This window comes from Promicromonospora sp. NPDC059942, from assembly GCF_042731755.1.
In the GTDB taxonomy this organism is placed as follows: Bacteria; Actinomycetota; Actinomycetes; order Actinomycetales; family Cellulomonadaceae; genus Promicromonospora.
Window position 1 is genome coordinate 1 of the sequence record NZ_JBHWLR010000028.1, and the last position, 55,220, is coordinate 55,220.

The window sequence follows — 55,220 nt, forward strand, 5'->3', positions numbered from 1 at the left end:
AAGAAACCCGGGCCTCAAAGGGGAGGGAGGGGAGAGGTAGGGAGGGAGGGAGGGAGGGAGGGAGGGAGGGAGGGGAGGGTTGGGTTGGCCTCGCGCCCCACGAGCGGACGCCGCCCCTACCGCCCCGACGGCGTCGAGTACGCACCCGCCGCGATGTCCTCGACCAGCGTCGGGCCGGTCGGCGTCCAGCCGAGCAGCTCCTGCGTCGCGGTGCTCGTCGCGGAGCCGTCCAGGCCGAAGAATCCGCCGATCCAGCCGAAGTGCGCCGGGACGTCGTCGGACGCGACCGAGGTGACCGGCAGGTCGAGGAAGGCGCCGATCGCCCCGGCGATCTCGCGGCTCGTGACACCCTCCTCGGCCACGGCGTGCAGCCGTGCGCCGGCCGGCGCCTTGGCCACGGCGAGGGCGACGAGCCGGGCGGCGTCGGAGCGGTGCACGGCGGCCCAGCGGTTGGTGCCCTCTCCCGGGTAGCCGGAGACGCCGTGCCGGCGGGCGACGTCCGAGATCACGGAGATGAAGCCGTGGTCTCCTGCGCCGTGCACCGTGGGCGAGAAGCGCAGGCTCACGACGCGCACGTCGCGGTCGACGTACTCCAGCGCCAGGTTCTCCGCGCCGCCGCGCGGCGAGTCGGGGCCGTAGGACGACGAGGTGTCCGCCTCGGTGGCGGGCCGGCCCTGCGCCAGCCCCGCGGTTCCCGCCGCGAACAGGAACGCCCGGCCCGAGCCGGCGAGGGTGTCGGCGAAGGTCTGCACGGCGGCCCGCTCGGCCGCGTTCGACGCGGCCGGGTTCGCGAAGTCGTGCTTGTTGGCCAGGTGCAGCACCGCCTCGGCGGCGTCGGCGCCCCGGCGGAGGCCGTCGAGGTCGTCCAGGTCGCCGCGCTGCACGCGGACCCCCTTGGCCTCCAGCGCGGCCGCGGACGCGTCGGACCGGGCGAGTGCGGTGACGGCGTGGCCGTCCGCGAGCAGCTCGTCGACGGCGGCCGACCCGATCCAGCCCGATGCTCCGGTGACGAAAACCTGCATGGTGAACCTCCAGTGATGTCAGTGACTGTTGTCAGTCACAGACATCACCATACGCGTGACGTCAGCCCCTGTCATCACCTAGACTGGAGCCATGGTCAGATGGCAGCCCGGGACGAGCGAACGACTGCAGGCCGCTGCACTGGAGCTCTTCGCGAGCCAGGGCTACGAGCAGACGACGGCCGCGGAGATCGCGCAGTCCGTCGGCCTGACCGAACGCACCTTCTTCCGGCACTTCAGCGACAAGCGCGAGGCGCTGTTCCACGGGCAGGAGCTCCTGGTGGAGGCCTTCCTCGCCGGGGTCGCAGCGGCGCCCGACGACGCGGCACCCATGGAGCTGGTCGGCGCGGCGCTGGAGTCGGCGGCGAAGTTCTTCCCCGGCGAGCGGCGCGACCACTCCAGGCTGCGGCAGAGCGTCATCGACCAGAACCCGGCGCTGCAGGAGCGCGAGCGGCACAAGATGTCGGTGCTGGCCACGACGCTCCGCGACGCGCTGCGGACCCGCGGCGTCACGGAGCCGGCGGCCACCCTCGCCGCCGAGTCCGCGGCCACGGTGTTCGGCGTCTCCTTCACGCAGTGGATCGCCCCGGGCGAGACCCGGTCCATCGTGGAGATCGAGCGCGGGGTGCTCGCCGAGCTGCGCGGCCTGACCGCCGTCGCCCCCGCCCCCGCCCCCGCCGCACGGGGCTGACGGCCGTCAGTCCCAGCGGAAGAGCAGCGCGGCGGTCATCGAGCCGACGACGATCGTGACCCCGAGGCTGATCAGGTGCGCCGGCTCGACGGGAGCGCCGACCCAGGACGCGGCGAGCGCCCGCACCGCCGCGCCGAAGGGCAGCCGTTCGCCGACGGCGGCGACCGGCTCGGGCAGCCCGGCGAGCCCGCCGAACATGCCGCCCACGGCGCCCAGCGCGAAGAACCCGACGAGACCGATCGCGACGGCCGAGTTGGGGGTGGGCGCGACGGCGGCCACGATCATCCCGACGGCGTACATCGCCGCCATGGCCAGGACGTACACGCCGACCGCCGTCGCGAGGTGCGCCGGCGGCCGGGCGCCGAACGCGAGGAACGCGACGGCGAGCGCCAGGCCGAGCCCGAGGAGCGCCTGGAGCACGCTGACGACGACCTGGGCGACGAGCACCATGGCGGGTGACGCGGGGGTGACCGAGAGCCGGCGCAGGATGCCGGTGCGGCGGTAGTAGGCGAGAAAGCTCGGCATGTTGATGACGCCGATGGTGGCGAGCACCATGGTCAGCACCAGCGGCAGCACGTACGCCTCCAGCGCGGAGAACCCGTTGACCACGACCTGGTCGCCCGCCGAGGGAGCGCTCGTCAGCAGGATCAGGAGCGGCAGGCCGAGCGGCACGACGAGGCCCGCGGTGTCGCGCGCGACCATCTTGGCCTCGCACACGACGAGGTTCAGCCAGGCCCGCGGGCCGGGCCGGTGGACGGCGATCGTGGTGGTGGCGGGGATGCTCATTCGGCTGCCTCCAGCGGCTTTCCGGTCAGGGCGACGAACGCGTCGTCGAGGGTGTCCGCGCCCGCTCGCGCGGTCAGCTCCCCCGGCGGGCCGACGGCGACCAGCCGGCCGGCGTCGAGCAGGGCGACCCGGTCGCAGAGCCGCTCGACCTCCTCCATGGCGTGGCTGACCAGCACGATCGTCACGCCGTCGGCGCGCAGGCTCTCGACCGTGGCCCACATGCGGCGCCGGGCGCGTGGGTCGAGGCCCGTGGTGAGCTCGTCGAGGATCACGACACGCGGCCGCCCCACCAGCGCGAGGGCGATCGACAGGCGCTGCTGCTGGCCGCCGGACAGCTTCTCGAAGCGCACCCGGCGCTGCTCCGCCAGGCCCACCAGGTCGAGGAGCTCGCCGGCCGGGCGCGGGTCGGGGTAGAAGCCGCGGTAGAGCCCGACCAGCTCGGCCACCGTGAGCGCGCCGTGCAGGTAGGCCTGCTGGAGCTGCACGCCGAGCACCTGTCGCACCCGGGCCCGGTCGCGCCGCGGGTCGAGGCCCAGCACGCGGACGCTCCCCCGGTCCGGCCGGCGCAGCCCCGCGATCATCTCGACCGTGGTGGTCTTGCCCGCGCCGTTGGTGCCGAGGATCCCGAGCACCTCGCCCACGCCGACGCGCAGGCTCAGCCCGTCGACCGCGACCTTGTCGCGGTACCGCTTGCCGAGCTTCTCGGCCTCGATGGCCGGCACGCGCCCGCCGGTGCCGCTCCCGTTCGTGTCGCTGCTCATGTCCGACGACGCTAGGTGGCCGGACCGGGCGCGCACCTGTGCCGTTGGTCAGGGATGTGAACCATGACTTTCGGCACGGGCGGGGTCCGGCGCCCCGATCGTAGGGTGGCTGTCATGCGGCGGCTGGGGACGGAGGAGTGGTCGGGGCTCGCGATGCTCGTGGTCGCGCTGGCCCTGGCCGGGCCGGTGCTGTTCGGGCACGCTGCGACGTCGGTGCCGCGCGCCTGGTGGATCGCGCTGTTCGTCCTCGTGATGGTGACCCTGCTCGGCGCCCTGGTGCGCGAGCGGGCCGACCTGGTGCGGCACGCGCTGTTCGGCACCGCCGTCGTCGCGTCCTGGGCGGTGGTGCTCACCGCGCCGCAGGTCGGGCTCATGCCGGTGCTGCTGGTCGTCATCGCGAGCGTGAGCGTATACGTCGCGCCGCTGCGGGTGGGCTTCGTCGTCGTCGGGCTGAACACCGTGGTGCTGGTCGTGCTCGTGATCCAGCGGGGCGACGGGCTCGCCGACGCCCTCGTCGGCGTCGGCTTCTACCTGCTCATCCAGCTCGCGACGCTGCTGAGCTCGATGACGCTCGTCCGCGAGCAGCGGCTGCGCCGCGAGCTGAGCCAGGCGCACGTCGACCTGCGGGCGGCGTCGGCCCTGCTCACGGAGTCGGCGCGGACGGCGGAGCGGCTGCGGATCTCGCGCGACCTGCACGACCTCATCGGCCACCAGCTCACGGTGCTCACGCTGGAGCTGGAGGCGGCGCGGCACCGGGACGGCGCGCAGGCGCGCGACCACGTGGAGCGGGCGAACCGGGTGGCCCGGGACCTGCTGGCCGACGTCCGGACGACGGTCGGCGAGCTGCGGACGGCGTCGTCGGACCTGACCGAGGCCTTCCGACAGGTGGTGCGCGACCTGCCCGACCTGGACGTGTCGATCGACGTGGGGCCGGACGTGCAGGTGGACGAGGAGCAGACGGCGGCCCTGGTGCGCGCCGTGCAGGAGATCGTCACGAACACGCTGCGCCACGCGGATGCCAGTGCCCTGCGGATCGACGTGGCGGCCGGGCAGGACGGCGTGGTCCTGACCGCGCTGGACGACGGCCGCGGGTTCCGCGAGCTGGTGCCCGGGAACGGGCTGCGCGGCCTGGCCGAACGGTTCGAGGCCCTGGGCGGCGGCGTCGAGTTCGACGGCGCCGCCGGCTTCCGGGTCACGGCGCGGGTGCCGACGTGAGCGCGGGTGTCGACGTGAGCGGGGGTGCCGACGCGACCCGCGTCGTCATCGTCGACGACCAGACCCTGGTGCGGCACGGCATCCGGGCGCTGCTGGAGATCGCCTGCGTCGACGTGGTGGGCGAGGCCGACGACGGCGCGGCCGCGCTGGAGGTGATCGCCGCGACCCGGCCGGACGTGATCCTGCTGGACCTGCGCATGCCCCGCCACGACGGCCTCTGGACGCTGGCCCGGCTGCGCGAGCAGGGCAGCGACGTCCCCGTGCTGGTGCTCACCACGTTCGACGACGACACGCTCGTGCTGGACGCCCTGCGCTCCGGCGCGCGCGGGTACCTGCTCAAGGACGTGACGGTCGAGCAGCTCACGCGGGCCGTGCACGCCCTGGCCGGCGGCGGGACGCTCGTGGCGCCGTCGATCACGGACCGGATGCTGCGCGCGATCCGCGCCGTGCCGCCGGCGAACGGCGCCGAGGCGGTGCCGGCGCAGCGGCTGACCGACCGCGAGCTCGAGGTGCTGCGGCTGATGGCCGAGGGGTACACCAACCGCGAGATCTCCGGCGCGCTGTCCCTGGTCGAGGGCACGGTCAAGAACCACGTCTCGACCATCCTGCTCAAGCTCTCGGCCAGGGACCGCACCAACGCCGTGCTGCGGGCCCTGCACCTGGGCGTGCTCGGTTGACGCCCGCTATCCCTTGAGCCCGCCGGCCAGCAGGTCCGCCCGCCAGAACCGCTGGAGCAGCAGCACCATCAGGATCAGCGGGATGACGGAGACGGCCGACCCTGCGATCACGAGCGGGTAGAGGTCGGAGTCCCCGGCGCCCTTCGACAGGAACGAGTACAGCCCCAGGGTGATGGGGTACAGCCGCTGGTCGGAGAGCATGATGAACGGCAGCAGGAAGTTGTTCCAGATGCCCACGAACTGCAGCAGGAACACCGTGACCAGGCCCTGGGCCATCATCGGCAGCACGATCGTGGTGAAGATCCGCGCCTCGTTCGCGCCGTCGAGCCGGGCCGCCTCCAGCGTGTCGGTCGGGACGGCCGCCTGCGCGAACACCCGGCACAGGAAGATCCCGAACGGGTTGATGATCGACGGCAGCAGGACCGACCACATCGTCCCGGCCAGGCCGAGCTGCGCCAGCAGCAGGTACTGCGGGATCGCCAGCACGATGCCCGGCACCAGGACGCCCGCGAGGATCGCGGCGAACAGCGTGTTGCTCCCCCGGAACCGGAACTTGGCCAGCGCGTAGCCCGCCATCGCCGACACGACGGTCGAGGCGACCGCGCCGACCCCCGCGTACACGATGCTGTTGACGCCCCACTGCCAGAACACCCCGCCGCCGTAGGTGGCAAGGTTGACGAGGTTGTCTGCGAGGCCGGTGCCGGGCAGGAAGGAGAAGCTGGTGAACAGCTCGCGGGGCGACTTGGAGGCCGCCACCACCACCCAGGCCACGGGGACCAGGCAGTAGAGCGCGCCCACGAGCAGGACGATCGTGGCGGCCGGGGCGAACGTCTTCCGACGTCGGGCAGCGGTGCCGGGCTCGGTGCGGGACGCCGTCGGACGCCGCGTGGCCGTGCTGGTGCTCATGAGGCGTCTCCGAACGTTCGGCGCTGGAAGAAGCGCAGGATGACCAGCGAGACGACGAGGGTGCCGACCGCGAGGAGCACGGACGCCGCGGCGGCGCCGCCCAGGTTGTCGTTGCCGAACGCCTCCTGGTAGATCGCCATGAGCGGCACCCAGGTGGACGAGATCGTGCTCGCCAGCGGGCGCAGCGTGGCGGGCTCGCTGTAGAGCTGCACCGTGCCGATCACCGAGAACAGGCCGGTCAGCACGAGCGCCGGCGAGACGAGCGGGATCTTGATGCGCCACGCGATGGCCCATTCGTTAGCACCGTCGATCCGCGCCGCCTCGTAGATCTCCTGCGGGATGGCCCGCAAGGAGGTGTAGATGATGATCATGTTGAAGCCGACCCCCGACCACAGCGCGATGTTCGCGAGCGCGAAGTACAGGGTGGGGTAGGCGAAGAAGTCGAGGTTGCTGCCGCCGAGCTCCCGCGCGACGTAGCTGACCGGGCTGGTGCTGGGCAGGTAGAGGAACCCCCACAGCAGGCTCGCGATCACGCCGGGCACGGCGTACGGGATGAAGATCGCCGTCCGCGAGAAGCTCGTCAGCCGCGCCCGCGGGGTGTCGAGCAGGATCGCGAACAGCAGGGCCAGGCCGAGCACGCTCGGGACGGCGATCGCGCCGTAGACGAGCGACCGGCCGAACCCCGCGAGCAGCTCGGGGTTCGTGAGCGCCGCGACGTAGTTCTCGAGCCCGACGAACCCCTCGGTGCGCCGGCCGAACGCTCCCGCGCCCTCCAGGCGGAGCCCGCGGAAGCTCAGGTACAGCGCGTACCCGATCGGGACGAGCAGGAAGCAGACGAACAGGACGATAGCCGGGGCCGCGAACAGCCAGGGGGTCAGCTCGCGGCCCCGGCTCCCGCGCCTGCGGACTGGTGCGACGGCGGTCATGGGTTCTCGACGGTGTACCCGGACTTCTCCAGGTCCGCGACGACGGCCGTCTGGGTGGCGCCGTACACGTCGCGGAACGACGTGCCGCCCAGCGCCGCCTCGTTCAGGGCGTCGCCGAAGGCGTTGGTGGCGACGTTGACGTTCGGCCCCCACACGACCGGGATGGTCGTGTCGTCGATGACCTGGTCGGCCACCTCGTAGAAGTCCTTCTGCTGCGGCATGAGCTTCGGCGGGTCGTTCGAGAGCGTCGCCTCGCGGCCCGCGTTGCCGCCCGGGTACAGGTCGAGCGTGAGCAGGAGTTTCGAGCCCTCGTCGGACGCGCCGAGCCAGGCGGCGAACTTCGCGGCCTCCTCGGCGTGCTCGGACTTCTCGGGCACGAGGTAGGTGGAGCCGCCGAGGAACGGCACGGACGCGTCACCCGGCGTCCACTGCGGCAGCGGGATCGAGGCCCACTTGCCCGCGGTGTCGGGCGCCACCGAGTAGATGACGCTCGGCGCCCAGGCGGCGGCCGCCCAGCTCAGGATCTTGCCGTCGTTGACCTTGGCGTTCCACTCCGGCGTGAGCAGCGGCTCGACCGACAGCAGGTCGCGCTCGACGAGGTCCTGCCAGTAGTCGGCGGTCTCCAGCGAGGCGTCGCCGTCGATGCCGACCGACCACGCGTCGCCGTCGGTGCCCCACCACTGCGCTCCGGCCTGGGCCGCCTGCGCCGCGAAGAACTCGAGCTGGGTCGCCGAGAAGCTGGCCAGGTACACGTCGGGGTCGGCGGCGTGGATCTTCTCGGCGGCCTCCGCGTACTCCGCCCACGTGGCGGGCGGCTCGACGCCGTACTTCTCGAACAGGTCCGTGCGATAGGTGAGCATCATCGGCCCGATGTCCTGCGGAACGCCGTAGACCTGGTCGCCGAGGGTGCTGAGCGCCCAGATGTTGTCGGCCACGGCGTCACGGTTCGGGGCGACGTCCTCGGTGATGTCCCGGACCACGCCCGCGGTCACCAGCGACGGCAGCGCCCGGTACTCGACCTGCACGACGTCGGGCGCCTCGTCGGCGCGGTCGGCCGCCAGCAGCTTCGACGACGTCTCGGGCGTGCCGCCCACCTCGGAGAGCTTGATCGTGACGCCGGGGTTCTCGGCCTCGTACTGGTCGACGATCGCCTGGGCGGCGGGGTCGGCCTCCTTCAGCGACCAGGTCCAGAACTCCAGGGTGACCGGGCCGTCCGCGGCCGGTTCCCCGGCGCAGCCGGCCAGGCCGAGGCTCATGGCGACCACGGCGGCGCCGAGGCCGAGAGCGCGGCGGGTGCGCCTGGACTCACTGCTGTGTGTGCTCATCGCACATCTCCTTCGATGTGTTCCGGCCGGCCCCGGCGGCTCGTCGCGGGGTCCTCGGGAAGTGCCCCTATGCTGATGGCAACGTTGCCATTTCGTCAAGCGCGACCCCTCGCGCAAAGGAGCGCACATGCGTCTGGTCCCCAATCCCGTACTGCCCGGCTGCCACCCCGACCCCTCGGTGTGCCGCGTCGGCGAGGACTACTTCATGGTGACCTCGACCTTCGCCTACCACCCCGGCATCCCGGTGCACCACAGCCGTGACCTGGTCACCTGGGACCTGGTCGGGCACGTGCTGGCCGGCGCGAGCTGGCTCCCGCTGGACGGCAGCCAGGTGGCGGACGGCGTCTGGGCGCCCACGATCCGCCACCACGACGGGGTGTTCTACGTGGTGTTCACGATCGCCCGCGACCGGCAGGGCTCCACCACGTACCTGACCACGGCGTCCGACGCCGCCGGGCCGTGGCGCGTCCCCATACCGCTGGAGGCCGACGGGATCGACCCGTCGCTGTTCTTCGACCGCGACGGCCGGGCCTGGTTCACCGCCGCGCGCGACGCGACGGCGGACGACGCCTCCGGGCCCGGCGAGATCTGGCTGCGGGAGCTCGACCTCTCGGCACTGAGGCTGGTCGGGCCGGAACACGTGCTCTGGCACGGCGCGGTGACGGGGCAGTGGGTCGAGGCCCCGCACCTCTACGAGCGCGACGGCCGCTACCACCTCGTGGGCGCGGAGGGCGGCACCGAGCGCAACCACGCGGTCACCAGCGCGACCGCCGACCACGTGACCGGCCCGTACCGGACGGACCCGCGCAGTCCCCTGCTCACCCACCGTCACCTCGGCGCCGGCGAGGCCGTGCAGAACGTGGGCCACGCCGACCTCGTCGAGACACCCGACGGCGAGGCCTGGGCGCTGGTGCTCGGCGTCCGGCCCGTGGCGCAGCACCACACGCTGGGCCGCGAGGTGCTGCTCGTCCCCGTCGAGTGGGACGAGCACGGGCCGGTCCTCGCGCCCGGCTCGGGCCGGGTCCAGGGCGTCCGGCCGGGACTGCCGGTCACGACGGACCGCCCGGCCGACTGGCTGTCGCTGCGCGGCCCGGTGGCGGCCGACGTCGACGCCGCGGGCGAGGCGGTCACCCTGCACCCGCGGCCCGTCCCGCTCTCGGCGCGCGAGGTCCCCGCGTTCCTCGCCCGGCGCCAGGACATGCACGCCTTCGAGCTCGCGGCCGTGGTGGACACCGCCCTGATCGGGGCGCACGACGCCGGGGTGGTCGCCTTCCAGGACGAGGGCACGTTCCTCGCGGCGCGGGTCCGCCGCGGGCCCGGCGGGTGCGTGGCCCGGGTGTCGGGCCGCCTCAACGGCGAGCCGGTCACCGGACCGGAGATGCCGGTCGCCCGGGACGTCACGCTGCGGATCCGGTCGGACGGGGAGACCTACGAGTTCCGGTGCGCGCAGGGCGCCGGGGAGCAGGGCGCCGAGGAGCGGGTCCTGGCGGCCTTCCCGCACACCGTGCTCAGCACCGAGACGGCGGGCGGCTTCACCGGCGTCCTGCTCGGACTCGTCAACGAGGGCCCCGCGAGCGCCGCCCCGCTGACCTTCCGCGGCGTCCGGTACGGCGTGCCGGCGTCAGCCGCCGACGGCGCGGGTGCTGGCGCGCACCACGAGTGACGGCGGGAGGAGGTGGTGGCGGGCGTCGCCGCCGCCGATCAGGTCGAGGAGCACCTCGATCGAGAGGCGGCCCAGGGTGACGAAGTCCTGCCGGACGGTCGTCAGGGCGGGCACGAGATAGTCGGCGCCGGCCATGTCGTCGAAGCCGACGAGCGACACGTCATCGGGGACGGAGAGGCCGCGGGCGGCCAGGGCCGAGAGCACGCCGAGCGCCATCTGGTCGTTCCCGCTGAAGATCGCCGTCGGCAGGCGGCCGGCGTCGATCAGCTCGGTGGTAAGCGCGTGCCCGCTGCGCGCATGGAAGTCGCCGTGCAGCAGGCGCGGCTCCTCGATGCCCGCGCGGCGGAGCTCGGCGCGCCAGCCGTCGACGCGCGCGCGGGCGTCGAAGGTCTCCATGCGACCGCTCAGGTGGACGATGTCGCGGTGGCCGAGGTCGAGCAGGTGGCGGGTGGCGAGGCGGGCGCCCTCCTCCTGGTCGAGCTCGACCGACCCGATCGCGGGGTTGGCCACGTTGCCGGACATGACCACGGAGATCGGCACGCGGGTCACGGTCCGGTCGAGCGCCTCGAGCGCGACGGGCCGGTCCGCGATGACCGCAACTCCCGCGGCGCCCTGGCCGACGAGCCGGCCGAGGCACTGCTCGAGCTGTTCGTGGGTGCCGCCCTGCCAGCTCGCGAGGCTGACCCAGTGGCCGGCCTCCTTGGCGGCCTGCTCGATGCCGAGGAGCACGCGGGGCAGCTCGAACAGCTCCGAGCCGGCGAGGACGACGCCGAGCATCGTGGACCGGCCGCTCTTGAGCATCCGGGCGCTGTCGTTGCGCCGGTAGCCGAGCTCCTCGATGACACGCAGGACGCGCTCGCGGGTCTCGGGCCGCACGGTCGGCTCGTCGTTCACGACCCGGCTCACGGTGATGTGGGCGACGCCGGCGGCACGCGCGACGTCGACCATGGTCGGCGGCCGTCTGCCCTGCGCCATCCTCGCCCCTGTTCTCCTCGGCCCTTCGCGGGGATCCTATCGGTCGGAGCGGCCATGATCGCGGCACGCAAACGACGGGGGAATCTGGTCTGGTCAGCTTGACCAGACCAGATTCGCCCGCGACCATGGTCCTATGACCGTCGTGAACGTCCAGGAAGCAAAGACCCACCTCTCCCGGCTGATCTCGCGCGCTCAGCACGGCGAAGAGGTGGTTGTCGCGCGGTCCGGAAAGCCCGCGGTCCGCCTGATCCCTGTGGAGCCTGTGGCTGAGCGCACGTTCGGCACCGTGCCGCTCTCGATCCCGGACGGGTTCTTCTTCGACCCGCTCGACGAGGAGGAGCTCGCCGCATGGGAGTGACCTATCTTCTCGACACCCATGCGTTCGTGTGGCTGCTCTCCTCGCCCGATCGGCTCGCCGAGCCACTGCGCACGGAACTCGGATCCACGGCGAACCGGCTCCTGGTCTCGGCGGTCTCCGCGATGGAGGTCGCGACCAAGGTGCGCCTCGGCAAGCTCGACGCGGCCGCCACTCTGGTCAGCACGTGGGAACGGCGGGTCGACGACCTCGACGCCGAGCTGCTGGACCTGACCACTGCGCACGCTCTGCACGCCGGATCGATGCCCTGGGCCCATCGGGACCCCTTCGATCGGCTGCTCGCTGCGCAGGCGATCGTGGAGAACGTGGTCCTGGTGACCACCGACGCCGCGTTCAGCACGCTCCCCGGGATCCGCACCGCCTGGTAGGCACGCTCCGCCGGGCCTAACGCATCTCCTGGTACGGGATCACCACGCGCTTGATGACCAGCAGGCACGCCGCCGCGACCGGTACCGCGACGAGGGCCCCGAGGATGCCGCCGAGCGCCGCGCCCGCGAGGGCCGCGACGATCACCAGGACGCCGGGCATCGACACGGCCCGGCTCATCACGCGCGGGGACAGGACGTACGCCTCGACCTGCATGTAGACCAGCAGGCACGCGCCGACGACGATCGCCGCGACGGGGCTCACCGTGAGCGTCGCGAGCGTCACGAGGATGGATCCGATGACCGTGCCCACGACGGGGATCAGGGCCGCGACGAACGCGATGACGGCGAGCAGGATCGGCGCCGGGCTGCCCGCGAACAGGGTGAGCACCAGCGTGAACGTGGCGTTGATGGTGGCCAGGATGAGCTGCCCGGAGACGTACCGGCCCACGGAGTCGAGCACCTCGTCCAGGAGCGACCCGGTCATGTCCCGCCGGGAGCGCGGCACGAGCCGCAGGACGGCGGCGACCATGGTCGGCAGCGTCAGGGCGAAGTAGATGGTCAGGGCCGTGACGATGATGACCGCCGTGACGCCGTTGATCAGCCCGGTGCCGACCTGCAGCACACCGCCGGCGATCGCCGAGAGCTGCCGCGGGTCGCTGAGCAGGTCGGTCACCGAGGACAGCAGCCCGTTCAGGTCGAGGGCGCCGAGGTTGCTGGTCGCCCAGGCGTACCAGGCCTGGTCGGGCAGGGTGCGTAACAGGTCCACGAGCTGGGTACCGAAGCTGCTGACCTGCGGGACGGCGACCGGCAGCACCGCCACGACGACCAGCGCGATCACCACCAGCGACCCGACGACCATCACGGTCGCCGCCACCCAGCGGGGCAGCCCCCGGTCGGTCAGGGCCTCGGTGCCGGGCTCCAGGGCCAGCGCCAGGAACAGTGCGAGCCCGACGTAGACGAGCACCGTCGCCACCGCGGACAGCGCGCCGAGCACCGCGAGGCCCGCGCCGACCCCGAGCGTGGCGAGCATCGCGTAACCGAACGGGTTGGCCGGCAGGCCCACGGCGGCACGGCCCCGGCCCCCGGGCCGCCCGCCGGCGATCCGCGCCGGGCGCGCGGGCGCCGCCGGGCCGAAGCCCGCGTCGAGGTCCCGCCCCCTGGGCAGGCGTGGCGGGGTGCCGGGGCGGTGCAGCAGGCGGGCCATGACGCTCCATCTCGATCCCGGATGTCCGCGGTGAACATCCGGCGCGTGCCAAGCCTCCCCGAAAGCGCGCCGCTTGTCGCCGTCTCCGGCGCGCGTCGTCAGCCGAGCACGGGACGGGTCTGCGTGAACAGGCCGCTGTAGGCGTTCAGCGCGGGCTGCCCGCCCAGGTGCGCGTACAGCACGTTGCTGGTCGCGGGGATGTCGCCGCTGGTCACGAGGTCGATCAGCCCGGCCATCGACTTGCCCTCGTAGACAGGGTCGATGATGACGCCCTCCAGCTCGCCGGTGAGCCGGATCGCGTCGAGCGTCGACTCGACCGGGATGCCGTACAGGTCGCCGGCCCAGCCGGGCAGCACCGTGATCTCGTCGTCCCGCAGCGGCCGGCCGACGCCGATCAGCTCGGCCGTTGCGCGCGCGATCCGGGCGACCTGGTCGCGCGTCTCGTCGAGCTTGGCGCTGGCGTCGATCCCGATGAGCCGCCGCGGCGGACCGCCTGCCTCCTCCAGCGCCGCGAACCCGGCGATCATGCCCGCCTGGGTGGAGCCCGTCACCGCGCAGACGACGATCGTGTCGAAGAAGACGCCGAGCTCGCGCTCCTGCTCCTGGACCTCGTACGCCCAGCGCGCGAAGCCGAGGCCGCCGAGCCGGTGGTCGGAGGCGCCCGCCGGGATCGCGTACGGAGTGCCGCCGCGCTCCTTGACGTCCTCGATCGCGCGGGACCACGAGTCCTTGAAGCCGATGCCGAAGCCGGCCGGGTCGAGCCGCACCTCTGCGCCCATGATGCGGCTGAGCATGATGTTGCCGACCCGGTCGGCCACGGAGTCGGGCCAGTCGACCCAGTTCTCCTGCACCAGCACGGCCTTGAGGCCGAGCGACGCGGCGACGGCCGCGACCTGGCGCGTGTGGTTGGACTGGTAGCCGCCGATGGAGACCATCGTGTCCGCGCCCTGCGCGAGCGCCTCGGGGACGAAGTACTCCAGCTTCCGGGTCTTGTTGCCGCCGTAGGCGAGGCCCGCGTTGCAGTCCTCCCGCTTGGCCCAGACCTGGGCGCCCCCGAGGTGGGCGGTGAGGCGCGGCAGCGGGTGCACGGGGCTGGGCCCGAAGGTGAGCGGGTGGCGGGGGAAGTCGGACAGGGCCATGGGTTACTCCTCGCGGGCGGGGTGGTCGCCGGGCTGGTCGGGGTCGCTGGGCTCGTGAGCGTCGGTCGGCTCGTCGGTGTCGGTGGGCAGGGTGCTCCAGGTGTCGAAGGCGACCGCCGCCGCTCCCTCCGCCTCCCCGGCCGCGCACAGCCGGATCAGCTCCTCGTGCCGGGCGAACGACGCGCGCCCGCCCAGCGAGGAGAACCGCAGCCGTTCCGCGCGCCGCAGCACCGGCGTGAACTGGTCGAGCACGGCGGACAGCGCCCGGTTGGCGGCCACCGTCACCGGCACGCCGTGCAGCGCGTCGTCGGCGCGCAGGGCGGCATCGACGTCGCCCCGCTCGATCGCCTCGCGAAACTCGCGCTCGGCCGCCCGCATCGCGTCGAGGTCGGTCTCCGTGAGGCCCGGCACGGCCGACCGCACGGCCACCTCGTGCATCGCGGCGACGACGTCGCGCGCGCCGCGCACCTCGCGCAGGTCCAGCGAGCTCACGGTCGTCGAGCTGCCTGGGCGGGCCACGACCAGCCCGGCCTCGGCCAGGCGGAGCAGCGCCTCCCGCACGGGCGTGCGGCTGACGCCGAGCCAGGCCGCGAGCTCGAGGTCGCGGAGCTGCTCTCCCGGCGCCAGGCTGCCGTCGACGATCGCGTCGCGCAGCCGGCCGTAGACGTCGTCACGCAGCAGCCGGCGATCGATCGCGGGCACGCTCTTCGGAATGGGCATGCAATATATTAGATGCCACGGGCACTCGACCTGGCAAATCCCGCAGCCCGTGACGCCCTCCCACTCTCCCGCCACGAGCACGACCTGGCACGACCTGGCACGACCCCGAGAGCGCTCCGCGCTTGGCACACTATTCTGGCTCGCACACGTGAGATCGGTCGGCGGCATCGAGGCCGGTCCAACGCCCGACCGGTCTCGATGCCACCGACCGATCTCCCCAGCTCACCTCAGGGAGCTGCCGAACCCGGTGCTCCGCCTGGCCGGCCGCGGGGCGCATACGCGCCGTTGAGGGGGTGCCGGCTGGGCCTGATGTCGTTCACCTGTGACCCGCCGAATCCGGCTGTGCCGGACAGTCCTGCTGGCGTGAATCAAGCGGGTCCAGGCCGAGCGAAGTATGGCCAAGCCGACACCCCTCGCAGGGACGACGTGCCCCCCGACCAGGCCATCGCTTCAAGCCCGGACCACCGCCTCAATCCACCACACCAAGCCACCACACCGAGCTGACGCACCCCGCCGCGGCGTCACGCGACGGGTCGGGCCGGCACGCCACGGCGGGCGGGCGCCGTGCCGGGCCGGGCCGGACCGCACTCCCGACCGCGACTACGGCACGCGCCGCGGCGTCCCGGGAGGTCGGTGCCGCAACGCCCGGCCCGGGCGGGCGGCGGTCCGGACGCCGTCCTCGATCACCGGCACACCGCCCACCAGGACCCACGGGATGCCGGCGGCGGTCAGGCGCGGCTCGTCCGGCGTCGCCCGGTCGGCGACGGTCGCCGGGTCGAAGACGACGACGTCGGCCACGTACCCCTCCGCGATGCGCCCCCGGTCCCGCAGCCCGAGCCGCGCTGCCGGCCGGGCCGACAGGTGCACGATCATCTCGGCGAGCGACAGCACGCCCTCCTCGCGCACGTACCGCCCGAGGTAGCGCGGGAAGGTACCGGAGCCGCGCGGGTGCGGCTTGGCGCCGACCAGGATGCCGTCGCTCCCGCCCGTGTGCCGTGGGTGGCGCATGATCTCGCGGACGTTCTGCTCGTCGCCGACGTGCTGCAGGATGCTCGTGCCGAGGCGGTCGGCGACCAGCAGGTCGAGGAACACCTCGGCGGGCGGGCGCGCCTCGTCGAGCGCGATCCGGGCGACGGTGCGACCCACCCGGTCGCCGAGCGCGGCGTCGCGCACCCCGGCGATCTCGATGCTGTCCCAGTCCACGGGCACGCCGTGGCAGCCGTCACTGCCCACGACCTCGACCTCGTGCGTGATCCACGCCCGCTCCCCCGGATCGCGGAGCCGGGCCAGCGTACGCTCCGGGCCGCCGACCGCCGCGCGGCTCGGCAGCAGCGCGGACAGCGTCGTCGAACCGGGCAGGTAGGGGTAGGTGTCGAGCGTGACGTCGACGCCGTCGGCGATCGCCTCGTCCACGAGCGCCAGCAGCTCCCCCGCGCGACCCCGGTTCTCGGGGAAGTTCATCGTCGCGTGCGTCAGGTGCAGGGCACACCCCGAACGCCGCGCGACGTCGACCATCTCGGCGTACGCCCCGATCGCGCCCGCGCCGTAGGACCGCTGGTGCGGGGCGTAGTAGCCGCCGTGCTCCGCGACCACCTCGGCGAGGGCGACCAGCTCGTCGGTGTCGGCGAACATGCCGGGCACGTAGGTGAGCCCGGACGACAGGCCGAACGCGCCCTCCCGCAGGCCCCGGTCCACCTGAGCGCGCATCTCCGTGATCTCGGCGGGCGTCGCGCGGCGGTCGCCGGTGCCGACGACGTTCATCCGGACGGTGCCCTGCGGCACCAGGTAGGCGACGTTCGTCGCGCCCCCACGGCGGTCCACCTCCGCCAGGTACTCCGCGACGGAGCGCCAGGAGAAGTCGACGCCGTCCGGGATGCCGTTCCAGCCCGCGATCTGCTCGCGGACCAGCGCCATCGTCTCGTCGGTGACGGGCGCGTACGAGATCCCGTCCTGTCCCACCACCTCGGTGGTCACGCCCTGCGTGACCTTGGCGAGGTGCTCGCCGTCCGCCAGGACGGCCAGGTCGGAGTGGGCGTGCATGTCGACGAAGCCCGGCGCCACGGCCAGGCCTTCGGCGTCGACGACGCGCGCGCCTGGCGCGTCGATCCGCGTGCCGAGGCCGACGGCGGCGATCCGGCCGTCCCGCACCAGCACGTCGCCGGTGACCGGCTCCGCCCCGCTGCCGTCGACGACCAGACCACCGCGCAGGAGCAGCTCAGCCCGCGTCGACACGGACGAGCTCCCGGATGCCGCGGACCTCCAGCGCCGCGGGGTCCGCGGCGGCGGCGCTGGTCACGACGGCGACCTCCACGCCCTCCTCGCGCAGCGCGTGCCAGCGCTCGAAGACCGCGCCGCCGGGCCCGAGGGACGGCCGGGACAGCGGCAGGTCGTCCGCGTCGACGTCGACCACCACGGCCACCGGGCGCCCCGAAGAAGCAGGCCGCGAACCCGCGGCGCGCGCCTCCGCGATCACCTCGGCGAACCGCCGGCCGAGCGGCTTGACCCGGTTCTCGGTGTCGAGCAGGCCGAGCGAGTACTCGAGGTCCTTGTAGTCGGCGAGGTCGCGGGTCACGTCGTGCGAGCACCACCAGGTGATCGCGTAGAGATCGTCCGTGGTGAGCGCCGCCTCGATGGTGCGCGCGCAGAACTCGGGCATCTCCGCCTCGGCGAGGTTCATCGAGGGCGCCCCGACCTCCTGCAGCCAGACCCGCCGGCCGGGCTGCGCGGCGAACGCCTTGGACAGCTCGATCATCCACTCGGCGTGCCGCACCGACTGCGGCGACAGTGCGCCGTAGGTCGCGGCCGTCCCGTTGAAGATCCAGGAGTGCACGGTCGTCACGTCGCCCAGGCGCGAGGCGTGCACCGGCACGAAGGGGTGCTCGTCGCGGTACCAGAGGTGGTCGTTCTCGCTGTGCGTCACCAGGTGCCCCAGGTCGCGGTCGCGCGGGGCCTCCAGCAGCGACGTCAGCCAGTGCGTGATCTCGTCGCGCTTGGCGGGCATCGCCGCCGGGTTGGGCCGCTGGAACTGGTTGAGCTCGTTGCCGAGCGTCAGCCCCAGGAAGTTCGGCTTGTCGCGGACGGCGTCGTAGACCGCGGCGACGAGCGCCGACTGCGCGTCGATCGCGGGCTGGTCGGTGAACATGTTGCCGTCGTGCCAGTTCACGAGCCACGCCGGCACGAAGTCGAAGCCGGACATGTGCCCCTGGATCACGTCGACGGCTATGTCCAGGCCCTGCTCGGCGGCCAGGTCGGCCACGAGCGCGACGTCGTCCAGCGCGCGCTGCCGGATCAGGGTGCGGTTGGGCTGCAGCACCGGCCAGAGCGGGAACACCCGCACGTGGTCGACGCCGAGCGCCGCGATCGCCTCGAAGTCGGCGCGGACGACGTCCGGGTCGATCGCCATCCACTGGAACATCCAGTCCTTCGACGGGGTGTAGTTGACGCCGAAGCGCGGGGTGGTGGTCAAGGGCCTGCCTCTCAGGTGACTCAGGATGCCCGGGCGCTGCGGCTCGGGCGGGGGTTCTCGGGCGCGGATCAGGCGCCGGTGCTCAGGCCGGGGCGCCGGGCGCCGCGGCGGTCGACTCGCGCACCACGAGCTGGCGCCCGCCGACCGTCTGCGACGTGACGTCCTCGCCGCGCACCAGCCGCTCCAGCAGGCCGACGGCGGTGCGGGCACTCTCCTCGACCGGCGCGTCGAGCGCGGTCAGCCGCGGGCGCACGAGGGTGGAGACCCAGGAGTCCTCCCAGGCCACCACGGAGAGCTGCCCGGGGACGCTCACCCCGAGCTCGGGGGCGTGCGCCACGATCTCGGCGGCGATCACCTCGCTGTCGACGATGATCGCCGTGACGTCGCCGATCCGGCCGAGCAGGTCGGCCACGGGGTCGGCCGCCTCGGCGTCCCAGACCGCGTAGGACGGCTCGACGCCGTTCTCGGCGGCCGCCGCGGCGAACCGCCGGTCGCGGGCCTGGGTGTGCGCGAGACCGGGCGCGTCGTTGATCCGCGCGACCCGGCGGTGGCCGAGCTCGGTCAGATGGGCGAGCACGGCCGCGAACGCGGCGTCGTCGCGCACCGTGACCGCGGGGACCGCGGCGTCCACGGGCGCGCCGAGCACCACGGCAGGCGCACCGAGCTGGCCCACGAGGTCGAGCCGCGGGTCGTCCGTGCGGGCGTCGACCAGCAGGAACGCGTCGACGCGCTGCTCGGCCCACCACTCGCGGTAGACGCGCGCCTCGTCGTCGACCGCCACGAGCGTGAGCGACAGCGACCAGCCGATGTCCGCCAGCGGCTGCGTGAGCCCGGCCAGCAGCCGCATGAAGAAGGGGTCACGACCGAAGGTGTCGCTCGCGCGGGCGATCACCAGCCCGAGGCTGCGCCCGCCCTGGCCCGACACCTTGCGGCTGGCGTAGTTGGGGCGCCAGTTGAGCTCGTCGGCGGCCTGCCGGATGCGCTCGGCCGTGGCGGCCGAGACGTTGGGCCGCCCGTTGAAGACGTGGGACACCGCGGACGGCGACACGCCGGCACGGCGGGCCACCGCGGCGATCGTTGCTCGTTTCGGGGGTGTTTCGGTCACGTGCCAGACCCTACGGGGGTTGACCCTCGAAAGTAAAGCGGTATACATTCGCGGCCAGTCAGTTTGTGTACCGCTTTACAAGGCCCGGCACGCGGATGTGCCCCGCCCGTCTCGATCGACACACCGAAGTCCCAGGTCGACAAGCTCCAGGAGGTTCCGTGTCCCACGGCATCAGCAGGCGCACCTTGTTGGGCGCCGCGCTCAGCGGCGGGATCATCACGCCGCTCCTCGCCGGATGCGGGGCGCTCGTGCCCGCCTCCAGCGGCCCGAACGCACTGACCGTGCACACGCAGATCAGCGGCGCCGTCGCCGGCGCCCAGGTGTTCTCCGACGTCGTCGCCGCCTACCAGCGCGCCACCGCGCGCAAGGTCGCGCTGCTGAAGAACGGCTCCGACCTGCCCATCGTGTTCGAGACGAGCACGCTGGCGGGCAAGGAGGCGGACGTCGCGATCGTCAACATGATGGGCCGGACGCTGTCCTGGACCCGCCTGGGCGCGACCGTCCCCGTGAACGACTACCTCGACGACTGGGGCCTACGGGACCTGATCATCCCCGAGGCGCTGGCGGAGTGGACCGACGACGAGGGCCGCCTGCGCGCCTTCCCGTTCACCCGCACCAACTGGCCGGTGTCGTTCAACACCGGGCTGCTGGAGGAGGCCGGGGTGGGCGCCATCCCGACGACGTCCGACGAGCTGATCGCCGCCGCCGACGCGCTGCGCTCCAAGGGCATCGGCCCCGTCACCGTGGGCGGCTCCGACTGGAGCGGCCAGAAGATGTTCCTGCAGATCATCCAGGGCTTCATCACCCAGGACGAGGCACGCACCGTGTTCTCGACCGGCAAGATCTCCGAGAGCCCCGGCGCCATCGCGGGCGTGGAGCACTTCGTGGAGCTGCGCGACGCCGGCGTCTTCGTCGACAACGTGCAGGGCTACACGTCCGACTCGGAGCTGACGCAGTTCAACACCCGCAAGGCCGCCATCGTGCCGGCCATGTCGTCGGCCCTGGCGCTGGTGCCCAACGAGCGCGCCGCGGAGGTCACCGTGGGCGGCTGGCCCAAGCCGTCGAACGGCGGCGTCCTGGAGCACCCGAGCGTGATCCGGAGCTTCAACGGCCACGGGATCTGGATCAGCGAGAACGGGCGCAAGAAGCTCGACCTGATCAAGCCGTTCGTGCAGAACCTGTACACCCCCGAGGTCACCGACGAGTTCATCCTCGGGTCCGGCCGAGACATGAGCCGCATCACCGACACCGTGAGCCAGGACTTCCCGCTGGTCGCCCAGGGCTCGCGCCTCACGGACGACGACGTCACGCCCGTGATGCTGCCCGACCTGCTCATCCCCGACGCCGTGTTCGAGCCGATGATCCAGGCGACCGCGCTCGCCTACGGGTCCGCGCCCGCCGACCGCATCATCGACGCCTTCGAGAAGTCATACCAGGCGGTCTGACCGCTCGAGCTGGGAAAGGACCCCCACCCATGACCGCGCTCCTCGACGCCGGCCGCCCCGACACGACTGGCGACGGCACGACCGCCGCCCCCCGCACCCGCCGTCGCGGGACGATCCGCGACCGGTTCCCCGGCCTCGCCCTGCCCGCGCTGATCTGGTACGCGGTGTTCATGATCGGCCCCGTGGTCGCGATGTTCGTCATCGCGTTCCTGTCCTGGCCGGGCATGCTCACCACGCCGACCCCGGCGGGCCTCGACAACTTCGCCCGCGTCTTCGCCGACGAGACCTTCTGGACGGCGACCGCGAACTCGGCGATCCAGATCGTCGTCGGCCTGCCGATCATGATCGGCCTCGCCTTCCTCCTCGCCTTCTACGTGGTGCAGAAGCCGCGCGGCCACCGCGTGCTGCGGTACCTGCTGTTCATCCCGGCGCTCATCTCCGCCCCGGCGACGGCGATGGTGTTCTACGCGATGCTCAACCCGGACGGCCTGGTCAACGGGTTCCTGCGGCCGCTGGGGCTGGAGGGCAACGAGTGGCTCGCCGACCCGACCACCGCGCTCGGCGCCATCATCGCCGTCGAGCTGTGGAGCGGCATCGGCTACTCGGCGGTGCTCATCGCGTCGCGGCTCGACGGCGTCGAGACCGAGATCGTGCAGGCCGCGCGGCTGGACGGCGCGAACGACTGGCGGCTGGCCTGGCGCATGTACTGGCCCATCGCGCGGGACTTCATCGGCGTCGTCGCGATGCTCCAGTTCCTTTCGATGCTATTCAACTCGGCGCAGACCGTGCTGCTGCTCACGCAGGGCGGGCCCGAGAACGCGACCACGACGCTCGCGTACCTCATCTACCGCAAGGCGTTCGTCGAGACCGACCTGGGCTACAGCCAGGCCGTCGGCGTCGTGCTCTTCGTGATCGGGCTGCTCGGGATGTGGGCGATCCGCCGCACGCTCCGCGCCACGCACTGATCCTCGATCCGACCTGCCTCCCGAACCTGCCCTGGAGAACCTCATGGCTCAGCGCGCCGCAGTCGCCCGTCGACTCCCCCTGCGCGACCGCATCGGCTCGATCACGAGCGGCACGCTCGCGTGGATCTACGCCGCACTGCTGGTCATCCCCTTCTACTACTTCATCGTTTCCTCCTTCAAGACGAACGAGGAGATCTTCGAGTCGCCGCTGGCCCTGCCGACGACGTTCGACTTCTCCAACTTCACGACGGCGATCCAGCAGGCCGACCTCGGCCTGGCGGTCGGCAACTCCGCCCTGACCACGGTCGCGGCGCTCGTGCTGACCCTGGTGCTCGCGCTGCCGGCGTCGTTCGCGCTGGCGCGGGCGCGCGGCCGCGCCGGCAAGATCGTCGAGAGCGTCTTCGCCCTCGGGTTCCTCATCCCGTCGTTCGCGGCCCTGTTCCCGACGTTCCTGCTCGCCGCGGCGCTCGGCCTGTTCCACACCCGCACGTTCGTGATCTTCCTGCTGCCGGCGACGGCGCTGCCGCTGTCGATCGTCATCCTGACGTCGTTCATGCGCACCATCCCGCGCGAGCTGGAGGAGGCCGCCTCGATGGACGGCGCGTCGTCGCTCCAGGTGCTGCGGCAGGTCTACCTGCCCATCTGCGTGCCGGGCATCGCGACGGTGCTGCTGCTCAACTTCCTCTCGTTCTGGAACGCGTACCTGTACCCGCTGATCCTGATCGGGCCGGACACCGCGCAGCGCACCATCCAGGTGGCCCTGCCGACCCTCAAGGTCGACGCCGGTACCGACTACGGCGTGCTGATGGCCGGCACCCTGTTCACACTGTTGCCCGTGTACCTCGTCTACACCGTGCTCCAGCGCCAGATGCAGCGCGCCCTGCTGTCGGGGGCGGTCAAGGGATGACCCTCGGCACCACCCTCCCGGCGGGCGGGGCGGCCACGCTCCCGCTCGCCACCCGGATCGGGCAGGTCAACCAGCGGCTGAAGGGCTGGGAGGCGGTCCGGTGGGTCGACGGCGCCCCACGGATCACCGACGTGCTGCGGCGCGAGGTGGACCGCTGGGGCGGGCTCGGGGCCCTGTACGGCGTGCTCCGCGCCGACCCGTGGTCGGCGGTCCGCTGGGACAACGGCATCCCGCCCGAGCGCAGCGCCGAGGCCTACGCCGCGGTGCAGGACCACGTGAACACCTTCGGCGACGGCATCCCGGTGCTGTTCGTCGAGGAGGCACCCCACGGCCTGATGGCGCTCGGCGGCACCACGCTGCCCGTGAACCTCGCGCTCGGCGCCGGCATGGACGCCGACCTCACCGAGGAGCTCGCCGCCGCCGTCGCCGCCGAGGCCCGGGCCCGCGGCACGCACGTCGCCCTCGTCTCCGGCCTCGACGTGCTGCGCGACCCGCGCTGGGGCCGCGCCGAGGAGTGCTTCTCGGAGGACCCGGCCCTGGCCGCCCTGCTGGTCGCGGCGACCGTGCGCGGCATGCAGGGCACCGCCTCCGCGAACGACCCGATCGACGGCTCGCACGTCGCCGTCGTCGCCAAGCACCTCGCCGGGCAGGGCGCCGGGATCGGCGGACGCAACGGCTCGGGCGCACCCGTCGGACGCCGCGAGCTCGGCGAGATCCACCTGCGGCCCGCGCACGCCGCCGCGCGCGTGGGCGTCGCCGGATTCATGGCCGCCTACAACGACGTCGACGGCGTGCCGTGCAGCGCCAACGAGGAGCTGCTGACCGGCACGATCCGGGAGCAGTGGGGCTGGGACGGCCTGGTCATGGCCGACGGCACCGCGATCGACCGGCTGCGCGACAGCTCGCCCGACCCCGCCTTCGCGGCGGCGCTGGCCCTGAAGGCCGGCGTGGACCTCAGCCTCTGGGACGAGGCGTTCACGCACCTGGAGCCCGCGATCGAGCGCGGGCTCGTCGAGGAGGCCGTGCTCGACCGCGCCGCAAACCGGGTGCTGGCGCTCAAGCGGCGGCTCGGGCTGTTCGGTTCGCCGACGCCGGAGCAGCCCGCGGCGGAGGCGGGCGCCTCGGACGCGCCCGGAGCGCCCGCTGCGGGCGCCCCCGCTGCGGGCGCTCCCCCTGCGGGCGCTCCCGCCGCGCGCGACCTCGTCGAGCTCGTGGGCCGTGCGGCCCGCCAGTCCGTCGTGCTGGTCGAGGACGGCGGCGTACTGCCGCTGCGTCCCGGCACGACGATCGCCGTCGTGGGCCCGAACGCCGACGACCTCGACGCCCAGCTCGGCGACTACACGCCGCCGCGGCCCGCGCCCGACCCGGGCGCGTCGACCGTGCGGTCCGCGCTCACGGCGCGGTTCGGCGCCGACAACGTGCGGTACGCCGAGGGCAGCCGCCTGCGCGGCTCGCTCGACGGGCCGAACGCAGGCGTCCCAGAGGCAGGAGTCCCGGGCGCGGCCGGCCCGGACGAGACCGGCACGCAGGCGCTCGACCAGGTCCGCGCCGCGAGCGCCGGCGCCGACGTGTGCGTCGTGGTGCTCGGCGGGTCCAGCCGCCGCACGTACGACGACGAGTTCGCCGACAACGGCGCCGTCGACGGCCCCGCGCTCGACACCACGAACGGCGAGGGCGTGGACCTGTCGTCGGTCGCGCTGCCGCAGGCGCAGCTCGACGTGGTCCGGGCGGCGCGGGAAGGCGGCTCGCCCGTGGTCGCCGTCGTGCTGGACGGGCGGCCGCGGGCTCTGACGGAGCTGCGCTCCCTGGTCGACGCGCTGCTGGTCGTGCCGTTCCCCGGCCCGTCGGGCGGCGAGGCCGTCGCCGCCGCGCTGTGCGACGGCACGGCGTCGGGCCGGCTGCCCGCGACGTTCCCGGCCGCGGACGGCGTCATGCCGGTGGCGCACGACGAGCGGATGGAGACGGCGCGCGGGTACGTGGACACCGACGTGCTCCGGCGCCTCCCCCTGGGCACGGCGCTGCTCCCGGGCGTGACCACACGTCTCCGTGGGGAGGCGCCATCCGTCCCCGCCGACGATCTGTCCGACGGCGGCGCGGCGACCCTGACAGTCGAGGTGACCAACACGGGCCCGGAGACTAGGTCGCTCCCGGTGCCGCTGTACGCGCGCCGGCACGAGCCGGGGATCCGGCCGCGCCGCCGTCAGCTCCTCGCCGTCCGGCGGGTCACCGTGGCGCCCGGCGCCACCACCGAGGTCGCGTTCGACCTTGGCCTGGACGAGCTGGGATCGTGGGCCACGGGCGCGCCGGTCGCCGCGCCGGTCACGCTCAGCGTGTGGTGCACGCCGGAACCGGACCCGCCCGCCGACGCCCTACCGGTCCGCGTGACCGACCAGAACGGAGCCACCCCATGGGAGCGATGACGCGCACCCCGCTCGACCCCGCGATCACGGCGACCCTGACGGAGGCCGCAGACCGCGTGCGCGCCACGTCGGGCACGCAGGTGGGCGACATGGTCGAGGCCGCGCTGCTGCGCACGCTGACCGACACGGTGACGATGGGCGACGACGGCACGGCGTTCGTGATCACCGGCGACATCCCGGCGATGTGGATGCGCGACTCGACGACGCAGCTCACGCCGTACCTGCGCTTCCTGTCCACGTGCCCGCCGCTGGCGGACCTGGTCGCCGCCGTGGTGCGGCGTCAGCTCGCGTGCCTGGACCACGACCCGTACGCGAACGCCTTCAACGACGGCCCGACGGGCGCGCACTACGACCCCGAGGACGTGTGCGACGACCCGCACGTGTGGGAGCAGAAGTATGAGATCGACAGCTTCGCCTACCCCGTCACGCTCGCGCACACGCTCTGGCGGACGACGGGCCGGGTGGACGTGTTCGACGGACGCGCCCACCGGGTGCTGCGCACGATCGTGGATCAGCTCCGCGCCGAGCAGGACCACGACGCGTCGCCGTACCGGTTCCGGCGCGACACCGACATCCCGACCGAGACGCTCGCGCGCGACGGCCGCGGCACCGCCGTCGGCCGCACGGGCATGACGTGGAGCGGGTTCCGCCCGTCGGACGACGCCTGCACGTACGGCTACAACATCCCGGCGAACCTGTTCGCGGCGCAGGCGCTGCTCGCGATCGGCGACATCGCGGGCGAGGTGCTCGACGACGCCGCCCTGGCCGCCGACGCGCGGGCGCTGTCCGGCGAGCTCGTCGCCGGCGTCGAGGCGTTCGGCGTGGTGCCCGGGGTGCCGGGCGAGCAACCGGGCGTACCGGGCGAGGTGTCCGGCCTGCCGGGCGCGGAGCCCGGCGACCCCGCCCCGATCTACGCCTACGAGGTGGACGGGCTGGGCGGGGTGCTGCGCATGGACGACGCCAACACCCCGTCGCTGCTGTCGCTCCCGCTGGTCGCGCCGGACGTGTACGACGCCGACGTCTGGCGCGCGACCCGCGCGTTCGTGCTCAGCCCCGCCAACCCGTACTACGTGACCGGCACGGCAGCGAGCGGCATCGGCAGCCCGCACACCAAGCCGGGCCGGGTGTGGCCCATCGCGTTGGCCGTCGAGGCGCTCACGGGCACCCCGGAGGACCGGGTCCGCCTCCTCGGGGTGCTCGCCCGGACCGACGGCGGCACCGGCCGCATGCACGAGGCGTTCGACGCCTCGGACCCGACGGCGTTCTCGCGGCCGTGGTTCTCGTGGGCCGACTCGATGTTCTGCGAGGTGGCGCTCGTGGTGGCCGACGAGACGGCCCCTGACGTGTGCTAACGTCATCGCGATCGTGAACCGCAGGCAGGAGGAGGTGAGACCCGTGAACGCTGTGTCCGTACCGGGTGCTCCCCCGCTGCCCACGATCGCGCGACGGCGCTAGTCGCCGCCGGGAGCGCCCGCCAGGCAACTCGCGAGAGGCGACTCCCATGAACACTTCTTCTTCCTCTTCTTCCGCTCTTCCCTCCGGCGCGCCCGCGCCCGCCCGTGAGCGCGCGCTCGTGCTCGGCGGCGGCGGCTCCACCGGCAACGCGTGGCTGATCGGCGTGGTGGCCGGCCTGTTCGACGGCGGGCTGGACGTGACCTCGGCCGACCTGACCGTCGGCACGTCGGCCGGGTCGACGGCGGCGGCGCAGCTCGCCGGCGCGACGCCGGACGAGCTGTACGCCGCGACGCTGATCGCGCCGCCGTCGGCCGGGCCACGGAATGCCGGGCCCGCGTGGGCCGGGCCGCAGCCCGCCACGTCCCGGCCCGCCGGGCCGCAGCAGCACGACACCCGGCCGGTGACGGACCACATGGAGCGGACCCGCCGGATCATCGAGGCCGCCGAGGGCCCGGCCGACCTGCGCCGCCGGCTGGGCGCGATGTCGCTCGACCTGCCCGGGTCCTCGGACGACGCGGTGCAGGAGCGGTGGCGGACCACCGTCGCCGCGCGGCTGCCCGCCCAGACCTGGCCGGAGCGGACGGTGCTCCTCACGGCGGTCGACGCCGTCACCGGGGAGCCGGCCGTGTTCGACCGGAACAGCGGCGTCGGCCTGGCGGACGCCGTCGCGGCGAGCTGCTCCAGCGGCTTCGCCTACCGGATCGGCTCGGGCCGCTACATCGACGGCGGCTACCGCGCGGGCGCCGAGAACGCGGACCTGGCCGCCGGGTACACCCGGGTGCTGGTGCTCTCCCCGTTCGGCGGCCGGTCCCGGACCCCGGCGGACTGGGGCCTGGACCTGACGGGCCAGGTCGCGGACCTGCGCGCGGGCGGCAGCCGGGTCGAGACGATCTTCCCCGAGCCCGATGCCGAGCACCTGTTCGGCCTCAACGCGATGGACGTGTCACAGCGCCCGGCCGCCGCCCGGGCCGGGCACGCGCAGGGCCTGGCCCTCGCCGACCGGCTCGGCGTGTTCTGGCGCTGACCCGAGCCCACCCGGCAGGTCCCGCCTGAGGCCGACAAGGCCCGGGCGGGGCCCGCCGTCGGGCAGCGGGGGGGGGACCCGGTCAGGCGCTGCGCGGGGTCTCCGGCGGGATCAGCCCGAGCTGGCCCGCGCGGGCCAGCGCGCTGGTGCGGCTCGACGCGTTGAGCTTGCGGTAGACCTTGCGCACCTGGGTGCGCACGGTGTTCACCGAGACGCCGTGGTCCGCGGCGATCCGGACAGCGCTGTCACCGGCGGCCAGGCCGACCAGCACCGCCCGCTCCCGCCGGGTGAGCAGCACGATCGGGCCCGAGACCGGGTGTCTGGTGTCGTCGGGGATGCGGGTGATCCCCACGTGCCGGGGGTCGGTACCGGTCCGGCGGCACAGCTCCAGCATCTCGTCCCGCGGGAACATCGCGAACGGCGCCAGCGGCCCCTGCCGCCCGAGCTCGGCGGCGTGCAGGAACCGGGCCCGCGCCTCGTCCGGCTCGCCCGCGCGCAGGTGCGCCACGGCGCTGACGAGCTGGAGCTCGAGGGCGTCCCGGGGCGTCACCGCCGCGTCGCGCATCGCCCGCCCGGCGACCGTCAGCGCACCGTCGGTGTCGCCGGCCAGGAGCCGCACCCGGGCTGCGGGCGGCAGCAGCCGGCTGGTCGGAGCGGCCTCGGCGAGGGCCACCACGCGGTTGCCCTCGCCGGTCGCGGCGAGCAGGTCGGCGTGGGCCCGCAGCAGCACCGGGTGCGCGTCCGGGCCGGGTCGGGCACCCATCCCGTGGGCGAAGCAGGCGGCGTCGAGCCCCAGCAGACCGTTCACGGGCTCGTCGAACGCCACCGCGTACGCTGCGTGGGCGGCCGCGAGGAACGGCCAGAGGTCGCCCGGGTCCTCAGCGCTGCCCGCCTGGCTCAGGGCCTCCTGCGCGGCGTAGGCGTCCAGCCGGTCGATCGCGAGGAGCGCCCGCGCGATGACGGCGCCCAACAGCAGGTGGTGCTCCAGCCACTCCGGGACCGGCCCGCACTGCCGGATGCGCTCCAGCCAGTTCTCGGCCATCGCGTGGTGTCCGCGCACCGCCGCCAGCAGCGCGAGGTTCGCGCACGCCGCGGCGCCCGCGAAGTGCTGGAACGGCGGCGGGCCCGCCTGCTCGTACGCGCGGCGCAGGTGCCCGATCGCCACGGCCGGCTGCCCGGCCAGCATCGCCGTCACGCCCCGGTTCAGGGCGATCAGGCCCGGCCGGCCCACCCGGCGGTCGCCGCTCCAGGGCAGCGCCCCGCTGTCGTCGGTCCGGAGCAGGTGCTCCTCGACCCAGGCGCCGATCCCCTCCGCCGTGCGGTACTGGCCGCGCATGCGGGCCGCGTGCATCGCGAGCGCCCCGGCGGCGACCGTGTCGCCGGGCCGTGTGAACGAGCGCAGCCGCTTGGACAGGCGGACGCCGTGCAGCTCGAACAGGCGCATCGTGGCGCGGAGCTGCGCGTCGTCGCGCGCCTCGGCGAGCTGGTAGGCCAGCACGCCCGCCATGAGCAGCCGCGGACGGCGGGCGGCCATCGTGGCGGGCAGCCGTTCGAGCAGGCCGAGCAGCTCCGGGCCGAAGCGGGCGGGCAGCTCGAACCACCACACGTCCGCCAGGTCCTCGAGGGTGTCCAGGTCTCCGGAGGCGATGGCGCTCAGCACGCCGTGCTCGCCGTGGTCGTCCGCCTGGTCCGCTGTCGCCCGGGTGTCCGTTTCGAGCGTGACAAGCCATCTCAGATTGTCTGACAAAGTCGTTGCATCCCATTTCCACCAGAGCGTCGGCGCACTTCCGCGGCGGGGAATGCGGCCTGGGGTGCCGGCCCGGCCACCCGGCGCGACCGCCCGGGGGCAACGAGGGGGCAACTCCGGCGTTTCCCCTGCTCAGGGCTACACCAGTGCTGGTTCGTCAGGAGTGGAGCATCGTTTCGCATCAAGTATGCGACGGCACTATAAGTCATTCCGTAAAGCCCTGGAAAGGGCTGTCCGGACCGACCTGACATCACTGACCGATAAGGCAAGAATTGCCCGGAACAACGCACTGCTCCTCTTGCGCGAATTCCGGCCGGGGCCGGTTCCTCGCCCCGCCGCGCGGGCGGCGGGGCGAGGAACCCGACGGTCAGCTCGTCGTGCGGCGACGCGCCACGACCAGGAGCGCGGCACCGGTCAGCAGGAGCAGGGCCGCGAGGCCCGCCGCCCAGCCGAGGTCAGCACCGGTCGAGGCGAGGGAGCCGCCGTCCGGGGCCGGCGGCGCGGGGGCGTCGTCCGGGTCCACCGGGACCTTCGCCGTCGACGGCGGCGACGTGGGCGGCGGGGTGTCCCCCGGCGGGGTGCCGGTGGCCGTGGCCGTGTTGGTCAGCTCGCCCGTGTCCAGGTCCGCCTGGGTCACCTTGTACGTCGCGGTGCAGGTCACGGACGCCCCCGGGGCCAGGTTCGCGGCGTCCGCCGGGCACTCGACCGGCGACAGCTCGCCCGAGCCGGAGAAGTCCGAGTCGTCGACCTCGACGTCGCGGAGCACGACGTTGCCGGTGTTGGTCACCGCGAAGGAGTACGTGACCGTCTGGCCCACGCGCGTGATCTTCTTCGTGTCCGAGGTCTTGACCACCTCGATGCCGGGCGCCGGGGTGCCCGGGATGTCGATGGTCGACGGCGGCGACTCCGGCGGCGGGGTGTCCCCCGGCGGAGTGCCGGTGGCCGTCGCTGTGTTGCTCAGCTCGCCGGCGTCGAGGTCCGCCTGGGTCACCACGTAGGTGGCGGTGCACGTCACCGACGCACCCGGCGCGAGGCCGGCGGCCTCGGCGGGGCACTCGACCGGCGACAGCTCACCCGAACCGGAGAAGTCCGAGTCGTCGACCTCGACGTCGGTCAGCGTGACGTTGCCGGTGTTGGTCACCGCGAAGCTGTAGGTGATCTCCTGGCCCACCTCGCTGATCTCCTCGGTGTCGGACGTCTTGACCACCTCGATGCCGGGCTCCGGCGTGCTGGGGATCTCGACGGTCGACGGCGGCGACTCCGGCGGCGGGGTGTCGCCCGGCGGCGTGCCCGTGGCCGTGGCCGTGTTGGTCACCTCGCCGGCGTCGACGTCCGCCTGCGTGATCACGTACGTCGCGGTGCAGGTCAGAGAGTCCCCGGGCGCCAGGACGACGTCGGCGGGGCACACCGGGACCGGGGCCTCACCCGTGCCCGTGAACTCGGTCTCGTCGACCGTGACGTCGCTCAGCGGCACGTTGCCGGTGTTGGTCACCTCGAAGCTGTACGTGATCTCCTGGCCCACGGTGTACGACTCCGGGCCCGCCGGCGTCGCGGACTTCACGACCTCGATGCCGGGGTCCGGGGCCTCGGTGGGCGTGCTCGTCTCCGAGGGCGGCGAGCCGATCGGGGTGTCCGTGCCGGGCGGCGTGCCCGTGGCGGTCGCCGAGTTGTCGACGGAACCCGCCGCGACGTCCTCGTCCGTGACCACGTAGGGCTCGTCGGTCGTGCAGGTGACGGTGTCTCCCGGGGCGACCGAGGTCGCCTCGCAGGTGATCGCACCCACCTTCGGGTCGTCGATCGCCAGGTCGTCGATCGCGACGTCGCCGGTGTTGGTCACCTCGAAGGTGTAGGCGATGGTGTCGCCGGTGTCCGTGATCCCGTTCTCGTTGACGTCCACGGGGTCGCCCGCGGTCTTGACGAGGCCCAGGCTCGGGTCGCCGAACGTCACGGTCGACGGGTCCGGGTAGTCCAGGCCGATCGCCGAGATGTTGTCGGGGCCGTTGGTGTAGCTGCCCGCCTCGTCCGAGGTCACGTTCACCGAGATGGTGCACGAGGCCATGCCGGCGTCCAGGTTGCCGGTGCCCGAGAGGGACGTGGCGCCGGCCGCGGCGGTCACGTCGCCGGCCGGGCACGTGGTCGCCACGGCGGACGGGTCCGCGATCGTCAGGCCCGCGGGGAGCGTGTCGGTGAAGGACCAGCCGTTCTTGGCGGCCAGGTCGCTGGTGTTCGTGATGGTCAGCGTCAGCGTCGAGACGCCGCCCGTGGCGACCGACGTCGGGCTGAACTCCTTGTCGAGCTGCGGCGTCACGTCGAGCACTCGGATGTTGTCGTACGCGCCGTCGTTGCCCTGGCCGCTGCCGTTCTCGTTGCGCATCACGATGCCGAACGAGCCGCCGGTGACGAGCGTCGAGCCGTCGGCCGGGAACCGGCCTCCGGTCACCAGGCGCGTCGTGCCGTCCTGGGTCGGGGAGGTGTACTGCGTCCCGCGCGGGTCGGTGCACGGGTCGATCGCGGAGCTGGAGACCGCGATCTCCTCACCCTCGCCGTCGACCAGGTAGAACCGCAGCTGGGGATGCGTGGCCTGGCAGTTCTGCGCGACCGCGTCCACGGAGAACGTGACGAACCGCCCCTCGGTCGTGAGCGTCAGCGGGTCCGCCGTGCGGAACTGGACCTGGTTGCCCGTGGAGCTGCCGGAGGTGTACGACGCCGCCGCCGCGTTGCTCGCCGGGTCCGAACCGTTGATGGTGCCGAGCGCGTGCGGCAGCGCGGTCAGCGACGTGAAGGTCGCGGCCCCGAAGGTGTCGGGCTGGGTGCCGCTGCAGTCGCCCGCCACGCGTGAGCTGGTCTGGTTGATGATGAAGCCGTTGCAGCCGTTGCGGTCCACCCAGAACGGGTCGGCCGCGTACGTCGTCCCGTCCGCCCCCGTGTAGTCGGTCAGCAGGACGTTCGAGTCCGCGGCGCGGTTCTCGAAGTCCTCGACGAAGAGGACCGTCGGCTCGCCGGGCACACCGGGGTTGCCCGGAGCCGCGAACGCGCTCGGCGTGACCGGCGTGAGCGAGGTGGCGACCAGGCCCGCCCCGACCAGGGCGAGCGCCGCCAGGACCGCCGGAACCCGTCCGCGCCGTCTCACGGCTCGCCTGCCTCGGGTGGTCCTCGTCGTTGACCGTCGTACGTGCATCTGCTGTTCCCCTCGCTCACGGACCGCACGGCCCGTTTCCAGTTGGGCGTGATCTATGCCATCCCGTCGGTGAGCGATCACCAGTCAGGGCTCAAGAAATCACCAACCGAATCACCAACCCGCAGGCGTAATTCACCCGTTCTCCGACGTCTGACGAGGAAACGAGGGGTGCGCGGCCGCAGCGCCCGGCAGGGTCGGGCGGAACAAGAACCGCGGCCAGGGCGTCGAGCCCCCGGGGAACGGCCGCACGGCCGCGGCATCTGGACCTCGCCCTGTGCACCCCGTCGACTCGTGATAGTTCTTTGTCTGCCACGAAGAACTTCTTTACCCGTCACGCAGTCCGGAACACGTAGTGCGCACCGTGCGGCAACGCACCGACAGAAGGAGCAACGCGTGCAGGAGCAGGCGAACGAGCTCGTTGTGCCCACCCCCCGTCCCGGAGCACGCAGACTGTTGCGCACCGCGTGGGCCGGCGCCGTCGCCACGGTGACCGCGGGAGGTCTGCTGCTCGCCGCCGTGCCGAGCGTTCCCGAGGTGCGCGTCGCCGACGCCGGGGACCGGCCGGGCGGGCACCAGGAGCCGGTCGAGGCCCTGCCCGCCGGACGGGCCGGGACCGTGCCGCAGGACGTGACGCCGGACCAGATCACGGCCGTCCTGGCACGCGCGGACCAGCAGGCACGCGAGCAGGGCCCCGACCTGAGCCCGGCCGTGGCGCAAGCCGCCGCCGAGCTCGGCATGCTGTACACCACCTACACGATCCAGCGGCTCGCGCTCGCCGAGAGCAGCGAGGGCCTGCGCGTCCAGGACGCGCCCGTGGCGCGCGCCACCCGGACGGACGGCGGTGCGGGTTCCGACGGCGGTTCCCGTTCCGACGACGGCGGTGCGGCCGCCACGCTGCCAGCAGCGCTCGGACCTGTGGTCCAGGTGTCGAACGTGCTCCCCACCGCCATCGTCGAGAAGAGCACGGAGGTCGAGCGGGACGCCGCTCCGGTGGAGCCGGACACGACGGCGGAGCCGGACGACTCCGCGGAGCTGCGCCCCGGCCTCGTGACCTATCACGAGGTCGTGCTGGCGGCGCAGCGGCTGGCGAACCTGCTGGACGAGTCGGTACCCAACGCGCTGGTCGAGGTCCGGCCGGCCGAGCCGTCCGACGAGCCCTCGGCGCGGCAAGGGCGGGCGGGCGAGAGGCTCGACGCCCAGGAGCGCGCCGGCGGAACGCTGCGCGACAGCCTGCTCGACGTCGTCTCGATGTTCGGCGAGTCCACCCTGGAGTACGCCAACGGCCGGATCCCGGCCGCCGTGCTGTGCCCGCTGGACTTCGCGCCGGCGCACCGGCTGCGCTGCGACGCGGCGGAGCGGCTGTCGGCGCTGAACGAGGAGTTCGAGCAGGACTTCGGGCACCCCATCCCGATCACCGACTCCTACCGCCCCTACGTGCAGCAGGTCGCGGTGGCCGCCGCCAAGCCGCACCTGGCGGCGATCCCCGGCACGTCCAACCACGGCTGGGGCCTCGCGGTGGACCTGGGCTCCCCGATCTCGGGCGGCTCGTCCGCCCAGTACGTGTGGCTGCGGGTGCACGGCCCGGACTACGGCTGGGACAACCCGTCGTGGGCGCGGCTGGGCGGGTCCAAGCCGGAGCCGTGGCACTTCGAGTTCTTCGCGGCGGGTTCGGTACCCGGCCGCGCGATCGACCCGTCCGACGTCGGCACGTGGAGCCCGGCCGACGCGTCCGAGCAGCCCGTCGAGGCCGCTGCCCGCGACTCCCGCACGAAGGACGACTCCGCCAAGAAGCCGAGCAAGCCGGGGACGACGCCGGACGACGAACCGCGCAAGAACCCTCCGGCGCAGAAGCCGTCCGAGCCCGCCACGTCGCCCAAGCCGAGCAACCCGGCCCCGAAGCCCACCCCGAAGCCGTCGCCGAAGCCCTCGCCGTCGCCGTCGCCGAGGCCCAGCGACCCGTCACCGAAGCCCACGCCCTCCCCGACGCCGACGCCGTCGCCGTCGGATCCGGGCGAGCCCTCGACCCCGCCGTCCCCGACCCCGTCCCAGCCGGCACCGTCGCAACCGGCACCGACTCCGTCCCAGCCGGCACCGTCGCAGCCGGCACCGAGCCCGACGCCCGCGCCGAGCGAGCCGGTGCCGTCGCCCAGCACGTCGCAGAGCGCGCCGAGCCCGGCGCCGTCATCCAGCCCTTCGACCAGGCCCGAGTCGCTGCTGGGCCTCGCCGAGGACCTGGGCCTGACGGACGACGACCGGAACTGACCCGTTTCCGTTGACCACACCGCTCGCGGGGTGCCAGCGTCTTGTGGGTGCCCCGCGAGCAGGAGACATCACCGTGGATCGAACCGGCGAGCACGCCGTGAAGCCGACGGCCTGTGCGGCTCTCGCGGTGGCGCTGCTCGTGCTCACGACAGCCTGCACCGCCGAGGAGGCGCTCCCGCCCGGGGACGTCGCGCACTACGCCCCCGAAGGGCCGGGTGGCGACGCAGCGCAGCTGATCGGGCAGCTGGAACGACTCGACGGTTGCGTCTACGTCGTCGTGCCCGGCCCGGACGGGCGGACCGTCCCGGTGTTCCCCGACGATCCGGCAATCCGCTGGGACGGCGAGACGCTGCTCGCGGCGTCCCTGGCACTGCCCCTCGGTGAGCAGGTCGAGCTCGGCGGCGGCGAAGGTTCTGCGGGCAGTGACTCGATCTCTGTGCCGGAGGCGTGCGACCCGGATGCCCCGCTGTTCATCGTGAACAGCTAGCGGTGCACGCCGACGCGGCGCGCACCCGGGTTCAGCGGCTGAGCTCGATGAGGGCGAGCAGCGCCTCGCCGTAGGCCTCGGCGGGCTCCGGGTCGGAGAACACCCGGGGCTCGCCGAGCAGCTCGACCTCAACCTCGAAGGTGTCGTCGGCATGGCGCAGCAGGCGGAAGCTCCCGCGGAGGAGGCCGCGGAGCTGGTCCTCGCGGGGCAGCCAGAGGGCGTCGTCGATCGCGACCGAGTCCAGCGCCCACTCGGTGGTGCCGTTGAACCCGAGGATCGTGCCCGTCGGGTACTCGTGCGCCTCGATGGTCATGGTGCTCACGGTGAAGACGTCGCCCGCGAGCTCGGGCGCCCGGATCCGGAACTGGTCGCCGTCGACCGGCGTCCAGACGAGCCCGGCGTCCCGCAGCTTGGTGGCGAGTTCGGTGGAGATCATCGACCCATTCTGACGGCCTTGTCCACAGGCCTCCAGGGTCCTAGGGCGCCAGGCCGCCCGCTGCTGCCGCCAGCACCGCGGCCCGAGCGGCTCGCTCCGGGAGCCGCGGGTCGGGGTCGGAGCGCAGCAGGACCAGCTCGTGGTAGACCGGCGCGGTCGCGGCGACGAGCAGACTCCGCGGGTCCGGGCGGTGCCCGGAGAGCTCGCCGCGCGCGACGGCGCGGTCGACGAGGACCTCGCACTGGGCGTACCGATCGGCCAACAGCCGCGTCTGGGCCCGTGCGGCCTGCTCGGAGTGGAAAGAGGCGGCCATCAGGGCGATCGCGAACGACGGCCGGACGACCAACGACTCCTGGATCTCCTGGTTGAGCCGGGTCAGGTCGCCCTGGAGCGAGCCGGTGTCCGGTGGCTGCCAGTCGATCTCGCCGGCGGCGGCGATGGTATCGGCGAGCAGGCCGCCGACGTCGCGCCAGCGCCGGTAGACCGTGGCCCGGTGCACCCCGGCGCGGGTCGCGACCCCCTCCATCGTGAGCCCCTCGTGACCGTGCTCCTCGAGCTCGGCGCGCACCGCGTCGAGCACCTGGGCACGGACACGTGCGGTGCGACCGCCCGGACGGCGGTCGGCGGCGGTGCTCTGCGGGTCAGCCATAGGGGTCCAGTATCCGGTTGATCGGGACGCGGGTGATGTGCAAGCATCTTAAAGCGACAGTTGTCGTACTAGTAGTCGTCCGAGAGGATCCGCCCGCCCGATGCCGCTCGTTCCCGCCGACCCCACCGCTCTCCACCCGATGCCCGACCACCCCCGCGTCGTGCTCCTCAAGCCGCTCGTGACGTCGCCGCTGATCGACGTCGGCGAGTTCTCGTACTACGACGATCCGGAGGACCCGACCGCGTTCGAGACCCGCAACGTGCTCTACCACTACGGGCCCGAGCGGCTCGTCATCGGCCGGTACTGCGCGCTCGGCACCGGCACGCGGTTCATCATGAACGGCGCCAACCACCGCATGGACGGCCCCTCCACCTTCCCCTTCCCCACCATGGGCGGCTCGTGGGCCGAGCACTTCGACCTGATCACCGGCCTGCCGAGCCGCGGCGACACCGTCGTCGGCAACGACGTCTGGTTCGGGCACGGCGCCACGGTCATGCCCGGCGTCCGCATCGGGAACGGCGCGATCATCGCCGCCGGTGCCGTGGTCACCGGCGACGTGCCCGACTACGGCATCGTCGGGGGCAACCCCGCCCGGCTGATCCGCACCCGGTACGACGCCGACGACGTCGCCCGGCTGCTCGCCGTCGCGTGGTGGGACTGGCCCGTGCAGCACGTCACCGAGCACGTCCGGACGATCATGTCGGGCACCGTCGACGACCTCGAACGAGCCGCCGAGCAGGCCCACCGGGCCTGAGACCCGTCCCCGCTTCCCTCCCCCGAGACGAGTGATCGCCGTGCCACACCGCCCTGCCCACATCGCGATGGTCGGCGTCCCGATCATCAGTCACGTCCTGCCCAGCCTCGCGGTCGTCCGCGAGCTGGTGGCCCGCGGGCACCGGGTCACCTACGCCAACGACCCGGTCGTGGCCGACCGGATCGCGCCCACGGGCGCGGAGCTGGTGCCCTGCACCTCCACGCTCCCCGTCGCGGACGACGCCTGGCCCGCCGACCCCATCGCCGCCGCCGGCCTCTTCCTCGACGACGCCGTGCAAGCCCTCCCCCAGCTCCGGGCGGCCTACGACGACGACCCTGCCGACCTGTACCTCTACGACATCGGCGCCTACGCCGCGCGCGCCCTCGCCGAGGCGCAGGGCCGCCCTCTGCTCCAGCTGTCCCCGACGTTCGTCGGCTGGGACGGCTACCAGGAGGAGGTGGCCGCACAGCTGTGGCTACTGCCGGGGGCCGGTGCCTACCGGGAGCGGTTCGGCCGGTGGCTCGCCGGCTGCGGGGCGACCACGACCGACATCGACGCCTTCTCCGGTCCGCCCGACCGCACCCTCGCACTGATCCCGCGGGCGATGCAGCCGCAGGCCGACCGGGTCGACCCGGAGAGGGTGACCTTCGTGGGCCCGTGCTTCGACGCCGGCGCGGACGCCGACGGCTGGACCCGCCCGGCGGACGCAGAGAACGTGCTGCTGATCTCCCTGGGCAGCGCCTACACGCATCAGCCCGAGTTCTACCGCCGGTGCCTCGCCGCCTTCGGCGACCTTCCCGGCTGGCACGTCGTCCTGCAGATCGGCAGGCACACCGACCCCGCGGAGCTCGGCGACGTCCCGGCCAACGTGGAGGTGCACCCCTGGGTGCCGCAGCGAGCGATCCTGGAGCAGGCCGACGCCTTCGTCACGCACGCCGGCATGGGCGGCTGCGGCGAGGGCCTGCGGGCGGGCGTCCCCATGATCGCCGTGCCGCAGGCTGCCGAGCAGTTCATGAACGCCGACCGGCTGGTGGAGCTCGGCGTCGCTCGGCGGGTGGACACCGCGGACGCCACCACCGAGACCCTCCGCGCCGCGCTGGACGACCTGGTCACCGACCTCGGACGCGCAGAGCGGTCCGCACGGCTGTGCGCCGCCGCCCGGGCCGAGGGCGGCACATCGCGCGCCGCCGACCTCGTCGAGGACCTGCTGTCGTCATCGAGAGCGACCACAGCCAGATCTTGACGTGTTGTAGAGATAGGGCGACCCTCGTAGAGGGCATCCAGCACGCGCCCGAGACCCGTCCGTTCCAACAGAGGAGACAGCGATGAGCGAGAACTCTCAGCTACTTCACGTGGCGACGTTCTGCGGCAAGTGCGACTGCGGCTGCCCGGAACTGTTCGTCGACCCGACCGCCGAGCCCCTGAAGCAGATCGTGATCACCGACGACTTCGGCCAGCGGATCCAGATGAGCCACGACCAGCTCGCGGACCTGGTGGAGCAGGCCCGCAGCGGCGCGCTCGACGCGGCGGCACTGCAGCCGGCCTGATCGCGGGGGCGTTCCGTCCGGTATTCCGGACGACGGCAAAGGTGGCTGTCCACTCACCGGTGGGCGGCCACCTTTGCAGTATGGTCCTGCCAGGAGGGCACTATGTCAGGCAGGACTCGCGCACGCGGACAGCTCGAGGCGGAGGTCATGCGCATCCTCTGGGACCACGAGGACGCGATCGGGGCACGAGCGATCCAGGAGGGGTTCCGGGACGAGCACGTCCCGGCCTACACCACGCTCCTGACGGTGCTCGACCGCCTGGAGAAGAAGGGCGAGGTGGTCCGCATCGCCGCCTCCCCCCGCAAGGTCCGGTTCCGGCCCACCCGGTCCGACGGCGAGCGCGCCGGCGCCGCGATGCTCTCCGCGCTGGAGGGCACGGGCGACCGCGAGGGAGCCCTGCTCCGGTTCGCCGACCACCTGACCGCCCGGGACGCCGAGATGCTGCAGCGCGCGCTGCGCCCCAAGCAGCCCACCGGACGACGCCGCGCGGGCTGACCGCGACCCGGCCCCTCACGACACCTGCCCCGCCGCACGGGTCACGGGATCCGCGAGGACACCGGGACACCGGGACACCGGGACACCGGGACACCGGGACACCGGGACACCGGGACACCGGGACACCGGGACACCGGGACACCGGGACACCAAATCATCTAGTCATGCCGTGTACCAAGGTGCACTCTTGTGAGGGGCGTCGGGACACGTGAATTCCGTTCGGCTGCGCCCCGGGATCTCTGGCTCCGCAGGACAGTCCAGCTCAGCCGAACTCGCGGGGTCAGGGCCGAACGGAATTCAGCGCAGCCGACCGGTGCTCGTCGGCATCACGTTGCCCCGCGGCGGTTCGTCCGGATTCCTGCCGCACGCCTGGTCCTGGTTGGTTTCCAGTTCGGGCCCGACGCCCAGTTCAGACCCGATGCCCAGCTCAGGCCCGACACCCAGCTCCGACTCAGCCTGTGGGGGCCGAGTCGGTCATCCGGCAAGCATGAGCCCGCACATCGCGGCCGTGCCGAGGCTCATCAGGCCGCCCGCGAGCAGGTCGAGCCCCGCCCGATCGAGGCCGACGCGGTCGGGCCCAGCACTGTCGGGCCCAGCACTGTCGATCCCCGCACAGTCCGGCCCAGCGCAGTCGGGCCCAGCACTGTCGATCCCCGCCCGGCCTATCCCCGCCCGGTCGAGGCCGACGCGGTCCAGGCCCGCGCGGTCCAGGTCGGCGCGGTCGCCCGCCAGCGCACCCGCACGCGCGTGCCGGACCGCCGTGACCAGGAACAGCACGCCCCCGACAACGAGCAGCACGACGAGCACCGTGCCGGAGACGGCCGTCGGGGCATCCAGCGGCATGGTCGGCGCCGGTGGGGCCGCCGCATGCTCGGCCAGGTGACCGGCGGCGTGCCCGCGGTGCCGGGTCATGACCGCGAGCGCCCACACCATCGCGAGCATCATCACGGCGTGCGTCGCCCGGCACCAGGCGCTCTCGTGGTGGCCGACCCGAGGCCCGCCCGCCGACGGCCCGTCAGTCGTCGGACCGTCAGTCGTCAGACCGTCAGGCGTCGGGCCGCCCGCCGTCGCCCCACCATCGACCCGGCGGCTCACGGCGTCCAGGCCGGACCAGCCCGCGGCGGCCGCGAACCAGGCCGCGCCCACGGCGAAGAAGGCGACCTGGGGCAGCGCGGGCAGGCGGACCCACCACGGCCAGACCATGGCCACCATCGCGAGGCCCATGCCCAGGTGGAACAGGTGGCTCGCCGCGGCGAGGGGCCGACGGGCCGCGATCAGTCGCCGGAGCGACCAGGCGCTCAGGACGCCGAAGAGGGCTGTCGCCGCCCACTGCACGGCTGGGTCCGACGTCACTGGCGCCCCCGCGTCCCGAGAAGTTGAAGCGGCCGAACCGCCGCGACAGTACCACATGATGTAGAGATGTTGTACGGTTCTCGGGACCGGGGGCGGACGTGGAGCGGGGTGGTTCCGGTGCGCACGACCGAGCTGTACGTGAACACCGGAACCTGCGAGCACTGCCGGCGCGCCCTCTTCATCGAGCTGTCCGCGGTGCCCGGGGTCTGGCGGGTGCGGATCGACGCGGCGTCGGGGCGGGTCACGTTCCAGACCCTCTCGCCGGTCGACCACACCCGCGTCGCGACGGCCGTCGCCGACGCCGGGTTCGAGGTCAGGGCGTGGCGCTGACCCGCTCCCCGGCCCGCCGCGCCTGCACGAGCCCGACGACGACGTCCACCAGGACGAACGCCACGAGCGTGTACCCGACCAGCGGCAGGAAGGTCCCCACCGTGATCGCGACGGCGGCGACCGCCGCCAGCCCCCACCACGGCGTGCCCTGGAGCACCCCGCGCCGCGGGGCCGCACCGCCCAGCCCGCCCAGCCCGCCCAGCCAGCGCGGCTCGCGCGTGGGCCGCCGCCTCCACCACATGAGGTAGCCGAGCACCACCATCGAGCCGATGCCGAGCGCGAGCACGAACAGCAGGACCTGGTTGACCGTGCCGAGCAGCAGACCCATGTGCAGGTCGATGCCCCAGGTGGTGAGCTTGGCGGGCAGCGGGAAGCTCACGAAGTCGGTCCGGTGCACCACCTGCATCGTGGCCCCGTCGACGGCCACGGAGTCGGCCTCGGTGGGCACGTCGCTCTTGTTCTCCTGCACGGTCCACGCGGTGCCGGCCTCTGCCGGCGGCTTGATCTCTACCTCGTTCGTGTTGACGTTGATGCCCTGGGCCACCGCGAGCACGGCGTCGAACATCGCGGGGTCGACCGCGCCGTCCGCCCCGGAGGCACCGCCCCCGTGCCCTGCGTGCTCGTCCGTCTCGGCGGGTGCGCCGCCCGCCACGCGCGTGTCCAGGGCGGGCGTGGTCCAGCCGAGGGCGCTGCGCAGCTCGCCGACGTTGGCGCCGCCGTACTGGGACCAGGTGATCCCGGTGACCGACAGGAAGAGCGCGCCCAGCACCACGACGGCGCCCACTGCGGTGTGCCAGGACAGCAAGCGCCGGTACCCGGTCTGCCGGCGCTTCGGCCGGACGACGCCGGCGGCCCGCCGGGACGCCCGCAGCCGGCCGATCCACAGGATCAGCCCCGCCACCGCAACGATGCCGAGCCAGGACGCAGCCAGCTCGCTGTAGATCCGCCCCGGATCACCGAGGTGCAGGCTGCGGTGCAGGTTGGAGATCCAGGTGCGCAGCGGCAGCGCGCCGCTGGAGCCGTAGACGGTCAGGTCGCCGCGGACCTCACCGGTCGCGGGGTCGACGAAGATCGCCCGGGACTCGCTGGGGCCCAGGCCGTCCTCGCCGAACATCACGCGGGTGGTGTCGCCGGGTTCGGGCGCGGGGCGGACGGCGGTGAGCACGGCGTCCGCGCCGACCTGGCCCTGGGCGATCTCGACCTGGTCGCCCAGGCTCAGGGCGGTGTCGGCGACCGGGGCGTGCAGCTCCTGGTCGTAGACGACCTGCTCCAGGGCGGGGGTGAGCGCGTAGAGGGCGCCGCTGGTCGCGGCGACCAGGATGAACGGGCCCACGAGGAGGCCCGCGTAGAAGTGCAGCCGCCGCAGCAGCGGGCCGAACCAGGGCGTGCGGCCGCGTGGTGGTGCGGGGTCGGCGGCCGTGGGGACGTCGGAGCCCGTGATCGTGTCGGTCATGTGGGTCCTGCTTTCAGGTGAGGAGGGATTCGCCGATGAATCCGCCCTCGCCGCACCCGGGTGGGATGGCGAAGACGGCCGAGCCGATGGGCACGGTCCATTGGTTGAGCAGGTCGAGCTGGTCCAGGCGGCGCTGGAGGGGGACGAACTGTCGGTCGACGTCCGCCTGGAACGAGACGAAGATCAGGCCCGCGTCGGAGACCTGAGCCCCGGCACCGCCGTCGTCGTAGTTGTAGGCCCTGCGGAAGATCCGCTCGTCCGGGTGCTCGCTGCGCGCGCGGCGCAGGTGCGAGAACTCCGGGATGACGGGGAAGCCGATCGCGGTGGTGGCCGTGAAGTCGGGTTCGTCGAACTCGTCCGTGCCGGTCAGCGGCGCGCCGTTCGACAGGGTCCGGCCCACCGCCTGCTCCCGCCCGCCCCGGTCGAGCTCGTCCCACGTGTCCAGGTCCATGCGGATGCGCCGCACCACCATGCCGGTGCCGCCGGCGAGCCAGCCGTCACCGGACCAGACCACGCGGTCGAAGTCGGTGGTGCCCGGGGCCGGGTTGGTGGTCCCGTCGACCTGGCCGAACAGGTTCCGCATGGTCGTGCCCGGCGCGACGGTGCCGTGCGCGCGCCGGAACCCCTGCTGGGTCCAGCGGACGGACGCGAAGCTGCGGACGTCCTTGAGCAGCATGCGCGAGGCGTGGGCGACCGTCAGCGGGTCGTCGGCCGCGACCTGGAGCAGCAGGTCGCCGTCGCCGAGCCCGGGCTCCAGCCGGTCGATCCCGAACAACGGGAGCGGCCGCAGCCAGTCCGGGCCGGCGCCGCCCGCCCGCTCGACGAACCGCGGCCCGAACCCGAACGTCACCGTGAGCCGGGCCGGGGCGACGGCCAGCTCCGGCTCGGAGTCCGCGAGCGCCGGGGCGCCCTGGGTCAGCCGGGCGGCGTCGTCGGTGAGGATGCGCATCATCCGGGTCAGGTCCGCGCGGTCCGTGCCGTCGTGCAGGTCGAGCGCGACGAAGAGCCCGTGCGCCTGGGCTGCGGTGTCGATCCCCGCCTGGTGCACGCCGTGGAAGGGCACGGTCAGGTCGCCGTTCAGCGGCGCCGACGGCGGTTCCTCGGCGGAGGCGTTCAGCGCGGTGTCGGCACCGATCGCGGCGGCCGCGCCGACGCCGGCGACAGCTCCCCCGAGGAGGAACTGTCGCCGGGTCGACCCCGACCGCGCGGTGCGCGCACCGTGGTCAGGCGCGGTCATCAGCCGTCCGTGCCCGTGCCATCGGTCTCGCCCATGCCCGTGCCGTCGGCGTCGCCCGCGTCCGAGCCCATGTCCATGCCCGCGTCCGACCCCGCGTCCCCGCCCACGTAGTTCTCGTTCGCCCCGGAGTAGTCCTTGACGGGCGCCGTGAACTCGTACGTCGAGTCGTCGGAGAAGGTGAGCGTGAACGTGACCTCGTCGCCCGCCTCCAGCGGGTCGGTGAGGTCCATGAGCATGAGGTGGCTGCCGCCCGGTTCGAGCGTCAGCGTGTCGCCGGCGGGGACGACGAACCCGCCGTCGATCTCCCGCATGACCAGCTCACCGGTCTCGTTCTCCACGGTCTCGTGGAGCTCCAGCATCGAGGACGCCGAGGTGGTCGCCGAGACGACCGTGACGTCCTGCGCGCCGGAGTTGGTCAGCCCGCCGAACGCGGCGGACATCCCGGAGTCGGCGGCCTTGACCCACGCGTCGGTCAGGGTCACGCCCTGGGCGGCGAGCGCGGCGGAGCCGCCGCCGTCGTCCGCGGCGTCCGCGGTGGCGCAGCCCGCCAGGGCCAACGCGGCGAGGACGACGCCGAGCCCGGCGGTGGTGGTCCTGGTGCGACGGATGGTCGGTCGGTTGTTCACAGAAGTACCTCTCACAGGGTTCCCGACGCGTCGGGGGTGTTCCCGGCGTCGTCGGAGCCGCGCGCATCGCTGCGGCGGCGGAGAAAGTGGACGAGCGCGAACAGGGCCGCCGCGACGGCGGCCCCGCCCGCACCGACGAGGACGACCCGCCAGGGCCCCTCGTCCTTCTGTGCGGTCTGGTTCTGCGTGCTGCTCTGTGTGGTTGCGCCCGGGGCGGCTTCCCCCGACGTCGGTTCGTCCGCCGCACCCGCGGCGTCGTCCCCGGCGCCGTCCGGCGAGGAACCGGATCCCGCCCCCGGCTCCTCGCCGACGCCGACGGCGAACGGGACGATCCCCGTGATGGGGTGCCCGTCCGAGGACACGACTCGCCAGCGGATCTCGTAGCCGCCGTCCGGCAGCCCGGGATCCAGGACCGCCGTGACGGTGGCACCGTCGATCACGGGAGCGTCGGACACCCAGTCGGTGCCGTCGCCGTCGGAGACGACGACGGCGGCGCCCATGTCCAGCACGTCGGCCGAGTACGTCAGGGACACCGTGTCCGGTGCTCCCTTCAGCGTCTCGTCGGACGCCGGATCGCTGGAGACCAGCTTGTCGTGGGCGGACGCGGGGGCAGCGGTCGCGAACAGCGCGACGACGACCACCGCGAGCCCGGCCACGAGGGGACGGGTTCGGGGCATGAAGGGACCTCTCCTCGGACGTCAGGGATCGACGTCGGCACACACGGGGACGCACGCGTCCCCGCCCGCCGCGCAGGGGAAACCCACGCGGCGAGCACGGAACAGCCCGCGGGCACACGTGCGCCCGCGGGGCAGAGCTCAGACCGCGTGCGGTGCGGGAGGTCCCCTCCGGAGCAGGGGGGTGAGGCGGGGGCCCGGGTGGAGCGGGCGGAAGGCCTCGGCGGGCACGCCCGAGCGGGCGGGCGCCACGAAGGACGTCGGACGGGCGAGGACGGGCCACGCGCGCAACAGCCAGGCCGCCGCGCGGGCGCCGAGCTCGCGCAGGCGCCGCAGGAGCAGCTCCCCGCGGTGCAGGACGACGACGGTGACCGCCGCCGCGATCCCGTGCCAGAGCCACATCTGCGGCCCGCCGTGCAGCAGCTCCATCGGCACCGGTGCGCCCGACGCGGTCAGCGGGGCCATGTCCCCGTGCCCGCCGTGGGCCCCGTGCGGGTTCGCGACGGACCCCAGCGCGCCGGCCGGGGTGCCGAGCTGGAAGAGCAGGTGGAACAGGAGCTGGCTCGCCGCGACCGACACCGACAGGCGCGGCAGGGTGAGCCGGCGGGCGACCAGGGCCGTGCAGACGGGGAGGGAGAGCACCCACGGCACGAGGATGCCGAGCCAGCCGGGCAGGTCCCCGCCGCCGGCGAGGTGCGAGGCGAGGGCCACGAGGGTTGCCGCCGACGCCGCGAGGACGCCGCGCACTCCGCGCGCGGTCCCCCGTCCTGCGTCGGGTGCGTTCATCAGGCCGTTCCCCCTCGTGACGGTCGTGCGACGGACGCCAGGATATGGGTCAAAGCTCGGCAAAGGGAAGTCCGGTATGTGGCTTGCCGGACGCGTCGTGCCCTACGCCGCCGGGTCCAGCCCCGCCGCCTGGCGGGCGGCGCTCACGAACGCCACGCGCACGTTGTCCCAGCCGTCGAGGTAGCCGCCGACCAGCGCGGCGTCGCGCAGCAGCACGAGCTGCCCGGCGCGGGTCACGGCGTCGTCGACCCCGGCGGCGGTGAGGGCGTCCTCGAGCGCGCCCCGGAACCAGGCGCGGTGCGTGTCGACTGCGCGCCGCACCCCGCTGTCGGCGTCGGGGTACTCAGCGGCGGCGTTGATGAAGGGGCAGCCGCGGGTGTGGTGCCGCGCGACGTCCTCGGCGATGCCCTGGATGATCAGCCCGACGAGCTCGACCGGGTCGTCGGTGGCGCCCTGGGCGCCGTCGAGCGCGGCGCGCAGGTTCGTGTCCTCCACGCCGAGGTAGGCCTCGACCAGGTCCTCCTTGCCCGGGAAGTGCCGGTAGAACGTGGCCCGCGTGACGCCGGCTGCCGCGACGATGCGGTCCACCCCCACCACGTGGATGCCCTCGGCGTAGAACAGCTCGGACGCGGTCCGCAGCAGGCGTTCGCGCGCCTCGGAGCCTCCTTCGGCGGTCTTGCGAGGTGCGCGGGAGGCAGTGGATCTGGGTGCCATGTCTTTGAGCATAGAACGATCTTTCTCGTGGGGCGTTGACGCCGGCCGGGTGCGGGCGTACCTTTCTGGAATAACAGAGAAAGAACGATCGTTCTTCCTGTCGACGGACCGGGGAGCCCGGCCCACCGAACCTGAGGAGCCCGCCATGAACGCCACCCCCGACACCACCGGCAACGTCACCGGAACCACCCCGGAGAAGCGGCCGATCGTCCTGGTCCACGGCCTCTGGATGACGCCCGCGAGCTGGGACACCTGGGCCGAGCGCTTCCGCGCCGCGGGCCACGAGGTGATCGTCCCGGGCTGGCCCGGCATCGACGACCGCAGCGTGCAGGACATCCGCAGCAACCCCGCGGCCCTGCGCGGCGTCGGCCTCAAGGAGATCACCGACCACTACGAGCGCATCATCCGCGCCCTGCCGGTGAAGCCGATCATCATGGGCCACTCGTTCGGCGGCGTCATCACCCAGATGCTGGCCGACCGCGGCCTCGGCGCCGCCTACGTCGGCGTCGCCCCCGCGCAGACCGCCGGCATCAGCGTGCTGCCGCTGTCCACGCTGCGCACCGGCCTGCCGATCCTGTCCAACCCGTTCGGCCGCAACGGCGCCAAGCCGCTGTCGAAGGGGCACTTCCACTTCACGTTCGGCAACGACCTGAACCGCGCCTCGTCGGACGTCCTCTGGGAGCAGTCCGCCGTCCCGTCCTACAACCGGGTCCTCTTCGAGGGCGTCGCGTCGACGATGAACGAGAAGACCGGCGTCACCCACGTCGACTACGCCCGCGCCGACCGCGCGCCGCTCCTGGTGATCACCGGCGACATCGACCACGTGGCCCCGCCGGCCATCGGCAAGGCGATCGTGGCCAAGTACAACGGCACCGGCAGCCCCGCCGTCGTCGAGTACAAGGAGTACGCGGGCCGCACGCACCGGCTCGTCTCCCAGCCGGGCTGGGAGGAGATCGCGGACCACGCCCTGACCTGGGCCACGTCCCACGCCGCCGTCACCGCCTGACGGCGGGCTAGGGTCCGAGGGTGCGCATCGAGACCGACGGCCGCCCCGCCGCACCCACGGACCTGTTCAGCACCTACGGCCACTTCACGGCCATGCAGGTGCGCGACGGCGGGGTCCAGGGCCTGGCCCACCACCTGACCCGCCTCGACGAGGCGCACCGCGAGCTGTTCGACCGCCCGCTGGAGGCGGACCGGGTCCGCGGCCTGGTGCGGCACGCCCTGGACGGCACGCCGGACGCCTCGGTACGGGTGGTCCTGCGCCACGCCGAGCACGTGGTGGTCACGGTCGCCGAGCCGCACCACGCGCCCGTCGCGCCGCAGCGGCTGCGGTCGGTCCCGTACCTGCGGCCGTTCGCGCACCTCAAGCACCTGGGCGGGTTCGCCCAGCTCGAGTGGGCCCGCCGGGTCGGCCTCGACGGGTACGACGACGCCCTGCTCACCACGCCGGACGGCGTCGTCGCTGAGTCCTCGATCGCCAACATCGGCTTCCTGGAGCCCGACGGCTCCGTCGTCTGGCCGGAGGCCCCCTGGCTCCACGGCACCGCGATGCGCCTGGTCGAGGCCACGACGCCGTCGTCCCGCAGGTTCGTCCCGCTCGCCGACGTCGCCGGCTTCGCCGGGGCGTTCCTCGTCAACTCGATCGGCGTCGTCGCCGTCGCCTCGATCGACGACATCCCGCTGCCCGACGCCGGCCCGCTCCTGACGGGCGTCGTCGACCGCCTGGCCGCGGTCCCGTGGAACCGCATCTGACCGGCCCTCGACCCGGCCCTCGACCTGACCTGGCGGGACGGGACCCGCGGACCCGCGGACCGGCGGACCGGGCCGGACGAAGCGGCCGCGCGGAGGCGTCCGAGTATCCTCCGCCCTCCGGGTAACACGCCCTCAGGTGAGACCGGCCGGGTGCGCTGAACTTCGATCAGCCTGGCCCCGCGCAATCCGGCTGGGCCGAATAATCCGGCTGAGCCGAAGAACCCGGGCCACAGCCGAGCGAAGTTCAGCCCAGCCGACAACCTCCATCCCAGTCGTGTACCCGCCGACGCCAGTTCCCCCGGACCGCTCAGACGCCGACGCTCGCGCCGCCGTTCGCCGTCTCGAACGCCGCGCGGGCCTCGGCGATCTGGTCCTGGTGCTCCTCGGTCCAGGACACCAGCGCCTGGGTCGTCGCGAGCAGCGTGCGGCCCAGCGCGGTGAGCTCGTACTCCACGCGCGGCGGTACCTCGGGGTAGACCGTGCGGCGCACCAGGCCGTCGCGTTCGAGATTGCGCAGCGTCACGGTCAGCATGCGTTTGCTGATGCCGTCGATCTCGCGGCCCAGCTCGCCGAACCGCAGCGTCCTCTCGTCCAGCAGGGCGATGACCAGCAGGGACCACTTGTCGGCGATGCGGTCCAGGATCTGCCGCACCTGGCAGTCCTCGCGGACGTCCCACTGGAACGGGTCGCGGTCCGCCCGGCACTCCGCCAGCTCCGTGGCGGTTACCTCGAGGGAACCCGGTGACGTCGAAGTGCCTTCTTGTGCCATCCGTCGATCGTGCCCAACGATCGTCATGGTTACAAGTGGTAACCATGAGGACCCGAGCGAGGAGATCTCCGTGACGGACACGAGTGCGGTCGCACGACCGACCACCACGACGCGGACGGGCTGGGGAGTGCTCGCCGTCGTCTGCGGCGCGCTCTTCCTGGAGGGCATCGACATCGCGATGCTCAATGTCGCGGTGCCGGCCATCGCCGCCGACATCGGCCTGGCCACCGCCGACGCGCACTGGGTGATCAGCGCCTACGTGCTGGCCTACGGCGGGTTCATGATCCTCGGCGGCCGCACGGCCGACCTCGTGGGCCGGCGCCGCACCTTCCTGGTCGCCCTCGCGGTGTTCGTCGTGTTCTCCGGCCTGGGCGGCCTGGCCGACGACGCCTGGGTGCTGGTCGTCGCCCGGTTCGTCACCGGGGCCACCGCGGGGTTCATGACGCCGGCGGGCTTCAGCCTGCTGACGACCAGCTACCCCGAGGGCCCGCTGCGCGACCGCGCGCTGGCGATCTACGGGGCCATCGGCGCCGGCGGGTTCACGCTCGGCGTCGTGGCGGGCGGGTTCCTCACCGAGGCGGGCTGGCGCTGGGTGTTCTTCGCGCCGGTGATCGTGGGCGCAGCGCTCTGGGTCGCGGGGCGCCTGCTCATCCGCCCGGACGAGCCCGCCGAGAGGCCGCGCGGCGGGTTCGACGTCGGCGGTGCGGTCACGCTGACGGCCGCGATGGTCACCCTGATCTACGGCGTGGTGGCGGTCGGCGAGGGCGGGCACGTCGTCGCCGGGGTCGCGTCGTTCGTCGCGGCGGCGACGCTGACCGGCGCGTTCGTGCTGATCGAGCGCCGGGCGGCCGACCCGCTGCTCCGGCTCGCCGTGCTGCGCGAGGGCCTCCTGCTGCGCGCGAGCCTCGCGGGGCTGCTGGTGATCGGCGCGTTCTTCTCGTTCCAGTTCCTGATCACGCTCTACCTGCAGGAGTACCGCGGGTGGTCGCCCGTCGCGACGGGGCTGGTGTTCGCGGTCATGGGCGCCGACATGATCATCGCGCCGCTGCTCACGCACCGGCTGGTCGCCCGGTTCGGCAACGTGCCCGTGCTCGTGGCCGGGCTGCTGGCCGGCGCCGCGGCGTTCGTCCTGGCGCTGCGCATCGACGGGACCTGGGGCTACCTCGACCTGCTGCCGTCCCTGCTGCTGGTCGCGGTCATGTTCGCGCTGGTCTACGGGCCGCTGACCGCGGCGGCCACGGCGGGCCTGGCCGAGTCGGAGCACGGCGTCGCCGGCGGCGTCGTCTACACGGCGTTCCAGTTCGGCGCCGCGCTGGGCGTCACGGCCGCCACGATCGCGCTGGTCGACGGCCACACCACGGCGGCAGGAGCGGCCGACTACCAGCGCGCCCTGCTGGTCCCGGCCGTCGCCGCGATCCTGGCGCTGGCCCTCGGGATCGCCACCTGGACCCGCGGCCGCCGGACCGCCGTCCGCGCCTGACCCCGGGGCGCGAACCCCGGGACCAGGCGCGGACAGGACGTCAGCTGTTGCGGGCCGCGTCCAGGATGACCTTGGTGACGGCACCCGGCTGGCTGATCATCGCGACGTGCGAGCTCTTGAGCTCGACCGTCGTGGAACCGGCGCGCTCGGCCATGGCACGCTCCGCCTGGGGCGGGATGATCCGGTCGTTCTTGGCCACGATGTACCAGCTCGGGATGTCCTCCCAGGCGGGCGGGCCGGACGGCGTCACGAGCGAGCTCAGCGTCGCCGGGCGCTGGCTGGTGGCCATGACGCGGGCCGTGTCGCGCGGGAGGTCCTGGGCGAACAACCGCGGGTACCACTCGGGGTCGATGTAGGCGTCGGCGTCGTTCTCGGGGGCTCCCGGGTACGGGCGCAGCACCAGGTGGTCGATCACCACGGGCGGCGGGCCGCCGCCGAGCGCGTTGGCGTCGGCCACGGTCTCGCCCTCCGCGAGCGCGAAGGCCGCCACGTAGACCAGGGCCTCGACGTCTTCGTCGCCGGTCGCGGCGTTGGTGATCACGGCGCCGCCGTAGGAGTGGCCCACCAGCACGATCGGCCCCTCGATCGTGTCCAGGAACAGGCGCAGGTACTCGCTGTCCGACGTCGGGCCGCGCAGCGGGTTGGAGAACGCCAGGACCGGGTAACCGCGGTCCTGGAGGCGCTCGGTGACGCCTGACCAGCCGCTGGAGTCGGCGAACGCGCCGTGGACCAGCACGATGGTGGGCTTGTCGTGGTCACCGTGGCCCCCGGAGGAGCCGTGCGTACGGGCCGGCGCGGTGGCGCCGGTCACGGAAGAGAGTGCGAGCAGCGCCGTGGCGAGCGCTGCGACCAGTGCGGTGGGGCGGGTGAAGCGTCTCCTGGTCATCGGTATGTCTCCTGTCGTGGTACGGACACCAAAGATCATCCGCAGCGGGCCGGGTGATATGGACCACGTGAACCACGTAGTCCCTCGCCGTCGGCCCTACCGTGGGGCGCATGGAAACCGCCGCCGCCCCCGTGGGGCGCGACGAGGAGCTGCGCCGGCTGGCCACGCTGCTCGGCGGTGCGCGCAACGGCCGCGGCGGATCGCTGCTGGTCCTGGGCGAGCCGGGCATCGGCAAGACCTGCCTGCTGACCGCGGCGACGCGGGCGCCGGGCCTCGCCACGATCCGCCTGGACGGGTACGAGTCGGAGTCGACCATCCCGTTCGCGGCCGTGCAGCGGCTCGTCTCCCTGCTCCGCGAGCACTGCGAGAGCCTCCCGGCGCGGCAGCGGCAGGCGGTGCGCGTGGCGTCCGGTCAGGCGGACGGGCCGGCCCCGGACCGGTTCCTGGTGGGCCTCGGCGTGCTCGGGCTCCTCGCCGCCGCCGGGGCCGACACCCCGGTGGTGTGCGTGGTCGACGACGCGCACCTGATCGACGCCGAGAGCCTGGACGCCCTCGCCTTCGTGGCGCGGCGCCTCGCGGTCGAGAACGTGGCGGTGGTCTTCGCGGCCCGGGACGACGGCGGGTTCGCCGACCGGATGGGCGGCGTGCCGCGGCTCGGCCTCACGGGCCTCGACCCCGAGGCGGCGGCGCAGCTGCTGAACCGGTCGGCGGAGCGGCCGCTGGCGCCGTCGGCGGCCGCCGCCATCGCCCGCGCGACGGGCGGCAACCCGCTGGCCCTGATCGACCTGGCGGGCGATGCCCTGGTGCACGAGCTCCCGGACCTGGGCCTCGCCGGCGCGCCGGTGCCCGTCGGCCGGCACCTGGAGGAGCACTACGTGCGGCAGGTGCGGCGGGCCGACCCGCGCGTGCAGACCTGGGTGCTGCTGGCCGCGGCGGACTCGACCGGGAACATCGACCTGGTGACCGCGGCGGCCGCCGACGTGGGCCTGGGACCCGACGACGGCGACCGCGCCGAGGTGGCGGGTCTGGTGGAGCTCCAGCCCGTCGTGCGGTTCCGGCACCCGCTGGTGCGGTCCGCCGTCTACAACGCCGCGCCCGGCGCGGAGCTGCGCCGGATGCACGGGGCGCTCGCCCGGGCGGCCGAGGGCCTCGGCATGGTCGAGACCGAGGCCTGGCACGCCGCGCGCGCCGTGCTGGGCACGGACCCCGCCGTCGCCGACCGGCTGGCGCACACCGCGGACCTGGCCGCGCGGCGCGGCGGACTCGCCTCGCGCGCGACCATCCTGACGCGGGCCGCCGAGCTGACCGCACCCGGCCCGGTCCGCGACGCGCGGCAGGTCGGCGCGGCCGAGGCCGCGCTGGCCGTGGGCGCGGCGCACGTGGCCCAGCGGCTCGTGGGCGAGATCGACCTGGCCGCCGTGGACCCCGTGACGCGGGGCCGCGCGCTGACGGTGCGCACCGCGCTCAGCCTGTTCACCGCCGACGCCGAGGGGGTGCGTGGCGCCACCGCGGCGCACCTGCGCGCCGCCGACGCGTTCCACGGGCAGGACGCCGAGCGGGAGCAGGTGGCGCTCCTGCGGGCGTTCGAGAGCTGCTGCACGGCCGACCGGCTGATGAGCGGGGTCACCCAGGCGGAGCTGGGCCGGCGGCTGAAGGCCGGCGCCGACCTGGCCGACGGCCCGACGTCGGACATCCTGCGGGGGCTGGGCGCCATCGTGCTCGACCCGTACCCGCGGGCCGTGGCCCCGGCGCGCGCGGCCCTGGCCGCGATCCTCGCGCTCCCCGACGACCTGATGATGCACATGGGCACGGCCATCGCGTCGCTCGGCACGTTCCTCTGGGACGACGCCGGGCGGGCCGCCGCGCTCGACCGCGCGGCCCAGGCGGCGCGCGACTCCGGGGCGCTGCAGGTGCTCGACACGCTGCTGTGGGTGATGGCGCTCTCGGAGCTGTGGGGCGGCACCCTGCGGCGGGCCGGCGCGTACGACGAGCTGGTGCGCGAGGTGCGGCGGGCCATGGGGTGGGACGCCGAGAACGTGCCCAACGTCGCCGTCCTGGCGTGGGGCGGTGCGCCCCGCGACGTCGTCCGGGCGATCGCCGACGGCGCCGCCGCCACGGGCTTCGGCGGGGTCGAGGCCTCCGCCGTCGCGTCGCTCGCGGTCCGTGACCTCGCGGAGGGCGCCTACCAGGACGCGTACGAGCGGCTCAGCCCGCTGATCGCCGACCCGTTCCTGCAGGTCACACCCGACCAGTACCAGGACTACGTCGAGGCGGCGGCACGCAGCGGGCACCCCGAGGAGGCGACGCGGGTCGCCGGGCTGCTGGCCTCCCTGGCGGAGACGAACGGCTCGCCCTGGTGCCGCGGCGTCGCCGAGCGGGCGCTGGCGCTGGCGGGGACGGACGAGGACGCCGAGCGGCACCACGTCGCCTCGGTCGAGGCCCTGGGCGGCACCGGGGCCGAGATGGACCTGGCCCGGGCCCACCTGGTCTACGGCGAGTGGCTGCGCCGGGCCCGGCGCCGGCGGGACGCGGCCGAGCAGCTCCGGCTCGCCCTGGCGCACTTCCACCACAGCGGTGCCGAGCTGTTCGTCGCCCGGACGGTCGCGGAGCTGGCGGCCGTGGGCGCCTCGGGGGACATCGACGTGCCACCGCGGCGGTTCGGCCTGACGGCGCAGGAGCACACCGTCGCGCGGCTCGCCTCGTCCGGCCACACCAACCCCGAGATCGCGGCGAACCTGTTCATCAGCCCCAGCACGGTCGACTACCACCTGCGCAAGGTGTTCCAGAAGCTCGGCGTCACGTCGCGGCGGCAGCTCGCCGACCGGCTGGCGGCCCCGCCCCGCCCCGCCACGTCGTAGCCCAGGTCACGGGCCCGCGACGGACTACGCGGTTCGCGTGGTCCGCGCGCACCGGGCGCGGCGGCAAGGTCGAGGTCCATCACCCGACCGACCGAGGGGGGCCACATGCCTTACGTCACAGCGGACGACGGCGCCGAGATCTTCTACCGGGACTGGGGCATGGACGGTACGCCGGTGCTGCTGAGCCACGGCTGGCCGCTGAGCTCCGACGCATGGGAGGCGGCGGCGCTGTTCCTGGCCGAGCGGGGCCACCGCGTCGTCGCGCACGACCGGCGCGGCCACGGCCGGTCCAGCCAGACCTGGCAGGGCAACGAGATGGACACCTACGCCGACGACCTCGCGGTGCTCATCGACACCCTCGACCTGCGCGACCTCACGCTCGTGGGCCACTCCACCGGCGGCGGCGAGATCGTGCGCTACGTGGGCCGGCACGGCACCGCGCGGGTCGCCAAGCTCGTGCTGGTCTCCGCCGTGCCGCCGCTCATGGTGCGCACCGCCGACAACCCCGAGGGCCTGCCGCCCGAGACCTTCGACGCCATCCGCGCGGGCGAGCGGGCCAACCGGGCCCAGCTCTACCGCGACCTGGCCGACGGCCCGTTCTTCGGGCACAACCGGAACCAGGACGTCGACCAGGGGTTCCGCGACGCGTTCTGGTCGCAGGGCATGGCGACGGGGCACCGCGGCGCCTACGAGTGCATCGCCGCGTTCTCGGCCACGGACTTCCGGCCGGACCTCGCGAAGGTCGACGTGCCGACGCTCGTCATCCACGGCGACGACGACCAGATCGTGCCGTTGGAGGTGGGCGGCAAGCGGTCCGCCGCGCTGGTCGACGACGCCGTCCTGACCGTCTACGAGGGCGCCGCCCACGCCCTGCCCGACACGGAGCGCGAGCGCCTGCACGCCGACCTGCTGGCGTTCATCGACGGCTGACCGGCCGTCCCTCCTGCCCCCGCCGTTCCCGGCTGTTTTGCCGCTGGTCCCGTTGTCCCCGCTGTTCCCGCACCCCGAGGAGCTCTGTCATGAACGCAGCACAACCCGACACCGTCGTCCTGGTCCACGGCCTCTGGATGACCCCGCGCAGCTGGGAGGCGTGGGTCGACCACTACCAGGCCAAGGGCCTGAACGTGGTCACGCCCGGCTACCCCGGCTTCGAGATCGAGGTCGAGGCCCTGCGGGCCGACCCGGACCTCATCGCGAAGCTCACCG

Annotated in this window: 51 protein-coding genes (1 of these 51 running past the window's edge); 25 read left to right on the plus strand and 26 right to left on the minus strand. The window is 73.5% G+C overall.

All coding sequences use genetic code 11. The annotated features are described in order from the left end of the window. Positions 1-116: 116 nt before the first annotated feature. Positions 117-1,022, minus strand: a complete 906-nt coding sequence (locus ACFV9Q_RS26800) for an SDR family oxidoreductase (protein ID WP_377236953.1) — start codon at positions 1,020-1,022, stop codon at positions 117-119. Between the two features lie 91 nt (positions 1,023-1,113). Between ACFV9Q_RS26800 and ACFV9Q_RS26805 the strand changes: the two genes are divergently transcribed. Then, positions 1,114-1,710, plus strand: coding sequence for a TetR/AcrR family transcriptional regulator (locus ACFV9Q_RS26805; protein WP_377236954.1), 597 nt, complete (start codon positions 1,114-1,116; stop codon positions 1,708-1,710). A gap of 6 nt (positions 1,711-1,716) precedes the next feature. Here ACFV9Q_RS26805 and ACFV9Q_RS26810 read toward each other — a convergent pair whose 3' ends face one another. Next, positions 1,717-2,496 carry an ABC transporter permease gene (locus ACFV9Q_RS26810; protein WP_377236955.1) on the minus strand — a complete coding sequence of 260 codons (780 nt, stop codon included), beginning with the start codon at positions 2,494-2,496 and terminating at the stop codon, positions 1,717-1,719. Then, positions 2,493-3,257 carry an ABC transporter ATP-binding protein gene (locus ACFV9Q_RS26815; RefSeq protein WP_377236956.1) on the minus strand — a complete coding sequence of 255 codons (765 nt, stop codon included), beginning with the start codon at positions 3,255-3,257 and terminating at the stop codon, positions 2,493-2,495. Before ACFV9Q_RS26815 ends, ACFV9Q_RS26810 begins: the two co-directional genes overlap by 4 nt. 114 nt (positions 3,258-3,371) lie before the next feature. Here ACFV9Q_RS26815 and ACFV9Q_RS26820 point away from each other — a divergent pair, with 114 nt between their 5' ends. Then, positions 3,372-4,472 (plus strand): sensor histidine kinase, encoded by a 1,101-nt coding sequence (locus tag ACFV9Q_RS26820; RefSeq protein ID WP_377236957.1) that lies wholly within the window; start codon positions 3,372-3,374, stop codon positions 4,470-4,472. Then, complete coding sequence (locus ACFV9Q_RS26825; protein WP_377236958.1) at positions 4,469-5,149, plus strand: response regulator; 681 nt, start codon at positions 4,469-4,471, stop codon at positions 5,147-5,149. Before ACFV9Q_RS26820 ends, ACFV9Q_RS26825 begins: the two co-directional genes overlap by 4 nt. Before the next feature lie 6 nt (positions 5,150-5,155). On the opposite strand, the gene ACFV9Q_RS26830 is transcribed toward ACFV9Q_RS26825, so the two are convergent. The 3 genes from ACFV9Q_RS26830 to ACFV9Q_RS26840 are packed head-to-tail and all read right to left on the minus strand — an operon-like array spanning position 5,156 to position 8,306. Then, a complete protein-coding gene (locus ACFV9Q_RS26830) occupies positions 5,156-6,055 on the minus strand; it encodes a carbohydrate ABC transporter permease (protein WP_377236959.1) in 900 nt (299 codons plus the stop codon). Continuing rightward, positions 6,052-6,981, minus strand: a complete 930-nt coding sequence (locus ACFV9Q_RS26835) for a carbohydrate ABC transporter permease (RefSeq protein ID WP_377228796.1) — start codon at positions 6,979-6,981, stop codon at positions 6,052-6,054. Before ACFV9Q_RS26835 ends, ACFV9Q_RS26830 begins: the two co-directional genes overlap by 4 nt. Next, positions 6,978-8,306, minus strand: coding sequence for an ABC transporter substrate-binding protein (locus tag ACFV9Q_RS26840; RefSeq protein WP_377236960.1), 1,329 nt, complete (start codon positions 8,304-8,306; stop codon positions 6,978-6,980). The genes ACFV9Q_RS26835 and ACFV9Q_RS26840 overlap by 4 nt, the downstream gene beginning before the upstream one ends. Before the next feature lie 127 nt (positions 8,307-8,433). Between ACFV9Q_RS26840 and ACFV9Q_RS26845 the strand changes: the two genes are divergently transcribed. Further along, complete coding sequence (locus ACFV9Q_RS26845; RefSeq protein ID WP_377236961.1) at positions 8,434-9,969, plus strand: family 43 glycosylhydrolase; 1,536 nt, start codon at positions 8,434-8,436, stop codon at positions 9,967-9,969. On the opposite strand, the gene ACFV9Q_RS26850 is transcribed toward ACFV9Q_RS26845, so the two are convergent. Continuing rightward, entirely contained in the window at positions 9,928-10,944 is a 1,017-nt protein-coding gene (locus tag ACFV9Q_RS26850; protein ID WP_377236962.1) for a LacI family DNA-binding transcriptional regulator, read from the minus strand. The genes ACFV9Q_RS26845 and ACFV9Q_RS26850 overlap by 42 nt on opposite strands. Before the next feature lie 133 nt (positions 10,945-11,077). On the opposite strand from ACFV9Q_RS26850, the gene ACFV9Q_RS26855 reads away from it, so the two are divergent. Continuing rightward, complete coding sequence (locus tag ACFV9Q_RS26855) at positions 11,078-11,302, plus strand: type II toxin-antitoxin system prevent-host-death family antitoxin (RefSeq protein ID WP_121385724.1); 225 nt, start codon at positions 11,078-11,080, stop codon at positions 11,300-11,302. Beyond that, complete coding sequence (locus tag ACFV9Q_RS26860; RefSeq protein ID WP_377236963.1) at positions 11,293-11,688, plus strand: type II toxin-antitoxin system VapC family toxin; 396 nt, start codon at positions 11,293-11,295, stop codon at positions 11,686-11,688. The genes ACFV9Q_RS26855 and ACFV9Q_RS26860 overlap by 10 nt, the downstream gene beginning before the upstream one ends. Positions 11,689-11,704: 16 nt before the next feature. Here the strand turns inward: ACFV9Q_RS26860 and ACFV9Q_RS26865 are convergent, their stop codons facing one another. The 6 genes from ACFV9Q_RS26865 to ACFV9Q_RS26890 all read right to left on the minus strand — a co-directional run bounded on the left by ACFV9Q_RS26865 (position 11,705) and on the right by ACFV9Q_RS26890 (position 19,322). Beyond that, complete coding sequence (locus tag ACFV9Q_RS26865) at positions 11,705-12,892, minus strand: AI-2E family transporter (RefSeq protein WP_377236964.1); 1,188 nt, start codon at positions 12,890-12,892, stop codon at positions 11,705-11,707. Positions 12,893-12,990: 98 nt separating this feature from the next. Then, a complete protein-coding gene (locus tag ACFV9Q_RS26870; RefSeq protein ID WP_377236965.1) occupies positions 12,991-14,031 on the minus strand; it encodes a 1-aminocyclopropane-1-carboxylate deaminase in 1,041 nt (346 codons plus the stop codon). Between the two features lie 3 nt (positions 14,032-14,034). Then, positions 14,035-14,751 carry a GntR family transcriptional regulator gene (locus ACFV9Q_RS26875; protein WP_377236966.1) on the minus strand — a complete coding sequence of 239 codons (717 nt, stop codon included), beginning with the start codon at positions 14,749-14,751 and terminating at the stop codon, positions 14,035-14,037. 600 nt (positions 14,752-15,351) lie between these two features. Next, the gene (locus ACFV9Q_RS26880) at positions 15,352-16,983 is read right to left on the minus strand and encodes an amidohydrolase family protein (protein ID WP_377236967.1); all 1,632 of its coding nucleotides are present in this window, start codon (positions 16,981-16,983) and stop codon (positions 15,352-15,354) included. Further along, a complete protein-coding gene (locus tag ACFV9Q_RS26885) occupies positions 16,967-18,217 on the minus strand; it encodes a glycosyl hydrolase (protein WP_377236968.1) in 1,251 nt (416 codons plus the stop codon). The genes ACFV9Q_RS26880 and ACFV9Q_RS26885 overlap by 17 nt, the downstream gene beginning before the upstream one ends. Positions 18,218-18,299: 82 nt before the next feature. Next, on the minus strand, positions 18,300-19,322 hold the full coding sequence (locus ACFV9Q_RS26890) for a LacI family DNA-binding transcriptional regulator (RefSeq protein WP_377236969.1): 1,023 nt from the start codon (positions 19,320-19,322) through the stop codon (positions 18,300-18,302). 158 nt (positions 19,323-19,480) lie between these two features. Here ACFV9Q_RS26890 and ACFV9Q_RS26895 point away from each other — a divergent pair, with 158 nt between their 5' ends. The 6 genes from ACFV9Q_RS26895 to ACFV9Q_RS26920 all read left to right on the plus strand — a co-directional run bounded on the left by ACFV9Q_RS26895 (position 19,481) and on the right by ACFV9Q_RS26920 (position 27,538). Next, positions 19,481-20,767 (plus strand): ABC transporter substrate-binding protein, encoded by a 1,287-nt coding sequence (locus tag ACFV9Q_RS26895; protein ID WP_377236970.1) that lies wholly within the window; start codon positions 19,481-19,483, stop codon positions 20,765-20,767. A gap of 29 nt (positions 20,768-20,796) precedes the next feature. Beyond that, positions 20,797-21,732 carry a carbohydrate ABC transporter permease gene (locus ACFV9Q_RS26900; RefSeq protein WP_377228783.1) on the plus strand — a complete coding sequence of 312 codons (936 nt, stop codon included), beginning with the start codon at positions 20,797-20,799 and terminating at the stop codon, positions 21,730-21,732. Between the two features lie 43 nt (positions 21,733-21,775). Continuing rightward, complete coding sequence (locus ACFV9Q_RS26905) at positions 21,776-22,639, plus strand: carbohydrate ABC transporter permease (protein ID WP_377236971.1); 864 nt, start codon at positions 21,776-21,778, stop codon at positions 22,637-22,639. After that, complete coding sequence (locus ACFV9Q_RS26910; protein ID WP_377236972.1) at positions 22,636-25,059, plus strand: glycoside hydrolase family 3 N-terminal domain-containing protein; 2,424 nt, start codon at positions 22,636-22,638, stop codon at positions 25,057-25,059. Before ACFV9Q_RS26905 ends, ACFV9Q_RS26910 begins: the two co-directional genes overlap by 4 nt. After that, positions 25,047-26,411, plus strand: a complete 1,365-nt coding sequence (locus ACFV9Q_RS26915) for a glycoside hydrolase family 125 protein (protein ID WP_377236973.1) — start codon at positions 25,047-25,049, stop codon at positions 26,409-26,411. The genes ACFV9Q_RS26910 and ACFV9Q_RS26915 overlap by 13 nt, the downstream gene beginning before the upstream one ends. A gap of 149 nt (positions 26,412-26,560) precedes the next feature. Next, the gene (locus ACFV9Q_RS26920) at positions 26,561-27,538 is read left to right on the plus strand and encodes a patatin-like phospholipase family protein (protein WP_377236974.1); all 978 of its coding nucleotides are present in this window, start codon (positions 26,561-26,563) and stop codon (positions 27,536-27,538) included. Between the two features lie 82 nt (positions 27,539-27,620). Here ACFV9Q_RS26920 and ACFV9Q_RS26925 read toward each other — a convergent pair whose 3' ends face one another. After that, a complete protein-coding gene (locus ACFV9Q_RS26925; protein ID WP_377236975.1) occupies positions 27,621-29,198 on the minus strand; it encodes a LuxR C-terminal-related transcriptional regulator in 1,578 nt (525 codons plus the stop codon). Between the two features lie 454 nt (positions 29,199-29,652). Then, positions 29,653-32,415 carry a hypothetical protein gene (locus ACFV9Q_RS26930; RefSeq protein WP_377236976.1) on the minus strand — a complete coding sequence of 921 codons (2,763 nt, stop codon included), beginning with the start codon at positions 32,413-32,415 and terminating at the stop codon, positions 29,653-29,655. Positions 32,416-32,856: 441 nt separating this feature from the next. Here ACFV9Q_RS26930 and ACFV9Q_RS26935 point away from each other — a divergent pair, with 441 nt between their 5' ends. Beyond that, entirely contained in the window at positions 32,857-34,725 is a 1,869-nt protein-coding gene (locus ACFV9Q_RS26935; protein WP_377236977.1) for a D-alanyl-D-alanine carboxypeptidase family protein, read from the plus strand. A 73-nt stretch (positions 34,726-34,798) separates the two neighbouring features. After that, on the plus strand, positions 34,799-35,212 hold the full coding sequence (locus ACFV9Q_RS26940; RefSeq protein ID WP_377236978.1) for a hypothetical protein: 414 nt from the start codon (positions 34,799-34,801) through the stop codon (positions 35,210-35,212). A 31-nt stretch (positions 35,213-35,243) separates the two neighbouring features. Here ACFV9Q_RS26940 and ACFV9Q_RS26945 read toward each other — a convergent pair whose 3' ends face one another. After that, a complete protein-coding gene (locus ACFV9Q_RS26945) occupies positions 35,244-35,648 on the minus strand; it encodes a pilus assembly protein CpaE (protein ID WP_377236979.1) in 405 nt (134 codons plus the stop codon). A 40-nt stretch (positions 35,649-35,688) separates the two neighbouring features. Further along, on the minus strand, positions 35,689-36,297 hold the full coding sequence (locus tag ACFV9Q_RS26950) for a TetR/AcrR family transcriptional regulator (protein ID WP_377236980.1): 609 nt from the start codon (positions 36,295-36,297) through the stop codon (positions 35,689-35,691). A gap of 100 nt (positions 36,298-36,397) precedes the next feature. Between ACFV9Q_RS26950 and ACFV9Q_RS26955 the strand changes: the two genes are divergently transcribed. The 4 genes from ACFV9Q_RS26955 (at position 36,398) to ACFV9Q_RS26970 (ending at position 39,093) form a co-directional block, all read left to right on the plus strand. Further along, on the plus strand, positions 36,398-37,051 hold the full coding sequence (locus ACFV9Q_RS26955; protein ID WP_377236981.1) for a CatB-related O-acetyltransferase: 654 nt from the start codon (positions 36,398-36,400) through the stop codon (positions 37,049-37,051). Positions 37,052-37,091: 40 nt separating this feature from the next. Next, positions 37,092-38,294 carry a macrolide family glycosyltransferase gene (locus ACFV9Q_RS26960; protein ID WP_377236982.1) on the plus strand — a complete coding sequence of 401 codons (1,203 nt, stop codon included), beginning with the start codon at positions 37,092-37,094 and terminating at the stop codon, positions 38,292-38,294. 82 nt (positions 38,295-38,376) lie between these two features. Continuing rightward, complete coding sequence (locus ACFV9Q_RS26965) at positions 38,377-38,598, plus strand: hypothetical protein (RefSeq protein WP_285103134.1); 222 nt, start codon at positions 38,377-38,379, stop codon at positions 38,596-38,598. Positions 38,599-38,700: 102 nt separating this feature from the next. Next, the gene (locus ACFV9Q_RS26970) at positions 38,701-39,093 is read left to right on the plus strand and encodes a BlaI/MecI/CopY family transcriptional regulator (protein WP_377228274.1); all 393 of its coding nucleotides are present in this window, start codon (positions 38,701-38,703) and stop codon (positions 39,091-39,093) included. Positions 39,094-39,567: 474 nt separating this feature from the next. Here the strand turns inward: ACFV9Q_RS26970 and ACFV9Q_RS26975 are convergent, their stop codons facing one another. Further along, entirely contained in the window at positions 39,568-40,446 is an 879-nt protein-coding gene (locus tag ACFV9Q_RS26975; protein WP_377236983.1) for a DUF5134 domain-containing protein, read from the minus strand. A 117-nt stretch (positions 40,447-40,563) separates the two neighbouring features. On the opposite strand from ACFV9Q_RS26975, the gene ACFV9Q_RS26980 reads away from it, so the two are divergent. Next, the gene (locus ACFV9Q_RS26980; protein ID WP_377236984.1) at positions 40,564-40,776 is read left to right on the plus strand and encodes a heavy-metal-associated domain-containing protein; all 213 of its coding nucleotides are present in this window, start codon (positions 40,564-40,566) and stop codon (positions 40,774-40,776) included. On the opposite strand, the gene ACFV9Q_RS26985 is transcribed toward ACFV9Q_RS26980, so the two are convergent. The 6 genes from ACFV9Q_RS26985 to ACFV9Q_RS27010 all read right to left on the minus strand — a co-directional run bounded on the left by ACFV9Q_RS26985 (position 40,760) and on the right by ACFV9Q_RS27010 (position 46,266). Continuing rightward, a complete protein-coding gene (locus tag ACFV9Q_RS26985) occupies positions 40,760-42,229 on the minus strand; it encodes a PepSY-associated TM helix domain-containing protein (RefSeq protein WP_377236985.1) in 1,470 nt (489 codons plus the stop codon). The two genes, ACFV9Q_RS26980 and ACFV9Q_RS26985, sit on opposite strands and share 17 nt — an antisense overlap. Before the next feature lie 13 nt (positions 42,230-42,242). Continuing rightward, a complete protein-coding gene (locus tag ACFV9Q_RS26990) occupies positions 42,243-43,466 on the minus strand; it encodes a Dyp-type peroxidase (protein WP_377236986.1) in 1,224 nt (407 codons plus the stop codon). Then, the gene (locus ACFV9Q_RS26995) at positions 43,466-44,092 is read right to left on the minus strand and encodes a copper chaperone PCu(A)C (RefSeq protein WP_377236987.1); all 627 of its coding nucleotides are present in this window, start codon (positions 44,090-44,092) and stop codon (positions 43,466-43,468) included. Before ACFV9Q_RS26995 ends, ACFV9Q_RS26990 begins: the two co-directional genes overlap by 1 nt. Positions 44,093-44,103: 11 nt before the next feature. Continuing rightward, a complete protein-coding gene (locus tag ACFV9Q_RS27000; RefSeq protein WP_377236988.1) occupies positions 44,104-44,769 on the minus strand; it encodes a copper resistance protein CopC in 666 nt (221 codons plus the stop codon). A gap of 138 nt (positions 44,770-44,907) precedes the next feature. Then, positions 44,908-45,552 (minus strand): hypothetical protein, encoded by a 645-nt coding sequence (locus tag ACFV9Q_RS27005; protein ID WP_377236989.1) that lies wholly within the window; start codon positions 45,550-45,552, stop codon positions 44,908-44,910. A gap of 102 nt (positions 45,553-45,654) precedes the next feature. After that, entirely contained in the window at positions 45,655-46,266 is a 612-nt protein-coding gene (locus ACFV9Q_RS27010) for a TetR/AcrR family transcriptional regulator (RefSeq protein ID WP_377236990.1), read from the minus strand. A 145-nt stretch (positions 46,267-46,411) separates the two neighbouring features. Here ACFV9Q_RS27010 and ACFV9Q_RS27015 point away from each other — a divergent pair, with 145 nt between their 5' ends. Both ACFV9Q_RS27015 and ACFV9Q_RS27020 read left to right on the plus strand, forming a co-directional pair. After that, positions 46,412-47,272, plus strand: a complete 861-nt coding sequence (locus tag ACFV9Q_RS27015; protein WP_377236991.1) for an alpha/beta hydrolase — start codon at positions 46,412-46,414, stop codon at positions 47,270-47,272. Positions 47,273-47,292: 20 nt separating this feature from the next. Next, a complete protein-coding gene (locus tag ACFV9Q_RS27020; protein WP_377236992.1) occupies positions 47,293-48,021 on the plus strand; it encodes an aminotransferase class IV in 729 nt (242 codons plus the stop codon). A 307-nt stretch (positions 48,022-48,328) separates the two neighbouring features. Here the strand turns inward: ACFV9Q_RS27020 and ACFV9Q_RS27025 are convergent, their stop codons facing one another. Continuing rightward, on the minus strand, positions 48,329-48,790 hold the full coding sequence (locus tag ACFV9Q_RS27025) for a winged helix-turn-helix transcriptional regulator (protein ID WP_377236993.1): 462 nt from the start codon (positions 48,788-48,790) through the stop codon (positions 48,329-48,331). Between the two features lie 70 nt (positions 48,791-48,860). Here ACFV9Q_RS27025 and ACFV9Q_RS27030 point away from each other — a divergent pair, with 70 nt between their 5' ends. Beyond that, on the plus strand, positions 48,861-50,270 hold the full coding sequence (locus ACFV9Q_RS27030) for an MFS transporter (RefSeq protein ID WP_377236994.1): 1,410 nt from the start codon (positions 48,861-48,863) through the stop codon (positions 50,268-50,270). A 40-nt stretch (positions 50,271-50,310) separates the two neighbouring features. Here ACFV9Q_RS27030 and ACFV9Q_RS27035 read toward each other — a convergent pair whose 3' ends face one another. Beyond that, positions 50,311-51,156 (minus strand): alpha/beta fold hydrolase, encoded by an 846-nt coding sequence (locus tag ACFV9Q_RS27035; protein WP_377228288.1) that lies wholly within the window; start codon positions 51,154-51,156, stop codon positions 50,311-50,313. Between the two features lie 110 nt (positions 51,157-51,266). On the opposite strand from ACFV9Q_RS27035, the gene ACFV9Q_RS27040 reads away from it, so the two are divergent. The 3 genes from ACFV9Q_RS27040 to ACFV9Q_RS27050 form a co-directional block, all read left to right on the plus strand. Beyond that, positions 51,267-54,014, plus strand: a complete 2,748-nt coding sequence (locus tag ACFV9Q_RS27040) for an AAA family ATPase (protein WP_377236995.1) — start codon at positions 51,267-51,269, stop codon at positions 54,012-54,014. A gap of 105 nt (positions 54,015-54,119) precedes the next feature. After that, a complete protein-coding gene (locus tag ACFV9Q_RS27045) occupies positions 54,120-54,944 on the plus strand; it encodes an alpha/beta fold hydrolase (RefSeq protein WP_377236996.1) in 825 nt (274 codons plus the stop codon). An 89-nt stretch (positions 54,945-55,033) separates the two neighbouring features. Next, on the plus strand, positions 55,034-55,220 hold the beginning of the coding sequence (locus ACFV9Q_RS27050) for an alpha/beta hydrolase (protein WP_377236997.1). It continues 638 nt past the right edge of the window; 187 of the gene's 825 nt are visible here — the first part of the coding sequence; it begins with the start codon at positions 55,034-55,036; its stop codon lies off the right edge, out of view.

What these genes read in the sequence shown, in the direction of transcription:
- ACFV9Q_RS26945 (WP_377236979.1), bottom strand. Translation starts at nt 35,648, where the DNA reads ATGATCTCCACCGAACTCGCCACCAAGCTGCGGGACGCCGGGCTCGTC.
- ACFV9Q_RS26860 (WP_377236963.1), top strand. Translation starts at nt 11,293, where the DNA reads ATGGGAGTGACCTATCTTCTCGACACCCATGCGTTCGTGTGGCTGCTC.
- ACFV9Q_RS26870 (WP_377236965.1), bottom strand. Translation starts at nt 14,031, where the DNA reads ATGGCCCTGTCCGACTTCCCCCGCCACCCGCTCACCTTCGGGCCCAGC.
- ACFV9Q_RS26900 (WP_377228783.1), top strand. Translation starts at nt 20,797, where the DNA reads ATGACCGCGCTCCTCGACGCCGGCCGCCCCGACACGACTGGCGACGGC.
- ACFV9Q_RS26845 (WP_377236961.1), top strand. Translation starts at nt 8,434, where the DNA reads ATGCGTCTGGTCCCCAATCCCGTACTGCCCGGCTGCCACCCCGACCCC.
- ACFV9Q_RS27015 (WP_377236991.1), top strand. Translation starts at nt 46,412, where the DNA reads ATGAACGCCACCCCCGACACCACCGGCAACGTCACCGGAACCACCCCG.
- ACFV9Q_RS26955 (WP_377236981.1), top strand. Translation starts at nt 36,398, where the DNA reads ATGCCGCTCGTTCCCGCCGACCCCACCGCTCTCCACCCGATGCCCGAC.
- ACFV9Q_RS27045 (WP_377236996.1), top strand. Translation starts at nt 54,120, where the DNA reads ATGCCTTACGTCACAGCGGACGACGGCGCCGAGATCTTCTACCGGGAC.
- ACFV9Q_RS26850 (WP_377236962.1), bottom strand. Translation starts at nt 10,944, where the DNA reads ATGGCGCAGGGCAGACGGCCGCCGACCATGGTCGACGTCGCGCGTGCC.
- ACFV9Q_RS26950 (WP_377236980.1), bottom strand. Translation starts at nt 36,297, where the DNA reads ATGGCTGACCCGCAGAGCACCGCCGCCGACCGCCGTCCGGGCGGTCGC.
- ACFV9Q_RS26855 (WP_121385724.1), top strand. Translation starts at nt 11,078, where the DNA reads ATGACCGTCGTGAACGTCCAGGAAGCAAAGACCCACCTCTCCCGGCTG.
- ACFV9Q_RS26820 (WP_377236957.1), top strand. Translation starts at nt 3,372, where the DNA reads ATGCGGCGGCTGGGGACGGAGGAGTGGTCGGGGCTCGCGATGCTCGTG.
- ACFV9Q_RS27025 (WP_377236993.1), bottom strand. Translation starts at nt 48,790, where the DNA reads ATGGCACAAGAAGGCACTTCGACGTCACCGGGTTCCCTCGAGGTAACC.
- ACFV9Q_RS26810 (WP_377236955.1), bottom strand. Translation starts at nt 2,496, where the DNA reads ATGAGCATCCCCGCCACCACCACGATCGCCGTCCACCGGCCCGGCCCG.
- ACFV9Q_RS26970 (WP_377228274.1), top strand. Translation starts at nt 38,701, where the DNA reads ATGTCAGGCAGGACTCGCGCACGCGGACAGCTCGAGGCGGAGGTCATG.
- ACFV9Q_RS26915 (WP_377236973.1), top strand. Translation starts at nt 25,047, where the DNA reads ATGGGAGCGATGACGCGCACCCCGCTCGACCCCGCGATCACGGCGACC.
- ACFV9Q_RS27005 (WP_377236989.1), bottom strand. Translation starts at nt 45,552, where the DNA reads ATGAACGCACCCGACGCAGGACGGGGGACCGCGCGCGGAGTGCGCGGC.
- ACFV9Q_RS26830 (WP_377236959.1), bottom strand. Translation starts at nt 6,055, where the DNA reads ATGAGCACCAGCACGGCCACGCGGCGTCCGACGGCGTCCCGCACCGAG.
- ACFV9Q_RS27035 (WP_377228288.1), bottom strand. Translation starts at nt 51,156, where the DNA reads ATGACCAGGAGACGCTTCACCCGCCCCACCGCACTGGTCGCAGCGCTC.
- ACFV9Q_RS27000 (WP_377236988.1), bottom strand. Translation starts at nt 44,769, where the DNA reads ATGCCCCGAACCCGTCCCCTCGTGGCCGGGCTCGCGGTGGTCGTCGTC.
- ACFV9Q_RS26965 (WP_285103134.1), top strand. Translation starts at nt 38,377, where the DNA reads ATGAGCGAGAACTCTCAGCTACTTCACGTGGCGACGTTCTGCGGCAAG.
- ACFV9Q_RS26920 (WP_377236974.1), top strand. Translation starts at nt 26,561, where the DNA reads ATGAACACTTCTTCTTCCTCTTCTTCCGCTCTTCCCTCCGGCGCGCCC.
- ACFV9Q_RS26990 (WP_377236986.1), bottom strand. Translation starts at nt 43,466, where the DNA reads ATGACCGCGCCTGACCACGGTGCGCGCACCGCGCGGTCGGGGTCGACC.
- ACFV9Q_RS27010 (WP_377236990.1), bottom strand. Translation starts at nt 46,266, where the DNA reads ATGGCACCCAGATCCACTGCCTCCCGCGCACCTCGCAAGACCGCCGAA.
- ACFV9Q_RS26815 (WP_377236956.1), bottom strand. Translation starts at nt 3,257, where the DNA reads ATGAGCAGCGACACGAACGGGAGCGGCACCGGCGGGCGCGTGCCGGCC.
- ACFV9Q_RS27040 (WP_377236995.1), top strand. Translation starts at nt 51,267, where the DNA reads ATGGAAACCGCCGCCGCCCCCGTGGGGCGCGACGAGGAGCTGCGCCGG.
- ACFV9Q_RS26805 (WP_377236954.1), top strand. Translation starts at nt 1,114, where the DNA reads ATGGTCAGATGGCAGCCCGGGACGAGCGAACGACTGCAGGCCGCTGCA.
- ACFV9Q_RS26875 (WP_377236966.1), bottom strand. Translation starts at nt 14,751, where the DNA reads ATGCCCATTCCGAAGAGCGTGCCCGCGATCGATCGCCGGCTGCTGCGT.
- ACFV9Q_RS26840 (WP_377236960.1), bottom strand. Translation starts at nt 8,306, where the DNA reads ATGAGCACACACAGCAGTGAGTCCAGGCGCACCCGCCGCGCTCTCGGC.
- ACFV9Q_RS26835 (WP_377228796.1), bottom strand. Translation starts at nt 6,981, where the DNA reads ATGACCGCCGTCGCACCAGTCCGCAGGCGCGGGAGCCGGGGCCGCGAG.
- ACFV9Q_RS26800 (WP_377236953.1), bottom strand. Translation starts at nt 1,022, where the DNA reads ATGCAGGTTTTCGTCACCGGAGCATCGGGCTGGATCGGGTCGGCCGCC.
- ACFV9Q_RS26985 (WP_377236985.1), bottom strand. Translation starts at nt 42,229, where the DNA reads ATGACCGACACGATCACGGGCTCCGACGTCCCCACGGCCGCCGACCCC.
- ACFV9Q_RS26910 (WP_377236972.1), top strand. Translation starts at nt 22,636, where the DNA reads ATGACCCTCGGCACCACCCTCCCGGCGGGCGGGGCGGCCACGCTCCCG.
- ACFV9Q_RS26905 (WP_377236971.1), top strand. Translation starts at nt 21,776, where the DNA reads ATGGCTCAGCGCGCCGCAGTCGCCCGTCGACTCCCCCTGCGCGACCGC.
- ACFV9Q_RS26865 (WP_377236964.1), bottom strand. Translation starts at nt 12,892, where the DNA reads ATGGCCCGCCTGCTGCACCGCCCCGGCACCCCGCCACGCCTGCCCAGG.